Origin of the sequence: Ureibacillus endophyticus, from assembly GCF_003628435.1 — a bacterium.
In the GTDB taxonomy this organism is placed as follows: domain Bacteria; phylum Bacillota; class Bacilli; order Bacillales_A; family Planococcaceae; genus Ureibacillus; species Ureibacillus endophyticus.
Window position 1 is genome coordinate 57,672 of the sequence record NZ_RBZN01000004.1, and the last position, 57,671, is coordinate 115,342.

Consider the following 57,671-nt stretch of genomic DNA (forward strand, 5'->3'; position numbering starts at 1 on the left):
GATAAAATTCATGGCATTCGAGCTTTAAGAAGTATACTACATGGGTTCTCTTCATTAGTACAGATGGGTGCATTCGGTCTTCAAATTAGTGTAAAAGATAGTTTTCAATTGATGATTGAAGGTTATATTGAATCCTTAAAACGCCTTGCGCAAAAAAACACGTAAACCTAAATGGTGTACGTGTTTTTTTACGATATGAATAAACGATTTCGTCCATTTTTCTTAGCAATATACAAATTAATATCTGCTTTGTTTACGGTATGAAGTAATGTTGAATTGTTTTCTAATATAGCTAGTCCTATAGAGGCTGTAATGTTAAGTCGGTTATTGTCATCTATTACAAATTCATGGGATTGAATTTCTTGGTGTATTTTATGTATAAGTTCTGTTGCGGATGTATTTGTAGCATTACCGATATAAATAATAAATTCTTCGCCTCCGTATCTTCCAATTTGTACGAATTCATTTCCATACTTTTTTAATATGCTAGCGATCTCAGTAATGATTTTATCACCAGCTAAATGCCCGTATAAATCATTAATTTGCTTGAAATAATCGATATCAATCATCGCAATGTAATGGTTAGGTTTTAGCTCTTTTACTTTGTGATTCACGACTGTGAAAAATTCCCTTTTATTTAGTAGTTGTGTTAGAGGATCCTCACCAGCTAATTTTATTAATTTACTATGTAAAATTTGAAGTTGTCTATTTTGCATAATGAATATATACCAAATGATTGATGTGATAATAAATGAAGCGGCTCGTATGAAAGCAATATCTTTAAAAATCTCTATTCCATTTGGTATAAGAAGTATAATTGGAACATCGCAAATTAACCAACTACCAATAATGATGGAGAGTTTTTCAAAGTAATTTTTCTCTAGTTTTGATCTAAAATGAAAAGCTAAAGCAAGTATCGTAGGCGCTATCATTCCGAAGATTATTCCTGGAACCATGCCATCTCCACCCATGAAGAAACGCCATAAGCTTGCAATCAATAATGATGGTATTGCAATTTTCCAACCATAAAAATAAGCGTAGAAAACAAGAGGGATAAAGCGCATATCAACCCAGTAATTATCAAAACGTATTGGTAAGTAAAACATGGAAATTACCGATACTGAAACTAGTAAAATCGTTAGAAAATGAAAAGTAAATGTGGTAATTTTTTTTCTTGATTGCATAATCATCGACATAATTAAGTGCATTAATAAGATAATTGCAAGATTAGAAAGGATTGATTGGAGCACGGGTTACACCTCTTTTCTAAACTTCCCTTAAATTTTTAAGAATGTATCTTATTAATACTAGCATTTAATTGAGAAAGTGTTTAGATAAAATCAAGAAAATGCAATGAATGTTCAAAAATCAAAAGTAACATAGTTTTATATCTTATTGTCCAAATATTCTTTAATTGATATATAATAATAATTTGAGGTTAAAAGAAAGGGGGATAACAATGAAAAAATATATAGGGGAAATCATGCTGTGTATTACAGCTATTATATGGGGAAGTGGTTTTGTAGCGAGTGCAATCTCACTTGATCATTATACGCCCTACCAAATATTAGCTGGTCGTTTTTTAGTTGGATTTATTATTTTAAGTATTATCTTTAACAAGAAATTAAAAGGCTTGAAAAGTGGTGTCATAAAAAAAGGTGTAATTTTAGGGTTCTTTTTATATCTTGCCTTTGTTTTACAAACTGTCGGGCTACAATACACAACGCCATCTAAAAATGCCTTTTTAACTGCAGTAAATGTCGTCATCGTACCTTTTATTGCGTATTTGGCGTATAAGAGAAAAATTGATAAATTTGAGTTATCAGGGGCAGTTCTAGCAATTATTGGTATAGGATTCCTGTCTTTGCAACTTTCTTCAGACGTTAATGTTGGGGATTTATTAACGTTAGCATGTGCAGTGGCATTTGCTTATCATATTTTCTACACTGCAAAATATGTAAAAGATGAAGATCCCATTGTGTTAACCATTATTCAAATGTTTGTGGCAGCATTACTTGGGTGGATTGTTGTCCTTTTCAAGGGAGAGGTAAACTTTTCATTCGAAATGGAGGCAGTTTCATCTATTTTATACTTAGGTGTGTTTTCAACAACAATTGCTTATTTATTTCAAACGATTGCACAAAAATTCACAAACGAAACGAAAGCAGCAATTATCCTTTCAACAGAGTCTTTCTGGGGGATGGTGTTCTCTGTGCTACTTATCGGAGAAGTGTTAACAACAAGAATGATAATCGGGGCGATTTTAATTTTAATTGCCATCATTATTTCAGAAACAAAACTCACTTTTATAAAAAAGAAAAGTATAGAAAAATTAACCTAAAAAGTAGGCTGTCTTTATGAAAAGATGGCCTACTTTTTAAAATTAACGGTGGATACTCGTTATATAACTTGTAGTTATACCTACACATAAAATAGCAACGATTGATAGAACCAGTGTTTCTGCAGATAATAAAATACCACCTAAGAGAATGACTACTGCATCGATTAAAAATATTAGTATGCCTACATTAATTTTTGTTTTATCTGAAATAAACTGGGCTAACAAATCTGTGCCCCCAGTACTTGTTTCGTAACGGAGCATAATGCCAATACCTAGTCCAACAAAAAAACCACCAATAATGGAACTTAACATTGGATTAAATCGAAATAAATCTCGTAATGGTTTTAGAATATCTATAACAACAGAAGAAATTAATAATCCATGTAGACTGTTGTAAAAGAAATGGCGATATTTAAACCAAGCAATAATAAAAATGGGGATGCTTAATACGATAATCATTAATCCGATTTTCAGTTTAAATAAGTAATATAAAATTAAAGATAACCCGATAATTCCACCGTCTAAAATTTCATAGGGTGTTAAAAATGCATTGATACCGATAGCTAAGAAGATACTTCCGAACACTATCGCAATTGATTTTTTTATGTAGTACATATAATTCTCCTTCAAATGGACATGCACTATTTTATGAGGAGAATTGTCTGAAAATGATTAGATTATCTTTCTGCCTTCATGAAAGTAATGGTTCTTGCAACACTATCATAAAGACACCACTCACGATGATCGACGACAGAACCAACATTAATCCAGTATTTTTTCTTTATTAATTGTAATTCCTGTCCATAAACGATTTCGAGTGGGAGTTTTTTCTTTTTACGATATATTTCACTTCGATGGCTATGTCCAAAAAATAGAAGTGGAGTTTCAATATCAATTGTTAATTCTGTTGGTTCCCAATGTTTGTTCCAAAGTATTTGATGGCCGTGTATTAAGGTGGCACCTTCAATTTCAATTTTTTCTGGTAGTTTAGAAAAGATATTCAATCCTGTTACTTGTGTAATTCTTTCTTCTTGATTTCCACGAATGGAAGGGAAAGTTAAGAGTTCTTTAAAATTTTCAGAAACAACCGCAGCCTCGTTCAATGGTAAATTTGCAACGGTATTAGCTTTCTTCTTACCAATCAAGCATTCGTATAAATCACCTAATCCTAACAAGCATGCTTCAGGTGCAACTTGTTGTATATGATGTAACACTGCTTTTGTATCTTCAAAATTAGAATGTAGGTCTCCTAAAAGGGCATATTTCAAAAAAATCACCTTTCCAAAAATTACTTACTTGTATAATACAACAAAAATTTTCATGAAATGAATATGGCATTAGTCTTGAAATCAGCTTTATCACTATTGTTGTTGCAGTTTTTGAAAATATACAAACGAAAAAAATTTGTTTAGCTTATATTAATTCAATTTTTAAGCATGATAATGGCATAACAATTTTGGAGGTGTTTTTTTAGTATGCAAAACAATAATGGTAAACGCTTTACACAAGCAGGAACAGATATTGAGGAAGTAAAACGTCGAAATGCTGGACAATCTAATATGGGAACAAATCCACAACAAGTAAGAGAAGAGATTGCTCGTGAAGCGGGACCATTTGGTAAATCCTTCTCAAATCAACCGAGTGGATCTTTTGGTGCGGGTAAAACAGCATCTGGCACTGATATTCAAAAGGTAAGAGAAGAAATTGCACAAGAATCAGCACCATTTGGTCAAAGCTTTGCGCAGCCATCGCCATCACCGGCAAGCAATTCATACGGAGCTGGTAAAACCGCTTCAGGAACAGATATTCAAAAGGTACGCGAAGAGATAGCGCAAGAATCAGCACCATTTAGCCAAAATTATGCGCAACCACCATCACCAGCAAGCAATCCATACGGAGCAGGTAAAACAGCTTCGGGAACAGATATTCAAAAGGTACGCGAAGAGATAGCGCAAGAATCAGCACCATTTGGCCAAAATTATGCGCAACCACCATCACCGGCAAGCAATTCATTTGGTGCAGGTAAAACAGCTTCAGGAACTAATATCCAAAAGGTACGCGAAGAGATCGCTCAAGAAGCGGGACCTTTCAATCAAGCAACGCCAAGCCAAGGTGCAGCTGGTAAAACGATGGCAGGTACTGATATTCAAGAAGTACGCCGTCAAAATCAACAAGCAGAACAAGCGAAAAATAATAAATATAATCAATTTTAATTAAAAAAACGCCTCTTTATGGGGCGTTTTTTTTGAAAAGCAAATAACAGAGCGTGAAAAGGCAAATAACTTCAATAAAAAAGCAAATAAAGGAGTCAACTCATCATGACAGATCGAAATGAAATCGATACTCGTTTTACAGTAGCAGGTACAGATATCGAAGAAGTAAAACGAAAGAACGCAGAATCTGGATTATCGTACAAAGAGGTATTAGAACAACTTGCGAAAACTGGAGGGTATGGTACAAAGGCATATAGTGATACAAATGTCGAACAAGTGAAGAAACAAATCCATAAGCATTTGCACTAAAAATAAAAGAACTGCACTCAGCAGTTCTTATTCATTTATATAAATGTCCGTAATTTGATAATATCCTTCCCCATTGATAATCACTGTATAAATTTTATACCGATCATAGAATGTTTCTGCTCCAGTTGCATCATAAAAATTAAATTGTTCATTTGTGGAGACGAGTGCATAATTATCATACATTTCAATATTTGTAATGGTATTAGATAAGAAATCGAAGAAATATTCTTCTCCGCTTATATCATATAGATATTCTTCCAATTCTAAATATGCGGTGCTATTAGGAAGTAACATATCAGCAATCCAATAAAAATCTTTGTAATAAAGAGCTAATTCATAATAATCCCTAAATGCAAGGATGAAATTTGTTAACGATTCTTCATCAAAGGAATAAGAATACTCGTTCCAATATTCTTCGTTATAATCTTCTTCAGAAGAATCTTCTGAGTAGTAGTCCCAGTATTCTTCATATTCCTCATAATATTGCTCTTCTTCATTAGAGAAGTTGTAATCCGCATAAGCATCAAACAATGAAGCAACCGCTGTTTTACTCATTGGTTCACGAATCCATCCTTCAATTAACGGAGTAACTGTATATAACGGAATTGAAAAACCAAAGCTATTATTTGGGGTATAAAGCAATGAGTTAATGCCAATGACTTTTCCAGTTTTCCCATCTAATAATGGCCCACCACTACTACCTTCACTAATTTGAGCATCAATTTGATACAATCCTTCATAAACAAAATCCAATTGATAGTCGCGATTTGTTCCTGTTAAATAACCGATAGAAGCGGAGTTTTCTAACCCTTGAGGACTTCCAATAGCGATTACTTCTGTACCAATAGCTGTTTCTTCTTTTTCAATTTCGAAAGGTTGTGCATTGGCATATTCTTGGGAATGGAGTAGTGCTACATCGGTTCTGTCGGAAATACCAATGACGACAGCGGGGGATTCTTGACCTGCATGATTTCGCAAAATAACATCTGTAAAACCAGCTACAACATGGGCGTTAGTGACAATATAGCCGCCATCTTTATAAAGAAAGCCAGAACCTTGACTGTTACCGGTAATTACAGTGAAAACTTTTGGCATCGACTCTTTAATGATTTGTGTCTTTTCTTTCTTATCTTCATCAACAGGCGCTTCAATTGGCATTTGTGTAAGTTGTTCGATTTTTGGAGGTTCAGGTTCTTCAACAATTTGCTTTGTATTATTTTGGATGTTTTTGAATAATAAAATGATCACGATAAAAATGGAGATTACCGCAATAATTGAGGTACATATGCCAATAATTAGCCATTTGTTTTTAGGAGTTTTCTGATGAATATCATGCCCACAGGAAACGCAGAATATATCGTTTTCTTCAAGTTTGGTTCCACACTTTGAGCAATACATGTACAACCTCCTAACAGTTGGGTATTTGGTATTATATTCCTAATTCGTTTCTGCTATTCTCTCCTTGAATCAACAATATTAATATTGGATAATATTTTTTCCAATTAATATACTTTAATAGAATGGGAGTATAATAGAATTACTACACATACAAAGGGGAGAGGATTGTAATGGAGGCGTTATTAAATCGAGTTAAAGATACGAGAAATGTTCTACGGAAACATATTATTGAAAATATTTTAAATGAATTTGATGAACAATGTATGGGGCTTGATAATGAAAAAAGAAAAATGAAGTATTCGAAGATGATGGAAAGTCCGTTTCGTTTCTTTAGAGGTAGTGCCTATTTATATTATTATGATGCAACAAAGATTCCATTTTCTTTCCATACACATATTGATAAGCCAACTTGGATTCAAGGCGACTTGCATATGGAAAACTTCGGGGCATTCCAAAATGAAAATGGGGAAATTGTCTACGATGTAAATGATTTTGATGAAGGGTATATTGGTTCATATTTATATGATGTTTTAAGAATGGCAGTTAGTATTGCATTATATTGTGAAGCAAATGGATTGTCTGAGAAAGAACAGGAAGAGCGAATTGAAACATATTTAGAAGCCTACTATGCGCAATTAAAACGTTTCAAGAAGGGGAAGGACGACCCATATACATTAACATTTACAGTTGAAAATACAAAGGGGCCAGTTAAAAAGGTATTAAAAAAATTAGCTAAAAGACAAAAAGATCATTTGTTAAATGACATCACATATATTAGTGAAGATAATAAAAGGGTTTTTGACTGGTCTGAAGAAATTGAGCCAGTTGAAGTAGAAGAACGAACATTGTTAGAAAATTTAACAGAAAATTATTTTAATTCTCTTGACCATGACGATAAAAAGGACATCTCTCATTATACAATTAAAGATATAGCGCGGAAGCACGGTACAGGTACAGCATCAATAGGATTAGATCGATACTATATCTTAATTGAAGGCGAGAAAGAAGCGAATGGAGTGGATGACTTAGTTCTTGAAGTAAAAGAAGTGCGTTCGCCAATTCCAGCTTATTTCTTACCTTATCGTGAAAAGTTTTGGAATAAATATGAGCATCAGGGGAAACGGGTTGTTGCTACACAAAAAGCAATGCATCATCTTGAGGACCCATACTTAGGCTATTTAACAATTGATGGCAGGGAATTTTATGTTCGTGAACGATCTCCATATAAAAAGAAAGTAAAGCCTACACAACTTCTATCACCTGAAGCTTTTGATGCAACGATAACAATTATGGGGAAAGTAACCGCGAAAATTCATTCTCGTGCAGATGTGGATACGGAGGCTGAATTATTTAATCATGAAAGTGAAGAAGAGATTTTAAATGCGATTGGTGATGACTTTGGTGCGTTTAAAACTCAAATTTCATTAGCAGCACTTTCGTATAAAGAGCAAGTAAATCATGATTATGAATTATTTTGTGAATGGGTAAAGGAATCATTTTTCTAGATTTAATTTTAAAGTAAAAAGAGGTTGGTACAAAACTAAATAGACACCATTCCTACGTAAAAATGGTGTCTTTTTGATATGAAGGAAGTTGCTTTCCATTCCGTGTGGACGCTTTCCGCGGGCATGGCCTCAACTGATTTTTGCCGTCTATGGGCGGCAAAAATGGATTTTCGGCTCATGCGATTCCCGCAGGAAGCTTTGCATCTGACGCTATCGCTTTCGATGCAGAATATAATTTGCTCTGTAGCGAAAGGCGAATGCCGTCAGCTACACTCAGCCACACTCCATTCCAATCAACTTTTTCTATAGCAGATTTTCATCACTAATATTTCTAAATAAATTCGAAAAACCAATTTTTGTCCCAAACTCATTATTGCAATTAAGTTTTTATTTTAATACATCGTGATCAACGTAGCGTTCGCCGTTTAGTTCACTAATTACATTGATTGCCACTTTTGCGCCATCACCAGCAGTAATAATTGTATGTACGCTTACTCCAGCGCATGTACCAGCTGCCCAAATGCCTTCTACATTTGTTTTACCTGCTGCATCCACATCGAAAATTGTTTTAACACGAGGTTCTGTTCCCGGTTTTGTAGCAAGTCCAATGCTTTCTGCTAAATCCGTTAAGAAACCTGTTGCTAAAATGATATGTTTTGCTTCAAATTCGCCATTTTCAGTCGTAATTGTAAAACCTTCATCTGCTTTAACAATTGATGTAACTTTTGATTCAACAACTTCTGCACCGAATTTTCTTGCTTGGTTAAGTCCAGTTTCAACCAGATTAGGTCCAGTAATTTCTTCAACACCATAGTGGTTCCATAACATTGCACGTTTTGTAACACCTTGATTACTATCAATAACAACTGTTTTCTTACCTGCTTTTGCGGTGAAAATTGCAGCACTACCTCCAGCAGGTCCACCACCAATAATTGCAACTTCAAACATGAAAAATTCCTCCTTTTTCTTAATCTACTAAAATTTTAACAAAAAGATAGGTAAGTGACTAAACATATGATTCACCATTATCAGAAATTTGAAATATTATCGTAGGTTGATAAAATTTAAATAGAGGTGATATTAATGGGGAGTTTACTTTCTATTGATTGGGACTATTTTATTTCTACAAACTATGAAACTATTTATTCCTACGTAGAAAACAAAAAGTCTCTCCTTGATGCTTGGTATAAACGTTATTTCCAAGAAAAATCTAAAGGGAAAAATCTGCTAAATTATTTTCAATTATCAGGAGAAATAGAGGGGTTTTGGAAAAAAATACAACGAGTGTTTAAATTCGACCCTAATATTAAAGTTTTTGTGTCAGATTCTCATGCACTTTCTTACACCATTGCTAAGGAATGCGATTGTAAAGAAGTTTATCTTTTTGATGCTCATTCAGATCTTGGTTATGGGGGATTGTCCTCTTTAAATTTTAATGTTACCTGTGCTAATTGGTTGGGAAAACTTTTAAGTGAAAAAAATATTGAACGGGCAACGTTAATATACAGTCCATATACAAAAGAAAAACCGGATGATTTTTATCCAATGAACAAGGTATTTAATATAAACTATTTAAAATTTAATGATCTATGTGGTGATATTACTATCTCTGCCATCCATATCTGTAGGTCTGGAGCGTGGAGCCCACCATGGTATGATAAAAAGTTCGTTGGATTCATAAATGGTTTAGGCTTACCTTATAAAGTAATTGATTGTCCAATACGAAAATGGGATACGAAAAATATTACCTTTTCAGAACAGATACAATATTTAATGGTATAAAGCTTCCATCTTGAAACACACTAAAGAAAAGGAGTGTGTTATAAGATGAATAAAGATTGGGATTCTTTACCTAAAGAGAAAATTGCATTTGCGGATTTACCTTATACAGATAAACCCGATATGGTGAATTCAGAAAATCCTAGCCTTTTCGATATGCATGAAGATATGAAAACAGTCGATGCAATACCAGTTGAAGAGCTAAATAAACGTGTAAAAGCTGAAGATGATGAGCTTATTACAGAAGTATTCCGAAAAGAATCTCCTGATGAAAAGAAGCATAATTAATGAATATAGTACTGACAAATTTCTTAGTTTGTAAGTAATTTGTCAGTATTTTTTTATATACTTTTAACAAAAAATACCTAATCTTTACTTATAAGTTAATGTTATTAACACACTTTTATATTAAAATGGAATATTATATACATGTTTGCTTAGGAGGAATTCCCCATGTTTGGTAAAGGTAGAAGACTACAAAATTATGAATATTTTTCCCACACAAATCATTCAGACATTGACACAAATGAGCGATTTAAAGAGAAATTAGATTTTCTGACTCTTACAAAAATTCGCCGAGAGTCAGTTCGTTGTTTATCAGAAATTTATAATGAAAACCGTGAAGTCATTTTAGAAATGTTCTATAAAAAATTAATGGACATTCCAAAGTTTAGCAGTATTATTAATGGGCATTCTTCAGTTGAACGTTTAAAGGTTACGTTAAATCAACATTTTTTAAGCTTATTTGAAGATGACCTTTCCATTGAGTATGTATTTAAACGTAGAAAAATTGCTTATACCCATGCAAGGATAGGCGTTTTACCAAACTGGATGATTTCCGCATATGCCCTAATTAATCAATTATTTATTCCTCTTATAGTAAAAAAACTCATACGCGATGAAGTAAAAATGTTAGATGTTTTGCTAACGTACGATAGTTTAGTAACAATTGATATTCAAATCATTACGGAAACTTATATTGAAATACAAGGTGGATCTGTTGTAAATGGTCTAGGAAAAATAATTGAATATAATACACAACTTGACCAAATTAAAGAGCTTGTACAGTTCCAAGAAGTACAGCAACAAGATGTTTTATTAGCAAGTGATGCTATGCAAGAACTTGATGCAAGTATAGAGGAAATTGCGGCATCCGTCGGTGATATTGCAAGCCATACAAAACAGTCATTAGATGCTTTAAATAAAGATTTAGATTCATTGCAACATGTAACGTCCATCCTACAAAAGACGGATGAAGGTCAGCAAAAGGTACAACAAGATGTGAAACGTTTAGTAGACCGTGTAGATAGTGTTGCTAGATTAATGAGTTTAATACGAGAAATTGCAGATCAAACAAATTTATTAGCATTAAATGCATCGATTGAAGCAGCAAGAGCTGGAGAAGCAGGAAAAGGCTTTGCAGTAGTAGCAGAAGAAGTTCGAAAATTAGCAGATGATACAAAGCATTCTGTTCAATCAATTAATGATGACATTGAACAATTATTAAAAATTACAAATGATATTAATCATCAAATAAAGCAATCATCTCAAGAACTTCATGGAAGTGTAAATCATGCCTCCCATGTAACACAAACATTAACAGAGTTAAATAAATCATTACAAGTCCAAGGAGAACGTTTTGAAGAAATTGCTATAAGTGCAAAAGTACAAGCAGAATCGTCCTCAGCTGTTTCAGAACGAAACAAAAATATCGCTGAAAGTGCGCAGCAAAGTAAAGAAATTACCTTTGAAGTTGGTGCTGCAATCTATAAGTTAAGTAAAATGATAGATGATTATCGTACGACAACGATTTCGAAAAACTTCATTATTAGTCAAGAAGATATTATTGAAGTAGCCATTACGGATCATCTTTTATGGAGATGGAAAATTTACAATCTATTACTAGGCTTTGAGGAGATGTCCATTATCGATATAGGATCACCTGAAAAATCGAGATTAGGTGAATGGTATTATGGAAAAGGAAAAGAACTATTAGGGAACGAAAGAGTTTTCAAAGAATTAGAAGAACCTCATAAATTGGTTTACGACATTGCTAAAAAAGCTGTACAAGCCTATGAAAGTGGAAATAAGGAGCAAGCAGAGCAATATTTAACCGAAGTATCTCGAGTTTCAAAAAATGTTATTGATAAACTGAAACAACTACAACAATTGTTAATTGATAGAAAGCTTCAATATAGTTAATCCATAGTTTAAGAACTTGTTTAGAATTGCATTTCTAAGCAAGTTTTTTATTTTATATACATAAAATACTAATTGGTATTGGAATTTCCTTTTATTGATTGTAAGCGAATACATCGTTATAATAAGTGTAAAATTATCAGAAAATTCTATAATCTGTATTAGGGGGATTAGATGGTCAAACAATTTTTAACGAATGAACATCAAATGTTTCGAAAATCTCTTAGAAAAATGCTAGAGAAAGAAGCAATTCCCTACTTTAATGAATGGGAACAAAACAGAGGAATCCCTAGAGAGTTTTGGTTAAAGTTAGGTGAAAATGGTTTCTTATGTCCTCAAGTAGGAGAAAAATATGGTGGATTACAATTAGATTTTGGCTATTCCATGATTTTAGCCGAAGAGTTAGAAAGAGTTGGAGCTGGACTAGCGAGCGGTATCGTTTTGCATTCGGATATTGTTACACCATATATTGAAAGTTACGGAACAAAAGAACAAAAAGAAAAGTGGTTGCCTAAGAGCGTAAGTGGGGAGTTTATCTCTGCTATTGCGATGACTGAGCCAGGAGCAGGTTCAGACTTAGCGGGAATTCAAACAACTGCTCGGCGTGAAGGAGACTACTATATTTTAAATGGAGAAAAAACATTTATTACAAATGGTATCAATACTGATTATGTTGTGGTCGTTTGTAAAACAGATCCAAAAGCAACCCCAGCATATAAAGGAATTAGTTTAATTGTTGTAGAAGATGGTACACCAGGCTTTAAACGAGGAAAACTGCTAAAAAAAATCGGCATGCATTCTGCAGATACAGGCGAGCTAATATTTGAAGAGGCAAAAGTTCCGGCTAGTAATCTATTAGGTGAAGAAGGAAAAGGTTTTTACTACCTAATGGAAAAATTACAGCAAGAGCGGCTCATCGTTGCCATTGAAGTGCAAATTGAGGCAGAAGAAATGTTTCGTATAACGACTGACTATGTTAAAGAACGTAAAGCATTTAACAAGAGGATTTCAGATTTCCAAAATACACAATTTAAATTAGCAGAAATGGCGACAGAAATTGATATTGGCCGAACTTATGTGAACTCACTAGTAGAAAAGCATATTGCAGGGGAAAACATAGTAAAAGAAGTGTCCATGGCGAAATGGTGGATTAGTGAGATGGCAAAACGTGTAGCAGCAGAATGTCTTCAACTTCATGGAGGCTATGGTTATATGGAAGAATACGAGATTGCCAGACGCTATAGAGATATTCCTGTTGCAGCGATTTACGCAGGAACGACTGAGATTATGAAAGGAATTATTGCAAAAGAAATTCTAAAATAATGCTGAATTTCATAAAAACACATAGAGATTATGTTCACTAAATTATAGGGGGACGTTAAATGTTTATTACAAATGTGTTAAGACAACATGCAATGAGTAATCCAGATTCACCGGCAGTTCAATTTGAAGAGCAATGCTGGACCTACAGTGAGCTTTATAAAAATGCTCAAAAAATCGCAAGTTATTTATTACAACAAGGATATAAAGAGGGAGACATTGTTGCGCAGTTTATGGGGAATTCCCATTACTTCTTAGCCGTTTATTACGGTATACAACTAGCTGGGTTAACATGTATGCCTGTAAATACGAAACTAGCACCACCAGAAGTAGAATATATCTTCTCTCATTCAGAAGCGAAAGTATTATTTTACGATGAAAAAATTCAACAAACAATCGAAAACTCTAAACATCCATTTGAAGAAAAAATTAGTGTTGGACAAGTTAATGAAATTTTGAGTCGGAACGGGGAATATGTAAAACTTCCAACATTAAAAACAAATGATACAGCGGTGGTTATGTATACTTCCGGTACAACAGGAAAGCCAAAAGGAGTCATGTTAACACACCAAAATATTTTCGAGACGGCAGAAATTTGGTCGAGTTCAATGAAGATGAATCGAAATGATCGCATGTATATTTGTACACCATTATTCCATTGTGCAGGAAGTCACGTATTTGCAGTGCCGACGATGTATAAAGGGGGCGCGGTCATTATTGAAGAGGCGTTTTCACCAGATAGAACATTAAAAAATTTACTAGATACAAGGGCTACTATTTTCTTCGGTGTTCCGGCAATGTACACAATATTACTAAACAAACCAGAACTGAAAAACTACCAATTTGAACATTTAAGGTTATTCTGTTACGGAGCAGCACCGATGCCTTATGAGTTAGTGAAACAATTAAAGGATTCATTTCCTAACGTAAAAGTACAAAACTTATATGGCCAAACAGAAAATACACCTGCAGCTTCTTCGTTAACGGATGAACATGCTTTAACAAAAATTGGTTCTGTAGGGCGTCCATTAGAGCGAACAGAAATCAAATTAGTCGATGCTTTTGGTGAGGAAGTACCTATAGGAGAAGTGGGCGAAATTTGTGTGAAAGGTCCACAAGTGATGAAAGGTTATTTACGCAATCCTGAAGAAACAGCACGTACAGTGCAAAATGGCTGGTTATATTCCGGGGATCTTGGACGATTTGATGAGGAAGGATTTTTATATATCGTGGACCGTAAGAAAGATATGATTAACCGCGGTGGAGAAAATATCTATCCGGTTGAAGTGGAAGAAGTTCTGTACCAAATTCCACAAATATTAGAAGCAGCAGTCGTAGGGGTACCTCATGAAGTATATGGGGAAGTTCCAAAGGCATTTGTTGTCATTAAAAACGGGGAAGCCATTTCGGAAAAGGAAATCTTAGAGTACTGTCAAACTCAATTAGCAAAATATAAAGTCCCTCAAGAAGTAGAATTTATAGAGCAATTACCAAGAAATGCTTCAGGGAAAGTGTTAAAACACACGTTACGTTCTAATTTTGTAGAAAATCATTCATAAATAAAGGGGATTCGTCATGACAAATGTTTATATAGTAGATGGGGCAAGAACAGCTTTCACTTCTTTTGGAGGTTCATTTGCTAGCGTCGATGCAACTGAACTTGGGACAGTTACTGCAATCGAAGCGTTAAAACGTTCAAATGTAGAACCTGATCAAATCGATCACGTTATTTATGGTAATGTGATTCACACAGGCGTAAATGCGGCTTATTTAGCAAGACATATCGGATTAAAAGCTGGCATCCCACAAGATGTCCCTGCCCTTATTTTAAACCGTTTATGTGGATCAGGTCTTCAATCCATCGTTACAGCAGCTCAACAAATTTTGTTAGGTGAAGCAGATTTTGTTCTTGCAGGTGGTGCAGAGAATATGTCTCAATCGCCATTCGCTAATTTTGAACAAAGATTTAACGGACAAAAGCTTGGGAATCTCCAATTTGTTGACATGTTACAAGCAACACTTACAGATCAATATACTGGTTCAGGAATGGGCATGACGGCAGAGAGACTTGCAGAAATATATAATATTTCACGGGAAGAACAAGATGAATTTGCCGTACAATCTCACCAAAGGGCAGCACATGCAAGAGAAGCGGGCTACTTTAAGGAAGAAATTGTACCCGTTTACGTGAAAACGAGAAGAGGTGAAGTAGCGATTGAAGTAGATGAACATATTAAAGAAAACACATCAACAGAAATTTTATCGAAACTTCGACCAGCATTTAAAAAAGATGGAACGGTTACTGCTGGCAATGCATCAGGCATTAATGATGGGGCAGCATCAGTTGTTCTTGCGAGTGAGCGAGCTGTTCAAGAAAATAGCTTAAAACCAATTGCACGAATTATCTCTTGGGGTGTAGCGGGAGTTGACCCTACAATAATGGGTATTGGTCCAGTCCCTGCTATCAAACAAGCATTAGAACGAGCAAATTTAACCCTATCAGATATGGATTTAGTTGAAGTGAATGAAGCCTTTTCTGCACAATTTATCGCAGTGGAAAAAGAACTTGGCTTAAATCGTGAAATAACGAATGTAAATGGTGGAGCGATTGCACTTGGTCATCCTGTTGGAACAAGTGGGACGCGTATTGCGTTATCGACTTCCTATGAGCTAAAACGAAGAGGTGGCAAATATGCGGTGATTAGCCTTTGCATCGGCGGAGGTCAAGGAATAGCTATGGTGATCGAATCTTTATAATGTTGACGTAAAGCTGGCAACTTTAGCCGGCTTTTTTTCGTTCTAAAAATTAAAGATAGATAGAATCAATTGAATAGCTTGTAAAACAATAAAACTCTTTATTTTATGATGTTGCTCTGTACTTGTCTGAGCTGAAAAAATTTAGTAACGTATGCTTATTAACTTGTGAAAAAAATATGTTAAACTAATCCTTATATAAATACATTAAAGTGAGCTGAAACACAATGGAACAACCATTTTTACCAATATTATTAGGTTCAGATATGAACGCATATGGAATGGCACGAGCATTTTATGAAGCATATGGTTTAAAACCCCTCGTTTTAGGACGCTCGCATCTTACGGCTACACAAGATAGTCGAATTCTACATTTCCAAGAAATTAAAAATTTAAATCAGCAGGAAGTATTTGTCCCAGCCCTAGAAAAGGTAGCAAAACAATACCCTGATAAAAAATTATTGCTTCTCGCATGTGGTGATGATTATGCGAAGTTAATTATTAAAAATAAACCAGTATTACAACAATACTTTACAGTCCCATATATCGATGAATCGTTAATGGATCAAATTTTATTAAAAGAAAACTTTTATAAAATGTGTGAAAAATATAATTTCAAATATCCTGGTACGACGACTGTCACTGCGGATAATTACGAAGACTTCACACCGCCATTTGATTATCCAATCATCTTAAAGGCATCTAACTCAGTTGCTTATTGGGCATGTTCTTTCCCTGGGAAAAAGAAAGTTTTCGTTGCACATGATGAGGCAGAAAAGTCTGCTATTTTAAAAGCAATTTATGCATCGACTTATCAAGATACAATGATAGTTCAAGAATTTATCCCTGGTGATGATTCTTACATGCGTGTATTAAATGCGTACGTAGGAAAAGACGGGAAAGTTAAATTGATGTGTTTAGGTAACCCGATTTTAGAGGAACATTCTCCTGAGGGCATTGGAAGTTACGCGGCAATTATCACGACTCATGATGAAAAGTTATTGGATCAAGTTCGTTTCTTCTTAGAAGATATCGGCTATACAGGATTTGCAAACTTTGATATGAAATACGATGTCCGTGATGGTGAGTACAAGCTATTTGAAATTAATTTACGTAACGGCCGTTCAAGCTATTTCGTTACGGCAGCTGGCTATAACTTAATGAAATATGTTGCAGATGACCATATGTTAAATATCAAACAAGAATTAACATATGCGGACAATCGCCATCTATGGATGATCATCCCAAAAGGCGTATTATTCAAATATGCTTCTAACGAAAAAATGAAAATTGAAGCAAAAAGTTTAATTCGCCAAGGCAAATGGACAAACTCTTTATATTTCAAACAAGATATGAATTTAAAACGATGGGTAAAACTAACGTTAAATAATTTAAACTATTATCGAAAATATAAAAAATACTTTAATAAAAAAGGTTTGGAAGAATGAAAAAAACATTAGGAATTATTGGTGGTGTAGGTCCATTAGCAACTATGTTTATCGGTGAGATGATTGTTCGTCGTACACTTGCATCAAAGGACCAAGAACATGTTCATACTATCATCGATAATGACACAACAATCCCTGATCGAACGGAATACATTTTAGATAATACAAAGGAAGACCCTGTTCCATACTTAGTTCGAGATGCTATCAAACTTGCAAACGCTGGTGCTGACTTAATTTGCATTCCTTGTAATACTGCCCATACGTTTTATGAAGAGTTGCAATCAGGTTCTCCAGTTCCTGTGTTGCATATGATTCGAGAAACGGCAAAACGCGCGGCTATATTAGGTGCAAAACGTGTAGGAATACTCGCAACAGATGGGACGGTGACTTCGGGAGTATATCAACAAGCACTTATAGAAGAAAATATTGAACCAGTATTGCCTAATGCTGATACCCAAAAACAAATCATGTCCATCATATATGATTATGTAAAAGCAGGTAGGGACGTATCGCTAAAGGAATGGCAACCAATTGAAGAAGCGATGAGCGAACTCAATTGCGATAAATTAATCTTAGGCTGTACAGAACTATCAATCATTAATAAAGAGTTAAAATTAAGTAATCGTTACATCGATTCCCTCATTGTCCTTGCAGAAAGTGCGATTATGGCATGTGGTTATGAATTAAATAATCCAATTAGAGTTTAATGCCTGCCTATTTTTAGGCAGGTTTTTTTGGTGGGGAAGTTTCCTATGAAATTCCACTATGTAAAATCGTGTAATTTCATTAAATTATGGTAAACTAAACGCAAGTAACTAAAGGTGGGTATAACATGTCAGTGATTAATTTATTAAATGAAACATTACAAAATAAATGGAAATTTGAAACAACGATGAAAGTACAGGATGAAATGATTCCTGCAATGCTTGAAGGAAAGGACGTTGTTGCAGAATCTCCAACAGGATCTGGAAAAACGTTAGCATATGTATTGCCGATTTTAAATAAAGTAAATGGGAGCAAAAAACAAACTCAAGCTTTAATCGTTGCCCCATCTCAAGAATTAGCAATGCAAATTGTAGAGGTTATTCGTGAATGGATAGCAGGAACAGATATCACTGTTCAGCAACTAATTGGAGGTGCCAACTCAGCACGCCAAATCGAAAAGCTGAAAAAGAAACCAACAATCGTGGTTGGTACACCTGGTCGTTTAAACGAACTTGCGAAAGCTAACAAGTTAAAACTTAAAGAAATTGAAACGGTAGTACTAGATGAATGTGATCAACTTTTAAGTCGTGAATATCGTGTGATTGTAAAATCATTTATCGAAGGTGCAGCTTACGGTCGCCAAGTAGTTGTAGTCTCTGCAACAATTACAGATGAAATCAAACTTGTGGCGAGTCGATTAATGTTTGAGCCAGTACACATCGAAATTAAACCTGAAGACATGGTGCAAGTAGGTAAAGTGGTGCATACATTTATCAAAGTGGATGAACGAGATAAAACAGATATGCTTCGTAGACTTGCTCACATTGAAGGTTTGCGCGGTTTAGCCTTTGTTAACAATATCGACCAAGTATTAATGAAAGAGTCAAAGTTAAAATATAAAGATGCAAAAGTTGTGACATTACATTCTGACATGAAAAAAGAAGAACGCAAAAAAGCGTTAGATGCTTTCCGTAAAGGTGAGGCAACAATTTTAATTGCAACAGATATCGCTGCTCGTGGATTAGACATTGAAGGATTAACACATGTTATCCATGTTGATGCACCTCATACGATTGAACAATATACACATCGTTCTGGCCGTACAGGGCGCGCTGGTGCAGATGGTGAAGTATTAACACTTCTTTCATATCGCGATGAAAAAACGTATAAAAAGTTAACACGCGAAATGGGTGTAAAAACAATTCAAAAAGTTTGGTATCAAGGAAAATTAGTTGAAGGAAATTCAAAAACTGTTTCGCAAAAGAGAGGGAAATAAGATGACGTTTGAAGAAAAGCTAGAACAATACGCCGAACTTGCAGTAAAAGTTGGCGTTAACATACAAAAAGGTCAATACTTATTAATTAATACTTCAACAGATACATTGGATTTTACTCGAATTGTGGTGAAAAAAGCTTATGAGGCTGGTGCAGGGAGAGTTCAAGTAAACTTATCTGACCCGGTGTTTACTCGTGCCTTTTATGAATTAGGGGCAGAAGAGGAATTTAGTAAGTACCCAAAATGGATTGTTGCCCAACGCGATGAATTAATCGAACGTAAAGGTGCACTTTTATGGATTGACGCGGAAGATCCAGACCTATTAGCAGGTATTCAAAGTTCAAGAATTTCTGCACAAACAAAGGCAGCTGGAGAAGCATTAGTACGTTATCGTAAAGCTGTAATGAATGACGATATCGCATGGTCCATTATTGCAGTACCTTCACAAAAATGGGCGGCGAAAGTTTTCCCTGATTTACCTGAAAATGAACAAGTAAATGCACTTTGGGAAGCAATTTTCCAAACGGTTCGTATTGGTGATGGCGATGCAGTTGAGAAATGGCGTAAACATGTAGAGAATTTAGAAAGTCGTGCTAAGCAGTTAAATGAAAAGAAATATTCCAAACTACACTATAAAGCGCCTGGAACAGATTTAACAATTGAACTTCCTGAAAAACATCTGTGGGTATCTGGTAGTAGTAAAACTCCAGAAGGTACGACATTTATTGCAAATATGCCGACTGAAGAAGTATTTACATTGCCTTGTAAATATGGTGTAAATGGAGTTGTTCGTAATACAAAGCCATTAGTATATCAAGGGAATATCATTGATGGTTTCTCTCTTACATTTGAAAAAGGAAAAATTGTAAAAGCTGAGGCTGAGGTAGGAAATGAGCTGTTACAAGATTTAATTGCAAATGATGAAGGATCCTCTTATTTAGGGGAAGTGGCATTAGTACCACATCAGTCTCCAATTTCATCATCTGGTATTCTTTATTACAACACATTATTTGACGAAAATGCTTCAAACCATCTAGCTATTGGTGAAGCATATCCAACTTGTTTTGAAGGTGGCCGTGAATTACAGGAAGGCCAGCTAGAAGCACTGGGAATTAACACATCCATTACCCACGAAGACTTTATGATTGGTAGCGCGGAAATGGATATTGACGGCATTTTACCAGATGGAACAGAGGAACCGATTTTCCGAAAAGGGAACTGGGCGTTTTGATATTGTGTAAAAACCCACCACGATTTTGTGGTGGGTTTTTAGATTTTGGCGGACTGGCGAAACTGGTCCGAATTGACAAATAACTAAATTGGCAAATAATCAGTCCAAATCAGCAAATACCCAACGCAAACTGGCAAATAACCAATTCAAATCGGCAAATACCCGACCCAAAAAAGCAAATAAACCCCACCAAAAAACAAATAACGAATATTTGTTCGTAAAATTATCACGATTCATAGCGAAAGATGTTATAATGGAGAAAATGATTTGGAAGGGTGTTGTATTTGAAAATATTCCATACCGCTGATTGGCATTTAGGAAAGCTTGTGCAAGGTGTTTATATGACGGAAGATCAACGCCATGTTCTACATCAATTTTTGCAAGCCATTGATGAAGAGAAGCCCGATGTCGTCATCATCGCTGGAGATTTATATGACCGTTCATTACCTCCAGTAGATGCTGTAGATTTATTGGATGAAATATTAGCTGAAATTGTTTTAAAACGTAAAGTTCCTGTTTTAAGTATTGCAGGAAACCACGATAGTCCTACTCGCTTACAGTTTGGAAGCAAGCTCATGAAAGAAAGTGGATTACATATTATCGGAGAACTCCACGCCAACTTGCAGCCAATCCTGTTACATGATGAATTTGGAGAAGTTCATTTCCACTTAGTCCCATTTGCAGAACCATCAACTGTTAAACATTTATTTAATGACGATTCCATTAACACCTATGACGATGCAATGAAAAAAATAATTGAGACCATCGAAGAAAAGATGGACAAGTCAAAACGACATGTATTCATTGGACATGCTTTCATTACACCCCATGGAGACAAGGAAGAAAATACGAGTGATTCAGAACGTCCTTTAGCAATTGGGGGATCAGAATGTGTTAGTGCACAATATTTCAAGTCATTCCATTACACAGCGCTAGGTCACTTACATAAGGCGCATTATGTATTAAATGAAACAATCCGTTATTCAGGATCCCCTTTAAAATATTCGGCTTCAGAGGCGGATCATGAGAAAGGATTCCTAATTGTAGACATGGATCAAGATGGACAAGTATCGATTACAAAACGACCGTTTATTCCAAGAAGAGACTTACGCATCGTAGAAGGTAATATACAAGAAATTTTAAAACATGAAGTTAGTGAAGATTATGTTTTCGTTCGTTTAACAGATTTAACTCCAGTTATTGGTGCAATGGAGCAAATTCGAACAGTTTATCCAAATGCAATGCATGTTGAGCGTAAAGCACTTCCTAAGCTTGAAAGTACCGAAAATGAAGGACAAGTTCGCCGTGAACAGATGGATGATAAAAGTTTATTCCATGCTTTTTATAAGGAAATTGTAGGAAGTGAGCCGACAGAAATTCAGCTTCAGCTTTTTGAAGAAGTACTTCAAGACATGTTATCAGAAGAACGCGAATCAAATGAGGTGGTCGTTAAATGAAACCAATAAAATTAACTATGCGTGCTTTTGGACCTTATAAAAATGAAGAGATTATTGACTTTACAGAGCTTAAAAATAATCGACTATTTGTAATTTCTGGATCAACTGGAGCGGGTAAAACGACTATATTTGATGGAATTTGTTTTGCTTTATATGGCTACGGTAGTGGGCAAGACAGAAAAGATACAAAAATGCTTCGAAGCGATTTTGCAGAAGACAACATCCATACCGCTGTTGAACTAGTTTTTGATATTCATAATAAAACTTATCGTGTATTGCGTCAGTTGTCCCATGTGAAAGAAGGTCGTAAAAATGCAACGGGTGAAAAATACGAGTTGTTCGAAATTCAAAATGGACAAGAAGTTCCTGTTGTAGAACGTCAGCGAGTGACGGATATTAACAAAAAACTTGAAGAAATTATCGGGCTCACATATGACCAATTCAACCAAATTGTCATGTTACCTCAAGGGGAATTTCGTAAACTTTTAACCTCTCAATCTGATAATAAAGAAGCTATTTTACGTAAAATTTTTAAGACGGATCGATACGGTGAAATGGCACAAAAACTGGAAGAGAAGAAAAAGCAAGCTGAACAACAGTTAAATGAAGCAAGGGCATTAAAAAATAGTATCATTGCTCAAATTTCGGGGGCATTACCTAAGCGTGAATCATTATTATTTTCTTTATTAGATCAACATTCGAACATATATCAACTCCAAGACGGTCTAGATGAAGAAATTAAATTTTATCAACAGAAGATGAAAGAGGATAAAAAGCAATACGAAGAGGCGCTTAATAAATATAACGAGAAATATGAGCTTTATGTGGCAAACAAAGCGATGAATGATCGTTTAGATGCCTATGAAAAAAAGCGTTTTAATCTTCAGGAGATGGAACAACAAAAGCCACAATTTGACCAAATGAAAAAGGATTATGAAGCGGCGATTCGTGCAAGTAAAATTGAGCCATTAAACAAACGATGCCATGAAATAAACGAAGAAAAGCAACTCCAACAACGTCGATTAGAACAAATAGCTAATCAATTAAAGCAAGCTCAATCTGATCTATTAAAGGCAAAGAAAGTTTACGAAATAGAGTTAACAAAACAGAACGAACGGGATGCCGCAACCAAAGAAGTAATTGAATTGGAAAAATTGTTACCTCTGTATGAACAGATCGAAAAACAAACGCAAGTAGTCTATTTAATCACAAAGAAATACAATGAGGCGAAATCTAATCTTCAACAGGCTGAAGTCCAACTAGAAGAAGGTCGATACCAACTATTAAATTTAAACGGACAAGTGGAGCAGCTTGAAGGAAAAGTTCAAAATTTAAATGAGACAATGGAGCAACAACGTTATTTACGCGAAGTTGTTCAAACCTTTACAAAGTACAATGAACATTTATCACGTCATCGAACATTAACTGAGCAGTTCGAGACGATTTCAACGGAGTATGAAAATGCAAGAGACCTCTATAATCAGGAAGAAATGAAATGGCTAAGTAATCAAGCAGCACTTCTTGCGGCTAATTTAGTTCCTGGTTCACCTTGCCCTGTATGTGGAAGCACAGACCACAAAACTGTGAATCGTGAGCATATGGATCTTATCGATGAACAAGCATTAAAGAATTTAAAGTCGAATCTTTCTCAAATTGAGCAAATGAAATATAATGCTCAGGCGAATCTAAACGCAAGCTTTATGCAAACGAAACAATTTGAAGAGTCTTTAGAAAACTTACATGCACCGATTCATGAACAAAATCAATACTTCCAACAATTTAATGATGTAAACAACCGTGTTCTACAGTTACAAAAAGATGCAGAACAACTTGCTCATTTAAAAACGCAGTTAAAACAGTTGAAAATTTCGCACGAAAAACAAGATGAAAATCGTAAACAGCTGGAACAAAACTATCAAATCATCAATGAGCAGCTAGTTCAACAACGTACGATTTTAGAACAGCAACGTCTTTCTATTCCGAGTCATTTGCAAGAACTTATCCAATTGCAACAAGCACTAAAAGAAGCAAAGAAACATCGTGATGTATTATATCAAGCATGGGAATCTGCACAGAAAAATCTGCAAACTGTCGAGAAGTCTGTGGTTTCCAATGAAGAGGCATATAATTACATTAACCAAACTCTACAACAATTAGAAGAAAATTTAAAAACTGCAAAAGAGCAGTTAGTTGTAACAATAAAAGAAAATGGGTTTGATGGTTACTCGCAATTTATTGCAGCCATTCGTTCTGAACAGGAAATTCAACAACTTCAGGAAAGCTACATGGCATTTTCCAATGAACTTCATTCCTTAACAACTCAAGTACAAGAAGAACGTCAACAATTAAAAGGTATAGAGAAAGTAGATTTATCACAGGCACAAGAACAATTAAATGAATTAAAAACATGTTATGAAAATGCGTTGCAAACTCTTAATCTGACGAAAGAGTATGAAAGACATGCAATTGATTTTTCAGACAGGTTAGATCGTGTAGCTGTTGAAATTCATCAATTAGAGGAAGTATCAGCTCAAATTATTGATTTATATAATTTATTACGGGGGCAAAACAGTAAAAAAATCTCCTTTGAACGATATGTACAAATGGGGTATTTGGAGCAAATAACGGAAGCTGCAAATATTCGATTGAGAAATTTATCAAATGGTCAGTACTATTTACAATGTTCAGACAGACAAGAATCCCACGGACGTCAAAGTGGTTTAAGTCTTGATGTATATGATACGTATACTGGGCAATCACGTGATGTAAAATCCCTTTCCGGTGGCGAGAAATTTAATGCTTCACTATGTCTTGCCCTGGGTATGGCGGATGTGATACAAAGCTTCCAAGGAAGTGTACAAATTGATACGATGTTTATTGATGAAGGATTCGGTTCACTAGACGAAGAATCCCTCATGAAAGCAATCGATACTTTGATTGATCTTCAAAAATCTGGACGAATGATTGGGGTCATTTCCCACGTAAATGAACTAAAAGCTGCTATGCCAGCTATTTTAGAAGTGGTGAAATTAAAAGAGGGGTATAGTAGGACAAAAATTACTCTTAAATAATAAAACTGCACTCTGATTATGGAGTGCAGTTTTTAAGCTTTTAAAACTCGAACAGCCTGAATCAAATTCCAAATTAATAAAATGATTGTTATAAGGAAATAAATTGCCATAAAAATAAATAAACTAATAACGAATCCATTCATTATTTCAGTACTAGTAACGCTAAAAATCCCGAATATCCCAAATATGCCGAGTAGCATTCCGATAACAACAGGAATCAAATGCGAAATAAATGCACGTTTCGCATGATATTTTACTTCATTGTTATTTATTACAAGATAAACGATTAAAGGCAGTAAGAAAGGTGCAAACAATAAACTAACATAGCAAAGTGCAGAAATGATTTTATTATTATCCATTAAATTCTCTCCTTACTTCCAATATAATACATATACGGAATTTTATTCAGTTTAGTTTCAAAAAAACTAAATTCTAGTTGAAAAATAAAGAGTTTCTGATAAAATGAGATTGTTCAAACAATTAAAGAAGATGTATTACCACAAGGGGAGCTGATGAAGTCAGCTGAGATTGTGCACGTATTGCACTAACTCTTTGAACCTGTAAGTTAGCACTTGCGTAGGGATGTGGATAGAAACCGAACCCATACATGGCGTCAGGATCTGTCCTGATGTCATTTTTTTATGCTTTTAGTATGAACTATAAGCATAGGGAGAAACTACATAACGATTTCTATTCCTTCTCAAATGTTCTACATCGGAATAAGGAGAGGAGACTTGTTATGAACAAATCAAAATTACTAATGCTTGTGGAAATTGCTATCTTTGCAGCAGTTGGATTAGTGTTAGATAAAATTTCTTTTTCACTTTGGGCTCAAGGTGGTTCTATTAGCTTTGTAATGCTACCTATTTTAGTTATTGCTGTTCGTTGGGGGCTTTCTGCCGGACTAGTCACAGGGCTTTTAATTGGTGTATTACAAATGGCTTTAGGAGCATATATTCTTCACTGGGCACAGGCATTACTAGATTATGTAGTTGCATTTACTGTAGTTGGTTTAGCAGGATTATTCCGTCATCAAATTGTTGAAGCGGCGAATAACCTTAATAAGAAGAAAATTAGTTTATATATTGTTCTGGGTATTGTAATCGGTGGTTTATTACGTTACGCTGCCCATGCTCTTGCTGGTGCGATATTCTTTGCAGAGTACGCAGGTGATCAAAATGTTTGGGTTTACACACTAATCTATAATGGTTCTTATATGATTCCAGCTATTATTTTAACTGCGATTGTCGGCTCATTTATTTTCTCATCAGCTCCAAGATTATTAAAAACAGCAGTATAAAATTTTCTATAAGTCGATTTGCATTTTGTTGATGCAAATCGACTTTTTTTGAGCACATTAAGACTAAAATAATTTTTAGGTGGGAGTTGCAGGACAAATCGAAGAAAAAATAAATCATAAACGTAAAATTCCATCAGTATCGTATAGTTTCTTTTCCAAATCCTCATCTCACTAACTTATCCACAAAATACACTTTGTAAAACGGAATGGACCAACATAAGCTTACGAATATGATATAGTATAAATGAAATGATATAGGGAAGGATCGTTATCGATGATAGTTAATACAAGTGAAGAATTAGAAGCGTTAAAAAAAATTGGTCGCATTTGTGCTGAAATTCGTGATGCGATGAAAGCAGCTACAAAACCAGGTGTAACAACAAAAGAGTTAGATGAAATTGCAGGTCGTATGTTTGCTGAAAAGGGTGCGATTTCTGGTCCAAAAGGCGAATATGATTTTCCTGGATATACTTGCATCAGTGTAAATCATGAAGTGGCTCATGGAATTCCTGGTAGCCGTGTAATTGAAGAAGGGGATCTTGTGAACATTGATGTTTCAGGTTCTTTAGATGGTTATTTTGCTGATACAGGTATTTCTTTTGTTGTAGGAGATGGCTATGAAGCAAAGGAAAAACTTTGTGCTGTGGCTAAATCAGCCTTTGATCGTGCAATGACAAAAGTTAAAGCAGGATCAAAACTAAACCAAATTGGTAAAGCCGTGGAACGTGAAGCAAGAGATCATGGCTTAACGGTAATCATGAACTTAACTGGACATGGTGTAGGTCGATCTTTACATGAAAAACCAGATCACGTACTCAACTATTACGATGCATGGGATTCTACAATTTTAAAAGATGGTATGGTTTTAGCTGTAGAGCCATTCATTTCTGAAAAGGCAGAGCATATTGTTGAATCAGGCGATGGTTGGACATTTATTACGCCAGACAAATCATTAGTCGCTCAAATTGAACATACAATCGTTGTAACGAAAAACAAACCAATTATCCTTACGCAAATTGAAGACTAACTTAAAAAATCCTGTACGCTTTTTTAAACTTTAGCGTGCAGGATTTTTTTTCATAAAGAATATTCCAGCAATCATTACACCACTTAGGAAAAGGGCTGCGGTTGATACTAACAATTCATCAAAGCCGTTTGCAATTACAATACCAATATAACACCAAATAAAGATAATAGGGAAAATAATATCGTAATAATGGTAACGTAAATGAAGTGCAATTGCAGTGCCAACTGTCATCACTATAACAGCCCAAAGTGCATTACTTAAACCAAAGCCTTCCCAACCATAATATACCAATATGTAGCAAAACTGTAGAATAAATAAGTAAGTAGACCAACCAAAATAGATTGCAACTGGTATTCGAATACGTAACATTTCATTTTTTAAAGGATACGTTAAATAAAGTGCAAACATAAGTAATAATTGAATGAAAAATAAAATTAATGATTGCAAAAAGTATTCATAGTGCCAGCAGATAAGGTTACTGATCTGCAGCAGCATAACACATGAAATAAAAATAGTTTGAAGATTTGTTATCGATTTTTCAGTATTACGTAATGACCAATATTTGTTAGCCCATAGGAAAAGAAATATGAACACAATAAGCCATAAATAGTAGACGTAATTTGCTGGTGCAAATAAAAGTGGTAAACGATTTATGATGTCAATTGTTGATTTCCCATTAAACTTAAGCAAATATGCTTGGAGGGTAAAATACATGGTAATTGTTAGGGAAAACAAGATGATGAATAACCGAGTCATATATTCCTCTCCTTTCTATAAAATTATATACATATAAAATGTTTTCAACAACAAATACCAATAACATACAAATTTTTGTAAAATAAAAGAAACGAATAGGAGTGATACCAATGAAAAAAATTGAACAAATTGATTTGAATGTTACACTCGAGAAAAAGGAATATAAAAAGAAGTTAAAGAAACTCCAATTTGAAATGTTGAATATACAGCAGTTCTTATATAATAACAAAATTGGACTCATTCTTGTATTTGAAGGAATGGATGCTGCAGGTAAAGGTGGGGCAATCAAGCGTTTAACCCAAAGACTCGATCCAAGAGGATTAGTTGTGCACCCAATTTCTGCACCACAATACCACGAAAAAAGATACCATTATTTACACCGCTTTTGGCGTAAGTTGCCTCAACGTGGACAAGTAGCAATCTTTGATCGTTCTTGGTATGGCCGTGTACTAGTAGAGAGAATTGAAGGTTTTGCTACAGATGATGAATGGATGAGAGCATATGATGAGATTAATTCTTTCGAAAAAACATTAACGGATGATGATTTTATTATTATTAAATTTTGGATTCATGTAGATGAACAAGAGCAGCTGAATCGTTTTAAAGAACGTGAGACAAATCCTTATAAAATGTGGAAACTCACGGATGAGGATTGGCGTAATCGTGAGAAGTTTGATGATTATATTGAATGCGCAAACGACATGTTTAACATGACGGATACTAAAAATGCGCCATGGTTTTTAGTTTCTGGAAATAATAAGCATTATGCACGCATACAAGTATTAAAAGAAACAATTAAACAAATTAAAAAAGAAGCGAAAAGAAGAGGTTTAACTATCTCTGATACAGGTAATGAAATATAAAAGGGACTTGAATAAAAATCTAGAATTTGTAAACAATGGGGAAATTGAGTGAAATGTATCTAGTTATAAAATAATTAGAAGGGCACAGGGCTATTATGGTAAAAAGACTTTTGAATCTATTACATAAAAAGGGTGATCGAGTGGTAAGGCTAGAGGGGGAGCGTTTGTTACTAAGAACTTTTGTGGAATCTGATGCACGTAGCTTAGCAGAGCTAATGCGAAATAATCGGATTTTTTGGGCAACACATGAGCCGATGCATGAAGATGAATTTTATACAGAGGAAGCACAGTTCAAAAAAATTTTAGAAAGTATGCATTTGTTGCGGGCAAATAGAGAATACTCTTTTGGCATTTACCCAAAAGGAAGCAATAAACTAATTGGTCATATTTCTCTATATGCGATAAAAAGACTACCATACAATAGTGCATTTATTGGTTATTCTGTGGATGAAAGATATACAAGAAAAGGAATTGCAACAGAAGCAGTAAATGAAGTCGTTAAATTTGGATTTAATGTAGTAAAGCTGCACCGTATTGAAGCCTATGTATCACCTAAAAATTATGGCTCTATCAAAGTACTAGAAAATGCAGACTTTGTTCGAGAAGGATTATTAAGAGAACTTCTATACATTAATGGTTCTTGGGAAGATCATTTTCTATATTCATTGTTACGTGAAGATTGTAGATATTTATAAAAATAACCGGGCTCTTTTAATAAGAGACCGGTCTGTTTTTTCTTATTCTTCAGTATTTTGTGACGATAAAAATGCATTTCCATCCGTAAGTAAATCAAGTTTACCAGTGCTTGGGTCCATTACTAAACCGTGAACTGGTGTTGACTTTGGCATAAGTGGATGTTTTCGAATAATTTCGACACTTTTTAATACACTTGTAGAAACATCCCCGAACCCGTGTAACCAATCTATTAAATCAACGCCTGAGTATTTAACAATATTGATGATATCTTCGTTTACACCACGTTCAATCATATGTTCAATCATTTTCTCAGGGTCTATTGCACTCATACCACAATCATGATGCCCAATAACATAAATTTCATCTGCCTGTAATTCATATACTGCCACAAGTAAACTACGCATGATGGCTCCAAATGGGTGACTGACTTGAGCACCAGCACTTTTTACTATTTTTACATCCCCATTACGCATATTCATCGCTTTTGGTAATAACTCAACTAATCGAGCATCCATACAAGTTAATATAACAATTTTTTTATCTGGAAACTTAGATGTTATGTATGGCTCATATTGTTTGAATTTTACGAAGGATTCGTTAAAACTTAATATTTCGTCTAATGAAGATGTCATTATTCTCACTACCCCTTTTTTTCTCTATAGAGTAAATAATATTATATACAAAAAATATCGACAAGACTCAAATTGAGTTTGTCGATATTTTTTATTTTTATTCTATAATTTTTGAGTTGGTTTTGGATCGATTACAACAGAAGAATGTGAATCTAATCCCATGCGTAAATAGTTAATGAACATATACACACTTAGGCATAAAAGTGATAAAAAGCCAATTACTGTAGTTAAAAATAATCCCATCTGTATAGACTCCTTTCGAATTTAAACAAGTGTCATTAACACCCATTATACTATATCTATTTTTTTTATTGTAGACTAATTGATAAATAATATTGACAATATAAAGTAGAAACATATTTTATGATACTTTCAAATAATATTCCCTACAGTTCATATTATATATGTAACTCTATATTTGATTCAATATAATCATAATGTTATTTTTGGAAAGAAACAGTAATTTATTTTGTCGAATACGCGTTAAAGTATTAAATAATATAGTAGATTGTCGAAAATAAGAGTAGGAGAAAATTTGGAGGTACATATATGGATATATCTACAATTGTCGGGGTCATATTCGGAATTATCGCAGTATTCTTAGGAATGTTTATTAAGGGTGCCGATATGTCAGTTTTAATAAACCCTGCAGCATTTTTAATCATTATTCTAGGTACTATCGCTTCAGTAACAATTGGTTTCCCTATGAAAGAATTAAAAAGGGTGCCAAGTCTATTTAAAATTATTTTTACAGAAAGAAAGCTTACGAGTGACATAGAAATTATAAAAATGTTTTCTACTTGGGCAGATTTAGCTCGTCGTGAAGGATTATTAGCCCTTGAAAGTAAAGCCGCAGAAGTTGAAGACCCATTCTTAAAAAATGGATTAACTTTAGCTATTGATGGACAAAACGCAGATTACATACGTGATGTATTAACAGAAGAAGTTGAAGCAATGGAAGCTCGTCACAATGTTGGTTCTCAGATCTTTTCACAAGCTGGTACATATGCGCCAACACTAGGGGTATTAGGTGCGGTTGTCGGTCTTATGGCAGCTTTAAGAGATATGAACGATATTAACGCACTAGGTCATGCGATTACGGCTGCCTTTGTTGCTACATTACTTGGTATTTTTACTGGGTATGTTCTTTGGCATCCGTTTGCAAACAAATTAAAACGTAAGTCTGCAGAAGAAGTAAAACAGAAAAATTTAATGATTGAAGGTATTTTATCAGTATTAGAAGGGGAAGCCCCACGCGTTATTGAGCAAAAATTAGCCTCATATTTAACTATGGAAGAACGCCGTCAAATATTTAATGAAAGCGGGGCGGGTGGTCTTGGCAAAGAAAGCTAAAAAGAAAAAGGAAGATGTACATATTAATGAGTCGTGGCTTTTACCTTATTCCGATTTAATGACTCTATTACTCGCTCTTTTTATTGTACTATTTGCCTCTAGTTCAATTGATCAAGTCAAATTAGCAAAAATGTCCGCTGTTTTTAATGAAATATTTGATGGTGGTTCAGGTTTTATGGATCAAACTTCAATGTTGGAAAATCCAACATCGTCAACACCGGGATTATCTGAAGCAGAAAAAGCGTATATTCAAGATCAAAGAGAGCTTAAGGATATTCAAGACAAAGTTGATAATTTTATTGCTGTGAATGAATTAGAAGATACTTTTGAAACATCGATGACAGATGAAGGATTATTAATCACTATCCGTGACACTATTTTATTTGACCCAGGTAAAGCAGATGTTAAATCAGAATATATACCGATTGCTGATGAATTAGCCTCTTTACTAAAAATGGATCCAGCGCGGCATATTGTAGTAACAGGACATACAGATAATGTCCCACAAAACGGAGGCGAATTCGCTTCAAACTGGGAACTATCTGTTATGCGTGCAGTAAATATACTTGAGCTATTAGTTTCAAGTAACCCTGAACTAGATCCTAAATATTTTAGTGCAAAAGGTTACGGTGAATATTATCCAATCGCTTCGAATGAAACAGCTGAAGGACGAGCAAAAAATCGTCGTGTTGAAGTATTAATTCAGCAACTAGTAGATGAAGTAACAACAAAAGAATAAACAAGAAAGAATGAGTGAAACTAAAATCACTCATTTTTTTTGACTTTTAACAAACAAAAGTTTATACTTTAAACAAATGTTTGTTGGAGGTGATTATTGATGAATGAAAAAGAACAGCTAGTCCTTCAAACGATTAAGAAAAACCCATATCTATCGCAAAACGAAATGGCACTCCAATTAAATATGTCGAGGCCAACCTTGGCAAATATTATTTCTGGCCTTATTAAAAAAGGTGAAATTATTGGTAGAGCTTATGTATTACCTGAAGAAAAAGATATCATTGCAATCGGTGGTGCTAATGTTGATCGTAAATTCCACATTGATGGGACAGTTCAATATGGTACTTCCAATCCAGCTTACTTAACAGAAAGTGTAGGCGGTGTTGCCCGCAATATTGCAGAAAACTTAGGTAGGCTAGGTAACACAGTAAAACTAATTACAACTTTTGGACAAGACCAAGATGCCAATATGATACAACAAGTTAGCAATGGGTTTATTAATTTTGATTTATCCGAAACGTTACCTGATCGAAAGACTGGTTCATATAGTGCAGTATTAGATTCTAATGGAGAACTAGTACTTGCAATGGCGGACATGGGAATTTATGATTACTTACTCCCAAATTTGTTAATGAAAAATGAAGCGGCAATCATTAACGCGAAATGTATAATTGTCGATCTAAATTGCCCAAAAGAAACGTTAATATATTTACAAGATGTAGTATCAAAAAGAAATACACCATTTATCATCGTTCCGGTTTCTTCACCGAAAATGAAAAATATGCCGAATGATTTAAAGGGAGTTTCATATTTCATTTGTAATCGTGATGAAGCGGAAATGTACCTAAACACTGAGATAATAAATGAATTGGACTATGAAAAAGCGATTAAAGGATTACTCGAGCAAGGTGCAGAAAATGTAGTAATCACTTTAGGTAGTCAAGGAGTCATTGCGGGAAATAAAAAAGAAATTAAACGCTTCCCGGCTTATGAGGTAACTCATATTGAAGATGTAACTGGTGCCGGTGACGCATTTGTTAGTGCGGTAGTACATGGTGTGCTGCATGGGGAAGATTTCTTTGATGCAGTACAATTTGGACTTTATAATTCTGCGAAAACGTTAGAAATTGATAAAACAGTTAGAGAAAACTTATCAATTAATGAATTAGAAAAATGGAGGAATTTATAATGGAAAAATACTTATCATATTCAAAAGAAGTACTAGAAGCGAAGGAAAAAGGACTACCAATCGTAGCTTTAGAATCAACTATTATTTCACACGGAATGCCATATCCGCAAAATGTGCAAACAGCAAGAGAGGTAGAAGATATTATCCGTAGTAAAGGTGCTGTACCTGCAACAATTGCATTAATCGATGGAAAAATTAAAATTGGCCTTTCTGATGAAGAGTTAGAAATGTTCGGAAATGCTCAAAATGTTGCTAAAACATCTCGCCGTGACTTTGGTTACCTTCTAGCATCGAAAAAATTAGGAGCGACAACTGTAGCGGCTACAATGATTGCGGCAGAACTAGCTGGAATCGAACTATTTGTAACAGGTGGTATTGGTGGTGTTCACCGTGGAGCTGAACATACAATGGATATTTCAGCAGACTTAGAAGAACTTGCTAATACTAATGTAGCAGTAGTTTGTGCTGGTGCGAAATCAATTTTAGACCTTGGATTAACATTAGAATATTTAGAAACGAAAGGTGTACCAGTAGTTGGTTATGGTACTGATGTATTACCTGCTTTCTATACGAGAGAAAGTGAGTTCGGTTTAAACATTCGCGTTGACTCTCCTCAAGAAGTTGCTGATATGATGCGTGCAAAATGGGATTTAGGTCTACGTGGTGGTGCAGTTATTGCGAACCCGATTCCAGAAGAAGATGCAATGGATCCAAGCTTTATTAACGGTATCATTGAGGAAGCATTAAAAGAAGCAGAACAAAATGGTATTAAAGGAAAAGATGTAACGCCATTCATGCTTGGAAAAGTTAAAGAATTAACAGAAGGAAAATCATTAGAAGCAAACATCGCTCTTGTTAAAAATAATGCTAGAATTGGTGCAGAAATTGCAATTGCATTAAATAATAATAAATAATTATTTCACCCCCATTGATAACGCTCAATGGGGGTGTTTATTTTGTATAAATGGGAACCGCTCATAAACTTGGTCAAACCGCTCATAAATTCAAGAAATTCGCTCATAAACAGGTTTAAACCGCCCATAAAACCTTATTATGGAGAATTATTTACGCAAAGCACCTAGCTCAGAAACGATTGCTTGCATTTCACTTGGACTAAAAGTGTCACGTTTCATCACCATTTCGTATAAGTACACTAAATCTTCATAACTATCTTCAGAAAAATGTTCAGACTTCATTGCATCCACATTTACCATGCGAAGTTTTTCTTTAATTTGATCAATCATATAAACTACATTCTCTTGGGTTGGTTTTGTTAAATCCACTCTATGTCCACCTTTCAAACTCTTATGTTCAGAAAAATACGTATTAAAAATAAACTATGTTAATCATTTCACTACCAGTACCCTATGTCAACTCCAAAATGTATCGCTACTTTAAAAAGGAGGAAATTTTCTATAGAATGATAGTGAGATGAAATTTTATCCAGAAATATAGGGGGAGAAATAGATGAGTGAAAGTAAATTATTAAAATCAGTCGTAATTGGTGCTTTAACTGGCGCATTAATAAGTATGTTTGATCGCAAAACGAGAGAACATACAATAGAAACCACAAAAAAACTAAAAGATTCTGTTGTTTATTATGCGAAGAATCGGGAACAGCTACAACATTTAGTTGAAGAAAAGGTTGATGAAATTCAAGAACTGTATGAAAAGGCATCTGAAAACGTAAATCTTATTGTGAACAAGATGGAAGAAGTAAAGGAAATTCCAAACTCAATCCAAAGTATTGTGAATGATACAAAACAGGCTTTTTCAAAAGATGAACCACTAAATTAATAGTGAGGAAGGGAAGTGGGTATCGTTTTGCGCGAACAGAAAAACATCTCTCAAAACGATGTACTATCAAAGGTAAATACTTTTATTGATCCGGATATGTCCAAAATTGATGTAACGACAACTAAAGGGTTTATACAAGATTTAATTGTGCGAATGAGAGTAGTTGATATATCTGGAATGGGAGCTCAATTAGCCTACTTCTTTTTATTATCTTTTTTTCCTTTATTAATTTTTACTGTTACTTTATTACCTTATTTAAATTTGGATGAAGAACATGTATTTGACTTTATTCAAACGATTGTACCTACTGAAGTATTCTTATTAACGCAAGGTACATTAGTGGAAATCCTTACAACGCATAATGGTGGAGGATTGCTTGGGATTGGACTAGTCGGAACAGTATGGTCAGCTTCGCGAGGGGTAAATGCGTTAATCAAAACATTAAATCATACCTACGATACAAAACCAAGAGCAGGTATTATTAATCGAGCTTGGTCGTTAATTTTTACAATTTCATTGGTTATAGTAATCTTACTGGCATTAACTATCCCAATTTTTGGCCATCATATAGGGTTATCATTGTTTAGTTATTTAGGGCTAGAGGAAAATTTTGCTCAATTTTGGAGGTATGTAAGATGGTTTCTTCCTCCAACGCTAATTTTTTGTGTACTTTCATTAATGTATTGGGTCATTCCTAATACAGATCCAAGATTGCATTTTATCAGTGTAATTCCTGGAACATTGTTTTCAACGATTTCATGGGTCATATTAATTTATGCATTCTCTTATTACGTCAATAACTTTGGAAATTTCACTTCCACTTATGGAAGTATTGCTGGGGTTATTATACTCATGCTTTGGCTCTATTTTACTGGAATGATATTAATTTTTGGTGGGTTATTAAATGCTTCAATGCAAAAGAGGAAATTAATGAAGTTGAAGAAAAGTAAAAAAGCCTTCGCTAATCGTTAATTAGCGAAAGCTTTTTTTGTTAGGATTTTAACATACGAAGACCGTTTAAAATTACTAAAATCGTACTTCCTTCATGTCCGATTACACCAAAAGGCAAGTCGACAATTTGTAGGAAGTTTGAAGCAATAAGTAATGCAATAACTGAAATGGAAAAAATAACATTTTGTTTAACGATTCGTTGCATTTTCCGAGATAAACGAACAGTATATGCAATTTTAGCTAAATTATTTTTCATTAATACAACGTCCGCAGTTTCGAGAGCTACATCTGTTCCTCCGCCCATTGCGATACCAACAGTCGCTGTAGCAAGGGCAGGGGCATCGTTAATACCGTCACCAACCATACCAACATATTGATAGTCTTTTAAGTAATGTTTGATATGGTTAACTTTTGTTTCAGGTAAACATTCTGCAATGTATTCATTAACACCTGATTCTTTTGCAATGACTTTTGCTGTATTTTCATTATCACCAGTAAGCATTGCCACATGAATACCTAAGTCTTGTAATGATTTTACAGCTTGTTTTGCTTCATCACGAACTGTGTCTTTCATTGCAACAAGTAATGCAATTCCTTGATCATCTTTCATGAAAATAACTGTTTTACCTTCATCCGCAAGTTTATCCACAGCGTTATTCGCAAATGCTAATGCATCTTCACGTCCAACGAAATCAGGTTTTCCTACTTTATATGACTGGTTATTTACATTTGCTTTTAATCCCCACCCTGGAACATCCTCAATTTCAATTCCTTGTATAGGTTGCACATTCAGTTCTTTTGCATATTTCGTAATAGCTTGAGCTAATGGGTGGTTTGATTGAGATTCAATGGAAGCAAGTATTTCCACTGTATCCTTTAAGTTTAAATCTTCTCTTACAATGACATCTGTAACAATAGGAGTACCGAAAGTTAATGTTCCTGTTTTATCTACAGCAAGCAATTTCAACACAGCTAAATGTTCTAAATGGATACCACCTTTAAATAGCACACCGTTTCGTGCACCATTTGAAATTGCAGCTAATGTTGCCGGCATAATGGAAGCAACAAGTGCACAGGGAGAAGCAACTACTAGTAATACCATTGCTCTATAGAAGGTTGTCGTCCAATCCCATCCGAGTAAGTAATGTGGTAAAAATAACATTAACAAAACAGTACCTAAAACAAATTTTACATAAGTACCTTCAAACTTCTCAATAAATTGTTGAGCAGGTGATTTTTCGCTTTGTGCAGATTGAATAAGTGTAATAATTTTTTGGAACATTGTTTCAGAATTTGGTTTAGTCATTTCTATTGTGAGTGTTCCATTTAAATTAACAGTACCCGCATAAACATCATCGCCAATTTGTTTTGTTACAGGCATTGATTCACCACTAATTGCAGACTCATCAATAGAAGAAGTTCCTTTAAAGATTTGACCATCTGCAGGGATACGTTCACCTGGTTTAATTAATAGGTGATCGCCAACCGTAAGTGAAGATACAGGCACTTTCATCGGTTCGAAACCACCACGAACAAGCCATGCTTCTTCAGGTTGTAAATTTATTAAACTTGAAATTTCATGCTTATTTTTATTCATTGCATAAGTTTCAAGAGCACCACTAAGAGCAAAGATAAAAATTAAAATTGCGCCTTCAGTCCAGTAGCCGATAATTGCAGAACCGATTGCAGCTAATATCATTAATAACTCAACGTTTAAGTTTTTGTTTTCAATTGTATCTTCAATACCTTCTTTCGCTTTTGCATAACCACCAATGAAAAACGCTGTGATATATGCAAGTACAGCAGCGGTATTTAAACCGGTTGATTCCAATCGCCATGCTAGTAAGATGATTATCCCAGAAACAAGGGCGGCAATCAGTTCTTTATGTTCATTAAATTTCTCAATTAAATTAATATTTTCTCGATTAGAACTATTCATAATAACCTCCTTATGATAATGAATATCACTATCATAATACATATAATCCAGTTGTGATAACGATTTTCATTTGCTTTATAAATATAATATAACATTTATTAAATTAAAATTATTATAATATAGGAGGCTGTTATTGTAAATGAATAAAAACTATATGGTTATCAAAAAATAAAAAACCCGTAAGAATTTTAAAATCTTACGGGTTTAAAAGGTTATAAACTCATTGTTTTCGCTTTGGCAAAGCCTTTCGCGCAGCTGAGATGAAATTTATTGTTCTAAGTAAATTTATTTACTTATTAGAATACGCGCTCAGCGTTATCACTCCAGGCAAAGCCTTTCGTGCAGCTGAGATAAAATGAACTCAACTTAATTTTGAATTCTATTAAGAATAAGGATTAACCTTATAAATTAGAATACTCTCTCTGCGTTATCGCTGTCGGAAGAGCCTTTCGCGCAGCTGAGATGTAATTTATTGTTCTAAGTAAATTTATTTACTTATTAGAATACGCGCTCAGCGTTATCACTCCAGGCAAAGCCTTTCGTGCAGCAGAGATAAAATGAACTCAACTTAATTTGAATGCTATTAAGAATAAAATTGATCTCTTTTAAATTAGAATACTCTCTCAGCGTACTGAGATAATTTTTCTAATGAAGATTTTTCAACATCTGCATGTAATGAGTTACCATGAGAGTCCATAGTTACTACTGCAGTGAAGCCTTCAACAGTTAAGTGCCACATAGCTTCTGGAATACCGAATTCCATTAAGTCTACACCATCTACAGATTTGATACAATCTGCATAGTATTGTGCAGCTCCACCGATTGCATTTAAGTAAACGCCACCGTGTTCTTTAAGTGCAGCAAGAGTTTTTGGACCCATACCACCTTTACCGATTACAGCGCGGATACCGAATTTTTTCATGATATCGCCTTGGTATGGCTCCTCACGAATAGATGTAGTTGGTCCTGCAGCTTTAACTGTCCAGTTATCGTTTTCGTCTTTCGCCATTACTGGACCACAGTGGTAAATTACTTGTCCATTTAAATCAACTGGAGCATCGTGGCTCATTAAGTGGTGGTGAATTGCGTCACGACCAGTGTACATACGGCCGCTGATTTTTACAACGTCACCCACTTTTAATGCACGAATTTGTTCTTCTGTAATAGGTGCTCTTAATTCTACTACTTTATTTTCTGATTTAGTTTCTTCTTTTGGCTCATCGCGGAAAGTTACTCTTTCGCCTTCTTGGTAGTGCCATTTTTTAATTTCGCCAGTAGCAGCGTCGATATCGATTGCCATACGACGGTATGCCCAACAGTTGTATGCTACAGAAACGAAGAATGAAGCTGGTAAACGGTGACCTACGCCAATTTTACAACCTAGTAAAGTTGCTTCACCACCGAAGCCCATTGTTCCAACACCGAATGTGTTTGCTTTTTCTACAATGTATGCTTCAAGTTTTGCTAAATCTTCATTTGGATTTACATCATCAACATGACGGAATAATTGTTCTTTAGCAAGATCATATCCAGAAGAACGGTCTCCACCGATACCTACTCCGATGAAACCAGCTGAACATCCTTGACCTTGAGCTTGCCATACAGAGTGAAGGATACATTTACGGATACCATCTAAGTCACGACCAGCACGGCCAAGACCTTCTAATTCACAAGGTAAGCTGTATTGGATGTTTTTGTTTTCACAACCGCCACCTTTAAGAATTAATTTTACTTCAATGTAATCGTTTTCCCATTGTTCAAATTTAATAACAGGGAAGCCTTCACCTGTGTTGTCTCCGCTGTTTTTACCTGTTAAAGAATCTACCGCGTTTGGACGTAATTTAGCATCTTTAGAAGCTTGTACAATTGCATTTTTGATTGCAGCTTTAATTTCTAATTGATTTACGCCTACTGGAGTTTTTACTTTAAATGTTGGTAAACCTGTATCTTGACAGATTGGTGATACATTGTCTTCAGCCATTACGATATTATTCGAAATTGTGTCTAAACTCATTGCAGCACGAGTACCAGCATTTTCAGCTTCTTTTGCTTTTTTAATTGCACGACGAACATCAGTTGGTAAATTTGTTGATGTTTCACTGATTAAATCATATAGGCTTTTCTCTAAAGTTTGTAAGTAAGAAGTTGCAACTTGTGACATTAATATTTTCCCCCCAGAAAATCTTAAAATTTCTCTAACCTTTTTTATTATACTCTTTTACTTTAGCGAAAAAAAGAGTGATAGAAATTTGTAATGTTGTGATTTTACAATTTTAATAGATAAGATTGCTTAAAAAATCCATCTCAAGTAGTTTCTCAGATGGATTTCCTAATTTTTATTCTTTTGTAAACTCATTTCGATTGTTGAATTGGTCCATCTTCTCTTCAACATCATCAATAATTTTTATTAATCTGTCGATGTCTTCAAGATCTGCTGTTTCTGGATCAATTGCATCAAGAACTTCAACGAAAATTTGAAGACGTTCTTTTAAGTAGTTTACTTGTTTATTTTTATCTGTAATTGAGTTCGACATGAATCCACCTCTTTCGTCATGAACATCATAACTAAATTATAGCCAATGTTCAAATTAATTAATTAAAAATAAAATATTTTATTTCTGAATATTTACAATCTTCTTAAAATATTATAAATTGAGAGTATCAAATAAGCAAAGGAGATGGTCGAAAAGGATATGCTCACTTCAATAGGAAAAGGAGGGAGTTTAAACAATTTTTCGGCTATCTACGTGCCGAAGCAATGTTTATTCAACTGAAAATGGAGTTAATTGAAATGTGAAGACCCTAGTGTAAATCTGTGATGCACTAGGGTTTTTTGTTGTAATTTTTTAAAGCTATTTTTATTGCATTATGTTAATATAATACGGAATTATTGGTGAGCTGGAGGATAAAATGGTCACAGCAGATAAATATGAGCAACGTAGATTTTGGATATTAGTCCTTATTGTGACGATATCAGGATTTTCACAGGGGATGTTATTGCCTCTAATCTCCGTAATTTTTGAGACAGATGGAGTTTCATCAACTTTAAATGGTTTAAATGCAACAGGATTATACATAGGGACTTTATTAATTTCGCCGTTTATCGAACAGCCTTTAAGGAAATTTGGGTATAAGCCAATCATAATTGCTGGTGGTGCAGTGGTGTTTCTAGCATTATTAATGTTTCCCCTTTGGCAAAACGTTATGTTTTGGTTTATTCTACGTTTGTTAATTGGTGTAGGAGATCACTGCCTGCATTATTCAACGCAAACATGGATAACTAGTTCTGCTAAGCAAGGCAATATAGGAAAGAGTATGGCGATCTATGGATTAGCATTTGGGGTTGGATTCGCAGTAGGGCCGTTAATGGTACCAATGGTGAAAGTGTCTCAAAGTTTACCATTTATCGTGTCTTCCGCACTTTGCTTGTTTGCTTGGTTATTTGTATTTTTCGTTCGAAATGAAAAACCAGAAGTATTAAAGGGTGATGGTAAAGAAACAAATAGTCTAGTTAGATATAAACTATCTTTTAAATATGCATGGGTGGCATTTTTACCACCTTTTGTATATGGCATCTTAGAGACATCATTAAATGCACTATTTCCTGTGTATGCACTTCGTAAAGAAATTGATGTATCAATGGTATCAATCATTTTAGCCTCCTTTTCAATCGGGGCAATTCTAACTCAAATTCCAATAGGTATGTTAGGTGACAAGATTGGTAGACGGAAAGTAATTCTAATTGGCATGTTGGTTGGGGCAATACTGTTTGCTATTGGTAGTCAACTAGAGAATTCTGAAATTTTTGTTTTGGGTACATTTTTAGTTTCGGGTATGTTCCTTGGATCATTATTTTCCTTGGGAATTACATACATGGCTGATTTAACTCCACAAGAATTATTGCCAACAGGTAACTTACTATGTGGAATATTCTTTAGTTTAGGAAGTTTATTCGGTCCATTTATCGGCGGATTGTATTTACAATTAGTTGAGACAGTGAGTTTCTTACTGTTTATTTCAATCATGCTATTTATTATTTTCTTTATTATTTTCTTATTTGGAAATAAGAGATTAGAAGCTGAATAGTAATAAAAAAAGCTTTGCACGAAATTTTCATGCAAAGCTTTTAAATTGTATTAAATTGTCAGAATTGTTTGTGTACCGGGTACATAATTAAGACAATCTATTCCGGTAGTCTTCGTATCCGAATTGACGAACGACTTTTACGCCTTCTTCTTCATTGAATAGACAAATACTTGGTAAGTTCACACCATTGAACATGTGGTTTTTTACCATTGTATAGTGAGCCATGTCAGTGAAAACTACTTTGTCGCCAGCTTTTAATGGTTGATCAAAGGAATAATCCCCAATAACATCACCAGCTAGACATGTCATACCACCTAGGCGATATGTGTATGATTTATCGTTTGGCGTACTTGCTCCGATGATTTGTGGACGGTATGGCATTTCTAATACGTCTGGCATATGACATGTTGCAGAAGTATCTAAAATAGCAATTTCCATGCCGTTTTTCACAACATCAAGAACTGTAGTAACTAAGTATCCAGTATTTAAAGCAATTGCTTCACCTGGCTCTAAAATAACATGAACATCATATTTCTCTTTAATGTAGTTAATGATATTCACAAGTTTGTCCACATCATAATCAGGACGAGTAATATGGTGACCTCCACCAAAGTTTACCCATTTCATTTGATGTAAATAAGGACCGTATTTCTCCTCAAAATGAGGGATGATGCGTTCTAACACATCAGAGTTTTGTTCACACATCGCATGGAAGTGAATTCCTTCTACACCGTCTAATTCATCAGGACGGAAAGATTCAAATGGAATTCCTAAGCGTGAATTTAGTGCACATGGATCATATAGCTCAGTTTCAACTTCAGAATATCCTGGATTTACACGTAAACCAATGGAAACGTGCTTATCTAAACTTTGTACTTTTTCTTTGTACTTATTTAACTGGTCAAAAGAATTAAAAACGATATGATCGACATATTTTAAATATTCATCAATTTCATGTTCTGCATAGGCTGGAGCATATGCATGAACTTCTTTACCAAACTCTTCATACCCGAGGCGAGCTTCAAATAAAGAACTTGATGTAATCCCTTTTAAATATTGACGCACCATTGGGAAAGTCGAAAACATCGAGAAACCTTTAAGTGCTAATAAAATATCGCAGCCAGTACGGTCTTGAACAGATTTCAGTATTTCTAAGTTGCGCTTTAGCAAACGCTCGTCCACCACATAGCTAGGTGACGGCGCTTGATTCCAATCAATTGTCTTCATTTACTTTGCCTCTTTTTCTAGTTCAAGGTCAACAAGTTCAGGATTTAAGCTTTCTTGCCATGGAAGACCCCATTTATTTAATGCTTCCATGAATGGATCTGGATCGAATTCTTCTACATTCCATACACCTGGTTTTTGCCACTCACCGTTCATAACAAGCATTGCACCAATCATTGCTGGTACACCTGTTGTATATGAAATTGCTTGTGAACCAACTTCGCGGTAACACTCTTCATGGTCACATACGTTATAAACATAGTAAGTTTTTTCTTTACCATTTTTAATTCCACGGAAAATACATCCGATATTTGTTTTACCTTTTGTGCGTGGTCCAAGTGAAGCTGGATCTGGTAAAACAGCTTTTAAGAATTGAAGTGGTTGAATCATTTGGCCTTCAAATTCGATTGGTTCAATTGATGTCATGCCAACGTTTTCAAGTACACGTAAATGAGTTAAGTACTTTTCAGAGAATGTCATCCAGAAGCGAATTTGTTTAATACCCTTAATGTTTTTCGCTAAAGATTCTAATTCTTCATGATATAGAAGATACATATCTTTAGGTCCGATTTCTGGGAAGTTGTATACTTCTTTGAATTCTAGTGGTTCAGTTTCAACCCACTCGCCTTCTTTCCAGTAACGACCATTTGCAGTAATTTCGCGAATGTTGATTTCTGGGTTGAAGTTTGTAGCGAATGGATAACCGTGGTCACCAGCGTTCGCATCTAAAATATCGATATAGTGAATTTCATCAAAATGATGTTTTAACGCGTAAGCAGAGAATACACCTGTTACACCTGGGTCAAATCCACTACCTAAAAGAGCTGTAAGACCAGCTTTTTCAAACTTTTCTTTATAAGCCCATTGCCATTTATATTCAAATTTAGCCGTTTCAGGTGGCTCGTAGTTTGCTGTATCTACATAGTGCACACCTGTCTCTAAACATGCGTCCATAATAGTTAAGTCTTGATATGGTAAAGCAACGTTAATTACCACATCTGGTTTAAAACCATTGATTAATTCAACAAGTTCTTCGACATTATCCGCATCTACTTGTGCAGTGTGAATAATTGTTTTACCGCCGTCTAATTTTTCTTTTAAAGCATCACATTTTGATTTTGTTCGACTTGCGATCATAATTTCTTCGAATACTTCCGAGTTTTGCACACATTTGTGTACGACAACGCTAGCTACTCCGCCAGCTCCAATAATCAATGCTTTACCCAATTCTTTATAACCCCCTAGAATTAGCCTGAATCAACGGGATTCCTAGTCCCCGCAGGCATTTGTATTGTAAACAATAAAACAGATTATACAGAAATATATTTCCGGTATCAATCCATTTTCGACAAAATTTTTGTTAAAAATAGAAATTATTTAAGTGTTTAATTTCTATCACAATTTATCATTATATAGAGTTCACAGAAAGATTAAAAATATTTATCATTCATGAAATATTTAAAGGATAAACCTTATTAAAATAGAGATGAAAGAGACACAACTTTGTGGGAGATCTAATGTTGATGAAAAGACAAATAAATATACTATCACGTAGAACAATTGATGTTGCTGCTGGGTCTATTATTATGGCAGTGGGGATTTTTTTATTAGGTGCACTTCACCAGTTTCCTTTAATAGAAAACAATGTGGGGCAGTATTTGATTATTATGCAAGTTCCGATTTGGCTAGTGTTACTTGGACAATTTCTTAAGTCTTTGTTAAACAAAGAATATCGTCGCAATCTTGTTCATTCCCCTATTAAAAGTTTTGCTGCGGGTACATGGATTGCCGGGACATCGGTTACTTGCATATTAATGATAAAGCATATGCCTGAATTGTATTTCGTTGTGCCTTTCTTAATATGGATGAATGTATTAAGTTGGGGAATTTTTATTATATTTTGTACGTTTCAATTTAAAAAGATTATTAAAAAACAAGCAACTAAAGAAGTGCATGGGGCAATTTTACTTTCAACAGTTAGTACACAATCCATTGCTTTGCTTTTACTGAACTATTACCAAAATATAAATAGTTATATTATTGTTTATATCATTTGTATTGGAAGTGTCTTCTATCTGTTTTCTCTAGGATTACTATTTATTCGGTTTAACTCGAACTATTCAATACACGAGTGGAAAAATACCGATTGCATTATACACGGTGCACTTTCCATTACAGGTTTAGCAATGACTCAATCTGGTATATTTCCAATTCAAACGTTAATGATTGTTTGGTACTTGGCGTTTAGTTTGTTTATCGTTGTGGAGACAATAGAAATTATTAGAGGTATCAAAAGAATAAAAGAGTATGGCTTAAAACAAGGGATATTTACGTATCATATAACGCAATGGGCACGAAACTTTACCTTTGGGATGCTGTATTATTTTACTTTTAATTTAGTGAATCGTTTTTCTGAAGTACACCCCCTTTTATTTCAGCAAAGCTTTATAATTTCTCTAGGATGGGTTGTATTTGCGTTATTAATAATTGAACTATTACTATTGATAAATAGTTTTAGAATCCAAAAATAAAAACAGAGATCATCTTATTATAGAAGATCTCTGTTATTTTTCAACGTCAACTTCGCTACAATTTCTACCCTTGCTGTTTGTGGGAACATATCAACAGGTTGAATATATTCCACCTTGTAGATTTTTGTGAGTTCTTGTAAATCCTTGGCGAAAGTTGAAGGGTTACAAGAAGTATATACAAATCGTTTTGGTTGAATTTTCATTACGGTTTTAATAAAACTTGGTGCTAAGCCAGTACGTGGTGGGTCGACAGTAATCACATCAGGAATAAAGCCTTCTTTTCGCCATTTTGCAAGCCATTCTTCGGCAGTTCCTGTATAGTAGCGAGCATGCTTAAATCCATGGTTTCTTGCATTTTTCTTTGCATCATCTACACTTTCAGGTACAACATCCATGCCTCGAACTTCTTTTGCATGAGGGGCTAGCCATAACCCAATAGTACCAACACCGCAATAAGCATCTACAACTTTTTCTTTTCCAGTTAAGTTAGCAGCTTTTTTAATTTCGTCATATAAATGAACCGTTTGCTCAGGATTTAGTTGGAAGAAAGCGCGGGAAGATAAATCAAATGCAAGTTCCCCTAATTCTTCGTGGATTGTTTCTTTACCATGTAAAACAATTGTTTCATCACCAAAAATAAGGGAGGTTTTCTCTCTGTTTATATTTTGAGTAATAGAAACAATACTTGGATCAATCTTTAGCATACGTTCAATCAGTTCTTGTTTATGTGGAAGGTCTTTTCTCGTTGTGACTAAACATACTTGAGTTTCGCCTGTTTTGATTCCAGTTCGTACAACGATTGTTCTTACTAAACCGTCTAAAGTTTTTCCATCATATATTGTGATATTTAGTTTTTGTAATATTTTACGTGTAGCAACGGTAATTTTTGATGTTAACGGATGTTGAACAGCACAATCATTAATATTTAATAATTTATTTGTCCCCTCAGTAAATAATCCTGCGTAAACACGTTTACCTTCTTTGCGTACTTGGAAACTACTTTTGTTTCGATAGTGCCAAGGGTTGTCCATTCCTAACGTTGAACGAACTTCTACCGTTTCAGCTAATGGCTTTACATATTTTTCTAATGCTTGTACAACCATATCTCGTTTTTCTTTTAACTGCCCAGTGTAGGATAAATGCTGTAGCTGACATCCACCACATTCATCATAAATTGCACACAATGGTTCTTGGCGATCCTTAGAAGGTTTACGGATTTTTAAAATTTCAGCCTCAGCAAAATTGCGTTGTACTTTCGAAACTTTCACCGTTACTTCTTCACCAGGTAAGGCACCTTTTACAAAGACAACATTGCGTTTGTAAAACCCAACCCCTTCACCATTTATCCCTAATCGTTTAATCGTTAACGGAAATTTTTGTCCTACTTCCATTAAAACTTTTTCGCTCAAATCGCGTTCACGTCCTTTAATAAGTTCATTTAATCATTATAGCTGAGAGTTTATGTAAAGCAAGTGGAGATATTTTGCTTTGTATAATGATGTTCATTAATATGAATAATCGAATTAAAAGAATTTTTTTGTGGTTTATTTTGAAAATTCATGATATGTTTAATTCAAATTAAATAATTTTATCCTTCGGGGTCGGGTGAAATTCCCAATCGACGGTGATGAAGAAATTCTAAGCCCGTGAGCTAATTATTAGCAGGATTTGGTGCGAATCCAAAGCCGACAGTATAGTCTGGATGGGAGAAGGATGTAAAATGCTATTAAAATAATGATTTTTAATGGTCTTATTTAGTATTGCCATTTTACATTTCTAGTTAATCCCGGACCTTTTTCGGGATTTTTTTATTTAATTTAACCAAACTAAATATATTCGTTTTATCCTTCGGGGTCGGGTGAAATTCCCAATCGACGGTGATGAAGAAATTCTAAGCCCGTGAGCTAATTATTAGCAGGATTTGGTGTGAGTCCAAAGCCGACAGTATAGTCTGGATGGGAGAAGGATGTGGCGCTTTTTGAAAAATTGATTTTCGAAAGGCTTATTTAACTATACCTAAAATAGGTTAGTTATATGATTTCGTAAAAAATTATGTTGTGTATATAGACGAAATCTGACGCATAGAACAACACTCCCAACTCCTAAGGATTCCTTTCTTTAGGGGTTTTTTAATTTATTTAAAAAGAGGTGAGTTAATGTTTACAGGAATTATCGAAGACCGAGGACGAGTCACAGCAATTCAAAAAGATGAAAAAAGTATGCAGCTAACAATTGCTACGAAAAAAATTCTTACTGATGCGAATTTAGGTGACAGTATTGCAGTGAATGGTGTTTGTCTTACAATTACTCATTTTACCGATGAGCAAATGACTGTAGATGTAATGCCTGAAACTGTTAAAGCCACAACGATTCATACCCTGAAATTAGGAGATTATGTTAACTTGGAACGAGCAATGAGTGCAGGTGGACGTTTTGGTGGTCATTTTGTTTCTGGTCATGTTGACGGAGTTGGAACGATTCGAAGTAAAAAACCTGTGTCAAATGCAGTTTACATTGAAATCGAAATTCCTAAAGAATTAGCAGAAAATTGTATTCCGAAAGGTTCCATTACCATTGATGGAACAAGTTTAACTATATTTAAGGTGAGCGAACAGAGTGTAACGGTATCACTTATTCCGCATACTTATAGTGAAACAATTTTGGGGATAAAAAGTGTAGGCGATCAGGTCAATATAGAAACAGATATGCTAGGAAAGTATGTTATGCACCATTTAAGAAAAACTGAAGATAAATCAAATATAACCTTAGACTTTTTACGTCAAAACGGTTTTTAAATTTAAGGTGGTGGTACAAATGTTAAACACAATAGAAGAAGCATTAGAGGATTTAAAAGTAGGAAAAAACATTATTGTTGTAGATGATGAAAATCGTGAAAATGAAGGCGATTTAGTGATATTAGCGGAATTTGCAACTCCTGAAAATATTAACTTTATGGCTACATATGGACGAGGTTTAATTTGTACGCCAATTACAAGACAACTTGCAGAAAAACTACAATTTAATGCAATGGTTGAAAATAACACGGACAATCACCAAACAGCATTTACTGTTAGTGTGGACCATATTGAAACAACGACAGGGATTAGTGCATATGAACGTTCCTTCACGATTTTACAAATCATTAATGAAAATGCAAAACCAGGCCACTTTAGAAGACCGGGCCATGTGTTTCCGCTCGTTGCTAAAGACAATGGGGTATTGGAAAGAAGAGGGCACACAGAGGCAGCTGTAGACTTAGCTACTTTATGTGGGTCTAGCCCTGCAGGTGTAATATGCGAAATTATGGGCGATGACGGAACAATGCTACGTTTAGATGGTTTGGAAAAATTTGCAAAAGAACATGATTTAAAAATCATTTCAATAGAAGATTTAGTTCGCTTTCGTACAAAAAAATTGATGATGGTAAAAGGAGAATAGCAAATGGGGAAAATTTTTGAAGCACAATTAATAGGTACAGATTTAAAAATAGGTATTGCAGTAGGTCGATTCAACGAATTTATCACTTCAAAATTATTAGACGGTGCTCTTGATGGCCTAAAACGTCATGGAGTAAAGGAAGAAAATATTGATATCGCTTGGGTTCCAGGCGCCTTTGAAGTACCATTTATCTCAAAACAAATGGTGAAAACGGGGAATTATGATGCAGTAATTGGCCTAGGTACAGTTATCCGTGGCTCAACTACTCACTATGATTATGTATGTAACGAAGCAGCAAAAGGAATTGCAAAAGTTTCATTAGATACAGATGTTCCAGTGATTTTTGGAATTGTGACGACTGAAAATATTGAGCAGGCTATCGAACGTGCTGGTACAAAAGCTGGAAACAAAGGATATGACTCAGCAGTTTCAGCTATTGAAATGGCGAATTTAAATAGAATGTTTAAATAAAAAAGCGAGGTGTCCAAAAATTTGGACACCTCTTCTTCTCGATAAAGATATTTTAGTAAGTATTGCTTCTGCGGTGGTCGCATCATGATGCCACCATCCTCGGCGCACATTGGCTGTCTCAAAAGTCTTTTCAGACAGCCAATTATTCAGTTAAATTTTCCATTACTAAATCATCTAATGTTCCAAAAGTATAGCCTTCTTTTTTTGCATCTTCAATGAATTTAGGTAGAGCATCTGCATTATGTTTTGCTACGGTATGCAATAGAATGACTGCTCCAGGATGTAGTTGTGTCATTAACTCATCATAAGCATACTCCCAACCAACAGTTGAATCAGCGTGCCAGTCAACAAATGCAGTATCCCAGAAAATGTGCGTATAGCCATGCTCATTACCTACTCTGAGATCGCGTTCACTGAAAATTCCCTTTGGTGGGCGAACGTAATATGTACGTTCAATTCCAGCGACCTCTTTTAGTTTTTCATCAAACTTTTTCCATTCCTTCACAAGTTCTTCATCAGATAATTTAGACATATCGGGATGTCCGTAAGAATGGTTTCCTATTATATGTCCTTCTTTTATCATTCTTTTTACTAAATCCGATGCACTTGTTAAGTAATGTCCTGTTAAAAAGAAGGTTGCTGGCACTTTTTCTTTTTTGAGAGTATCTAAAATGCCTTCCGTATAGCCGTTTTCAAAACCATTATCGAAAGTTAAATAAATTACCTTTTTATTTGGATTTCCTCGATAAAAAGCACCGTGTTCTTTCAATATTGTTTCAAATTTTGCCCCTGCATCTGCTGGCATTCCGTCTTTTGATTTAGTAAAGCCCCAATGATAAGAGTTGGCGCTGGCGATTTCAGGTTTTATAAATGAAAATACGAGTGTAGCGACAATGACACATATGGCAAAGCCGAAAATATGACGTTTTCCCATAACTACTTATTGCCTCCTTTTGTGTTATGTTGTGCGAAATTAATTGCATTATGCGAATTTCTTTATCTAAGTCACCATAATGTGAAAATCCCATCAAAAATGAAATAATACGTGTATACTAACTGTAGAAGGAGTGTTCCTATGCCAGTTATTTCAAAAATAACCCGTCAAAAAAACAATCCAGAACGTTATAATATTTATTTAGATGAAAAATACGCATTTGCTGTGGACGAGTCTACATTAATTAAGTTTGGATTAACAAAAGGAAAAATACTCGAACCATTTGATATTGATGAAATTAATTATGAAGATGAAATTGCAAAAGCGTTTAATCGTGCTATTCAATATTTAAGTTTCCAAATGCGCAGTGAATATGAGGTAAAGAAAAAACTGTTAGATGCAGGATTTGGGGAATCCGTTGTTTTAGAAGCCATTCGTAAGCTTGAAAAAATCGGATTATTAAATGATGAAACCTATTCAAAAGCGTTACTTGAAACGAGGAAAAAAACAGCAAAAAAAGGTCCTCGCGCAATTAAACAAGATTTAATTAAAAAGGGAATCGATAAAGAAACCCAAAAGAAAGTATTAGACTCTTTTACATATGAAGAACAAGTGAAAATAGCCATGGATTTAGCTGAAAAAACAGTACGGGCATATAACAAAAAAACACCGATGCAAATCAAACAAAAAGTGCAGGATGTATTGCTCCGGAAAGGTTATTCCTATTCAGTATTGAACGAAATACTTGACCAAATTCAAATTGAGCGAGAAGATGATGAGTGGCAACAAATGATTGAGCTTCAAGGTGATAAAATTTGGAGGAAATATAGTGCTAAATTTTCTGGAAGTGAGCTATACATGAAAGTAAAACAAGCCCTTTATCAAAAAGGCTTTCCGATAGAAGCAATTGAACAATTTATTGATCAAAAGGAGACAGAAAACGATGAATGAAAAAAGCTATGCAGAAATGACGGAGCAAGAACTACAAGACGAAATTAGAAAGCTTCGAGAAAAGGCAAGAAAAGCTGAACAACTTGGAATTGTGAATGAATATGCAGTTTATGAACGTAAAGCATTAATGGCAGAGGCGTATTTAATTGATCCGAAAACAATTGTGCCAGGTGAAATGTATCGCATAAATGGGGCACCAGGAGAGTTCTTTAAAGTAGAATATTTAAAAGGACGTTTTGCATGGGGTTACCGTTTAGGTGGGGAACGCTATGAAGAGGCATTACCCATCTCAATATTAGCACCGATGAAGGTAGGGAAATAAATGGCTGTAAATGAAATAATCGATCGCTTAACTCAAGAATTGGCCGGCAGAAACCCAAATTTATCTGTAAATAAAGCACGTACTTGGGTAGAACTTCTTTGGTCGGATTTTGAGTCAACTTATGCTAAAGCCGGCTACGATTATCGCGGAGCTGAATATACAGAGCGTATTATTAAACAATGGATAGAAAGCTATGGAGATAAAATCCATGAGTTTGTAAGTAGAAATCCTAAGTATGCTCATTTTTTAGAAGATGATGATAAGTCTTTGCATTAAGACTTTGGATAACTCGTAATGAAGAGGAAAACAGAGCTGTTAAACGTTCAAAATGGTATTCATACCGATGATGAAGACGAAAACGGAGCCGGAAATCGCACAAATTGGTATTCATACCGTTAATGAAGACAAAAACTGGGTTGGAAATAGTTCAAAATGGTATTCATACCGATGATGAAGACGAAAACTGTGTTGAAAATCGTTCAAAATGGTATTCATACCTCTGATGAAGGCGAAATTTGCGCCGGTAATTGTTCAAAATAGTGTTCTTACCGTTGATGAAGACGGAATTTGAGCTGAAAATTGCCCAAAATGGTATTCATATAAATAAAAAATCTTATATCATAAAAAATGGTCTTCATTGCAAATGATGAAGACCATTAATTGTGTAAGCAGTTCATTTTCAAAGTCTCCAGTGCCGTCAAGAGCTAAACAAGCCGCCTCCGCTTTTCTGATTGTCTAGCTACGCGCGTTAGCTCCTCGGCAACTTCAGAATCGCCTTCAAGGGCAAAAAGCGCCCTTTTGTCGATTCTTCCAGTTGCTTTCGGAGCAGAACGAACGCGCTCCGCTTTTCTGATTGTCTAGCTACGCGCGTTAGCTCCTCGGCAACTTCAGAATCGCCTTCAAGGGCAAAAAGCGCCCTTTTGTCGATTCTTCCAGTTGCTTTCGGAGCAGAACGAACGCGCTCCGCTTTTCTGATTGTCTAGCTGCGGCGGCTAGCTGCTCGAAAACTTCAACTCCTTTCTGCATGTGCAAGCACACTTGGCAGGAGTCTCCAGTTTTTTTCGCAGCTAAACAAGCCGCCTCCGCTTTTCCATTGTCTAGCTACGCGCGTTAGCTCCTCGGCAACTTCAGAATCGCCTTCAAGGGCAAAAAGCGCCCTTTTGTTGATTCTTCCAGTTGCTTTCGGAGCAGAACGAACGCGCTCCGCTTTTCTAATCACTAGCACCGATTTGGAGTTTTCGTTGTAGTTTGTCTTCGCTGAATATCCAACCCGTGTAAGAGTTCACGATGTTTAGGTTTTCATCGATATGTGCTACTGCTACGAATGGATAGCGATCATTACTTCGATAGCGTAGATCGATTAAACGCACTTCCGTTAATCCATTATCCACTTCTGAAATTTCCCATCGATAAATTGGTGAAAAAGAGACAAATGCTTGTAAATTGACATCTTCCATAGCTTTATCAACAATTGGTGTTTTGGGAATAGGGTGGATTTCGAATTTATCGTAAATATTGATTGTTCGCCCATATGCAGTTCCTACATAATAATGGGTTTTTGATTTTGCAGCGATACGCCAATTGAAAAAACGCATTGTTGGGGCAACGATGACAAAATCTTCATCTTGGATTGTGTTAATTACAGCTCTTTTCACCGCACTTTGTAAAGCGAAGCGAACGATATAGTAAGCAATTATGATTAAATACATAATTGTAAAAGTTCTCACTGGATCAAAATTGAATACCCAAAGTAGAATTCCGATACAGTGAATACCAAATATGATAGGGTCAAAGGTATTAATTACGCCGAGCGCAACCCATTTTCTAGAGAACGGTCTTAGCGCCTGGGTTCCGTAAGCGTTAAAAATGTCTACAAATACATGCAAAAATACGGCTAAAAATGTCCAAAGCCACAGATGTAAAACATTCGCTTCTTGGAAAATTAACGATAAAACAACAGTAATTCCAATTGGCCATAAAAGAACGGCTGGTATAGAATGGGTTATACCGCGGTGATGTCTTATATAGACTGCATTATTTCTAAGTTTTAATATTGTATCTACATCGGGTGCTTGTGATCCGAGTATCGTTCCAGCCATAACTGCTCCGAATGTCATTGAGTGATTTGCGACAACTGGATCAACTAAAGCTAAACCACCTAATGCAACGCCCATTACTAAATGAGTTCCTGAATCCAAAATATCAACTCCTTGTAAACGCAAATGTTTAATAAAAAACATCTGCTACTCGGGAATGCATGTTTAATATTCCAAATGCTTAAGTTTAAAAAAGCATTTTCTGTAAAATTAGAAGTTTTTTGTAAAATTTTCATCAATCAATATGACTATATTATACCCTTTTTAATTAAAATAAAATCGAAATCTGTCGGAGGTAAGTGTGAATTATAAATATAAAGAACAATTTCGACAAAATTTAGTTGAATGGTTTCAAAGAGAGAAAAGAGATTTACCGTGGAGAAGAACTTCTGACCCTTATAAAATATGGGTTTCTGAGGTAATGTTACAACAAACACGCGTAGACACAGTAATCCCTTATTACAATCGTTTTTTAGAAAAGTACCCAACACTAGAATCGTTGGCCTATGCACCCCAAGAAGAGCTATTAAAAATGTGGGAAGGGCTTGGCTACTATTCGAGAGCTCGTAATTTACAAGCAGGAGTTAAAGAAGTTGTTGAAAAGTACAATTCAGTGGTACCGGATAATCGGCACGACATATCCAAGCTGAAAGGTGTTGGACCGTATACAGCAGGAGCAGTTTTAAGTATTGCCTATAAAAAGCCCGAACATGCAGTAGATGGGAATGTTATGCGTGTTTTAAGTCGAGTCTTACATATTGAAGAAGATATCGCGCTTCCGAAAACAAAGAAAGTTTTTGAAGAGGTGGTTGAGATGTTAATTGATCATGAACATCCTGGAGATTTTAATCAGGGGTTAATGGATCTTGGTGCCATGATTTGTACACCGACTTCTCCCAAATGCTTATTATGTCCTGTGCGAGATTACTGTATTGCCTTCCATGAAGGTGACATGGACAAGTTACCTATAAAGACGAAAAAAACAAAGACGAAGAAAGTACAGTATAAAGTTTATGTTGCCATTAATTCGGATGACCATTATTTATTAGAGAAACGTCCAAGTGAGGGGTTGCTTGCAGACATGTGGCAATTTCCGATGATTGAAATAAAAGATGATATGAATTCCGAAGAACAGTTTACAACTCACTATGGAAGTAGAATAAAAAAAGTACTTAATAACACTTTACTTTCCTTTAAACATATTTTCTCCCACTTAACATGGGAAATGGAATGTTCCTTAGTGAAAGTTGAACTAATTTCAGAAATTCCTAGTAATGCTGGGTTCTACTCAAAGGATGAAATAAAAAAATTACCGATGTCAGTGCCAATGCAGAAGATTGTGAATGTTCTGAATTAATTTATTTTATTTTTTGTCGAATAATCTCGACCATATCAGACCATCATATTTAGCATGGAGGTGATTGATATGGCGAGAAGAAATAACAACAATAACAATAACAACGAATTCCGTAACAACAACAATAACAACAATAACAACAACAATAACAATGAAGAGTTCGCAGTTGACCAAGACTTCCAACAAGTACGTCAACAAAACCAAAAACAAAACCAACAAAACAACCAACGCAATAATAACCGTAATAACAACTAATGATGACAACATCTTAATTAGACGTTGAAGTCAATTTAAGGTATAGACATTTTTGTGTCTATACCTTAAATTTTACCTAAAACAACTTACATTTATACCCTTTTTGAATGTAAAATTTTCTCAGTATCCGTTTAATTTTATTTATTTTTACAGGTATTGTGAAAATATGTTCTTCATGCTACAAGTTTTTGTGAACCATTGTTATAATATACCTAATAGACTGTTACAGGTGAAAGCAATAGACGAAAAGGTGGGCAATACAATGGCAATACCGAGAGAAGGAGAAACGATACAAATACATAGCTATAAGCACAATGGTCGCATCCACCGTGTCTGGCAAGAAACGATGGTATTAAAAGGTACGAAGAACATATTTATCGGTGCAAATGAACGGACGCTTGTGACAGAATCAGATGGACGAACATGGTTAACAAGAGAACCCTCAATATGCTATTTCCATGCGGAACATTGGTTTAATATTATCTGTATGTTAAGAGAAGATGGAGTTTACTACTACTGTAATATGAGTTCGCCCTTTGTGTTCGATAATAATGCAATCAAGTATATCGACTATGACTTAGATGTAAAAGTGTTTCCGGATATGTCGTATACGTTATTAGATGAAGATGAATATGAATTGCATAAAAAAGAAATGGGCTATCCAGAAGTTATTGATAAAATTTTAAAACGTAATGTTAATAAGTTAATCAGCTGGATTAAACAAAAAAGAGGGCCGTTTGCACCCGATTTTATTGAGGTTTGGACAAATCGATATTCTTTCCATAAAGAAATGCAATCTAATGAAAAAATTTAAGTCTACTGTTTTCAGTAGGCTTCTTTTAATGTACATGAAAAGAAAATAGCGTATAGTTTTCATGTGTACTTAATTGGGCACAACTAATTAAATACTGGCAAGGAACACATAAGGAAGTGAATCTAATTTGAGCAGTATAAATCGTTACATGAGATTTGTAAAACCGTACAAGTGGGAAATTATCATAACGATTATTATAGGTATATTAAAGTTTGCCATACCATTGTTTATTCCTATTTTAATCAAAATTGTTATTGATAATATAATTGGAGCCCCAAATTTAACAGATGCTGAAAAAATGAGGGCATTGTTATATTGGCTAGGTGGAACAGTGATACTATTTTTTATTATTCGACCGCCAATTGAATATTACCGCCAATATTATGCACAACATGTCGGAAATAAAGTGTTATTTGATATCCGCCAAGAACTTTTCGGCCATCTTCAAAGATTAAGCTTAAAATATTATGCAAATACTCGCGCGGGTGAAGTTATCTCCCGTGTGATAAATGATGTAGAACAAACGAAGAACTTCATTATGATTGGCTTAATGAATTTATGGTTGGATGTCGCTACGATACTTATTGCAATAGGTATTATGTTAGCAATGGATGTGAAATTAACAATCGTTTCAATCATTTCACTACCATTTTTCGCAATCAGTGTGAAGTATTTCTTTGGTCGATTAAGAGATTTAACACGAAAACGATCACAAGCCTTGGCCCATGTTCAAAGTTATTTGCATGAACGGGTTAGTGGAATCAGCATCATTAAAAGTTTTACATTAGAAAAACATGAGCAAAAAATCTTTGATAAAGAAAATGGTCAATTTTTAGATGCAGCTTTGGACCATACCAAATGGAATGCGAAATCTTTTGCTGTTGTAAATACAATAACAGATATTGCACCATTACTAGTTATTGGTTATGCAGGTTTTGAAGTAAT

56 protein-coding genes, 1 pseudogene and 3 riboswitches (2 of these 60 cut by a window edge) are annotated in these 57,671 nt (G+C 34.9%); of the genes and pseudogenes, 39 read left to right on the top strand and 18 right to left on the bottom strand.

The genetic code is table 11. The features are described 5' to 3' along the window. Positions 1-165, top strand: partial view of a TetR/AcrR family transcriptional regulator gene (locus D8M03_RS03105; RefSeq protein WP_121213210.1) — the 3' end only. It extends 414 nt beyond the left edge of the window; the window shows 165 of its 579 coding nt (coding positions 415-579); its start codon lies off the left edge, out of view; it ends in the stop codon at positions 163-165. Positions 166-188: 23 nt separating this feature from the next. Here D8M03_RS03105 and D8M03_RS03110 read toward each other — a convergent pair whose 3' ends face one another. Next, complete coding sequence (locus D8M03_RS03110) at positions 189-1,250, bottom strand: diguanylate cyclase (RefSeq protein ID WP_121213211.1); 1,062 nt, start codon at positions 1,248-1,250, stop codon at positions 189-191. A 209-nt stretch (positions 1,251-1,459) separates the two neighbouring features. Here D8M03_RS03110 and D8M03_RS03115 point away from each other — a divergent pair, with 209 nt between their 5' ends. After that, on the top strand, positions 1,460-2,341 hold the full coding sequence (locus D8M03_RS03115; RefSeq protein WP_121213212.1) for a DMT family transporter: 882 nt from the start codon (positions 1,460-1,462) through the stop codon (positions 2,339-2,341). A 42-nt stretch (positions 2,342-2,383) separates the two neighbouring features. Here D8M03_RS03115 and D8M03_RS03120 read toward each other — a convergent pair whose 3' ends face one another. Then, entirely contained in the window at positions 2,384-2,956 is a 573-nt protein-coding gene (locus D8M03_RS03120; protein ID WP_121213213.1) for a YitT family protein, read from the bottom strand. A gap of 62 nt (positions 2,957-3,018) precedes the next feature. Next, positions 3,019-3,609, bottom strand: a complete 591-nt coding sequence (locus D8M03_RS03125; protein WP_121213214.1) for a metallophosphoesterase family protein — start codon at positions 3,607-3,609, stop codon at positions 3,019-3,021. A 207-nt stretch (positions 3,610-3,816) separates the two neighbouring features. Here D8M03_RS03125 and D8M03_RS17880 point away from each other — a divergent pair, with 207 nt between their 5' ends. Together D8M03_RS17880 and D8M03_RS03135 are read left to right on the top strand one after the other, a co-directional pair. Then, complete coding sequence (locus D8M03_RS17880; RefSeq protein WP_245987438.1) at positions 3,817-4,554, top strand: hypothetical protein; 738 nt, start codon at positions 3,817-3,819, stop codon at positions 4,552-4,554. A gap of 105 nt (positions 4,555-4,659) precedes the next feature. Further along, on the top strand, positions 4,660-4,863 hold the full coding sequence (locus D8M03_RS03135) for a gamma-type SASP family protein (protein WP_121213215.1): 204 nt from the start codon (positions 4,660-4,662) through the stop codon (positions 4,861-4,863). Between the two features lie 27 nt (positions 4,864-4,890). Here D8M03_RS03135 and D8M03_RS03140 read toward each other — a convergent pair whose 3' ends face one another. Next, positions 4,891-6,261, bottom strand: a complete 1,371-nt coding sequence (locus tag D8M03_RS03140) for a trypsin-like peptidase domain-containing protein (RefSeq protein WP_121213216.1) — start codon at positions 6,259-6,261, stop codon at positions 4,891-4,893. Positions 6,262-6,431: 170 nt separating this feature from the next. Between D8M03_RS03140 and D8M03_RS03145 the strand changes: the two genes are divergently transcribed. Then, positions 6,432-7,766 carry a DUF2252 domain-containing protein gene (locus D8M03_RS03145; RefSeq protein WP_121213217.1) on the top strand — a complete coding sequence of 445 codons (1,335 nt, stop codon included), beginning with the start codon at positions 6,432-6,434 and terminating at the stop codon, positions 7,764-7,766. 387 nt (positions 7,767-8,153) lie between these two features. On the opposite strand, the gene D8M03_RS03150 is transcribed toward D8M03_RS03145, so the two are convergent. Beyond that, positions 8,154-8,714 carry an FAD-dependent oxidoreductase gene (locus D8M03_RS03150; protein WP_121213218.1) on the bottom strand — a complete coding sequence of 187 codons (561 nt, stop codon included), beginning with the start codon at positions 8,712-8,714 and terminating at the stop codon, positions 8,154-8,156. Positions 8,715-8,849: 135 nt separating this feature from the next. On the opposite strand from D8M03_RS03150, the gene D8M03_RS03155 reads away from it, so the two are divergent. From D8M03_RS03155 to D8M03_RS03210, 12 genes are all read left to right on the top strand, one after another. Next, positions 8,850-9,548 carry an arginase gene (locus tag D8M03_RS03155; RefSeq protein ID WP_121213219.1) on the top strand — a complete coding sequence of 233 codons (699 nt, stop codon included), beginning with the start codon at positions 8,850-8,852 and terminating at the stop codon, positions 9,546-9,548. A 45-nt stretch (positions 9,549-9,593) separates the two neighbouring features. Next, positions 9,594-9,833, top strand: a complete 240-nt coding sequence (locus tag D8M03_RS03160; RefSeq protein WP_121213220.1) for a hypothetical protein — start codon at positions 9,594-9,596, stop codon at positions 9,831-9,833. Between the two features lie 165 nt (positions 9,834-9,998). Next, positions 9,999-11,747, top strand: coding sequence for a methyl-accepting chemotaxis protein (locus D8M03_RS03165; protein WP_121213221.1), 1,749 nt, complete (start codon positions 9,999-10,001; stop codon positions 11,745-11,747). A 171-nt stretch (positions 11,748-11,918) separates the two neighbouring features. Continuing rightward, positions 11,919-13,067, top strand: coding sequence for an acyl-CoA dehydrogenase family protein (locus D8M03_RS03170; RefSeq protein WP_121213222.1), 1,149 nt, complete (start codon positions 11,919-11,921; stop codon positions 13,065-13,067). Between the two features lie 59 nt (positions 13,068-13,126). Continuing rightward, entirely contained in the window at positions 13,127-14,623 is a 1,497-nt protein-coding gene (locus tag D8M03_RS03175; RefSeq protein WP_121213223.1) for a class I adenylate-forming enzyme family protein, read from the top strand. A 16-nt stretch (positions 14,624-14,639) separates the two neighbouring features. Next, on the top strand, positions 14,640-15,821 hold the full coding sequence (locus D8M03_RS03180; RefSeq protein ID WP_121213224.1) for an acetyl-CoA C-acetyltransferase: 1,182 nt from the start codon (positions 14,640-14,642) through the stop codon (positions 15,819-15,821). A gap of 224 nt (positions 15,822-16,045) precedes the next feature. Then, the gene (locus tag D8M03_RS03185) at positions 16,046-17,266 is read left to right on the top strand and encodes a carboxylate--amine ligase (RefSeq protein ID WP_121213225.1); all 1,221 of its coding nucleotides are present in this window, start codon (positions 16,046-16,048) and stop codon (positions 17,264-17,266) included. After that, complete coding sequence (cuyB, locus tag D8M03_RS03190) at positions 17,263-17,973, top strand: cysteate racemase (protein WP_121213226.1); 711 nt, start codon at positions 17,263-17,265, stop codon at positions 17,971-17,973. The genes D8M03_RS03185 and cuyB overlap by 4 nt, the downstream gene beginning before the upstream one ends. A gap of 125 nt (positions 17,974-18,098) precedes the next feature. After that, entirely contained in the window at positions 18,099-19,247 is a 1,149-nt protein-coding gene (locus D8M03_RS03195) for a DEAD/DEAH box helicase (protein ID WP_121213227.1), read from the top strand. Between the two features lies 1 nt (position 19,248). Then, positions 19,249-20,478 carry an aminopeptidase gene (locus D8M03_RS03200; protein WP_121213228.1) on the top strand — a complete coding sequence of 410 codons (1,230 nt, stop codon included), beginning with the start codon at positions 19,249-19,251 and terminating at the stop codon, positions 20,476-20,478. A 284-nt stretch (positions 20,479-20,762) separates the two neighbouring features. Next, the gene (locus tag D8M03_RS03205; RefSeq protein ID WP_121213229.1) at positions 20,763-21,935 is read left to right on the top strand and encodes an exonuclease SbcCD subunit D; all 1,173 of its coding nucleotides are present in this window, start codon (positions 20,763-20,765) and stop codon (positions 21,933-21,935) included. Beyond that, complete coding sequence (locus D8M03_RS03210; RefSeq protein WP_121213230.1) at positions 21,932-25,006, top strand: SbcC/MukB-like Walker B domain-containing protein; 3,075 nt, start codon at positions 21,932-21,934, stop codon at positions 25,004-25,006. The genes D8M03_RS03205 and D8M03_RS03210 overlap by 4 nt, the downstream gene beginning before the upstream one ends. A 32-nt stretch (positions 25,007-25,038) precedes the next feature. Here D8M03_RS03210 and D8M03_RS03215 read toward each other — a convergent pair whose 3' ends face one another. Next, positions 25,039-25,365, bottom strand: a complete 327-nt coding sequence (locus tag D8M03_RS03215) for a magnetosome magnetite crystal formation protein family (protein WP_121213231.1) — start codon at positions 25,363-25,365, stop codon at positions 25,039-25,041. Positions 25,366-25,498: 133 nt separating this feature from the next. Then, positions 25,499-25,606, top strand: a riboswitch (TPP riboswitch). Between the two features lie 139 nt (positions 25,607-25,745). Here D8M03_RS03215 and thiT point away from each other — a divergent pair. Next, positions 25,746-26,306, top strand: coding sequence for an energy-coupled thiamine transporter ThiT (gene thiT, locus D8M03_RS03220; RefSeq protein ID WP_121213232.1), 561 nt, complete (start codon positions 25,746-25,748; stop codon positions 26,304-26,306). A 274-nt stretch (positions 26,307-26,580) separates the two neighbouring features. Continuing rightward, a complete protein-coding gene (map, locus tag D8M03_RS03225; protein WP_121213233.1) occupies positions 26,581-27,333 on the top strand; it encodes a type I methionyl aminopeptidase in 753 nt (250 codons plus the stop codon). Positions 27,334-27,363: 30 nt separating this feature from the next. On the opposite strand, the gene D8M03_RS03230 is transcribed toward map, so the two are convergent. Then, complete coding sequence (locus D8M03_RS03230; protein WP_121213234.1) at positions 27,364-28,089, bottom strand: hypothetical protein; 726 nt, start codon at positions 28,087-28,089, stop codon at positions 27,364-27,366. A gap of 110 nt (positions 28,090-28,199) precedes the next feature. Between D8M03_RS03230 and D8M03_RS03235 the strand changes: the two genes are divergently transcribed. Together D8M03_RS03235 and D8M03_RS03240 are read left to right on the top strand one after the other, a co-directional pair. Continuing rightward, a complete protein-coding gene (locus D8M03_RS03235) occupies positions 28,200-28,952 on the top strand; it encodes a polyphosphate kinase 2 family protein (RefSeq protein WP_121213235.1) in 753 nt (250 codons plus the stop codon). A gap of 95 nt (positions 28,953-29,047) precedes the next feature. Beyond that, entirely contained in the window at positions 29,048-29,647 is a 600-nt protein-coding gene (locus D8M03_RS03240) for a GNAT family N-acetyltransferase (RefSeq protein ID WP_211330856.1), read from the top strand. Between the two features lie 42 nt (positions 29,648-29,689). Here the strand turns inward: D8M03_RS03240 and D8M03_RS03245 are convergent, their stop codons facing one another. Further along, positions 29,690-30,280 (bottom strand): beta-class carbonic anhydrase, encoded by a 591-nt coding sequence (locus D8M03_RS03245; protein ID WP_121213236.1) that lies wholly within the window; start codon positions 30,278-30,280, stop codon positions 29,690-29,692. 102 nt (positions 30,281-30,382) lie between these two features. Beyond that, positions 30,383-30,523, bottom strand: coding sequence for a hypothetical protein (locus D8M03_RS17625; protein WP_170148372.1), 141 nt, complete (start codon positions 30,521-30,523; stop codon positions 30,383-30,385). A gap of 306 nt (positions 30,524-30,829) precedes the next feature. Here D8M03_RS17625 and motA point away from each other — a divergent pair, with 306 nt between their 5' ends. From motA to D8M03_RS03265, 4 genes are all read left to right on the top strand, one after another. Continuing rightward, complete coding sequence (motA, locus tag D8M03_RS03250; protein WP_121213237.1) at positions 30,830-31,633, top strand: flagellar motor stator protein MotA; 804 nt, start codon at positions 30,830-30,832, stop codon at positions 31,631-31,633. Continuing rightward, positions 31,617-32,372, top strand: coding sequence for a flagellar motor protein MotB (motB, locus tag D8M03_RS03255; protein ID WP_121213238.1), 756 nt, complete (start codon positions 31,617-31,619; stop codon positions 32,370-32,372). The genes motA and motB overlap by 17 nt, the downstream gene beginning before the upstream one ends. Positions 32,373-32,471: 99 nt before the next feature. Continuing rightward, the gene (locus tag D8M03_RS03260) at positions 32,472-33,560 is read left to right on the top strand and encodes a carbohydrate kinase (RefSeq protein WP_121213239.1); all 1,089 of its coding nucleotides are present in this window, start codon (positions 32,472-32,474) and stop codon (positions 33,558-33,560) included. After that, positions 33,560-34,474 (top strand): pseudouridine-5'-phosphate glycosidase, encoded by a 915-nt coding sequence (locus D8M03_RS03265; RefSeq protein ID WP_121213240.1) that lies wholly within the window; start codon positions 33,560-33,562, stop codon positions 34,472-34,474. The genes D8M03_RS03260 and D8M03_RS03265 overlap by 1 nt, the downstream gene beginning before the upstream one ends. Before the next feature lie 147 nt (positions 34,475-34,621). Here D8M03_RS03265 and D8M03_RS03270 read toward each other — a convergent pair whose 3' ends face one another. Further along, positions 34,622-34,843: a DUF1128 domain-containing protein gene (locus D8M03_RS03270; protein WP_121213241.1), complete on the bottom strand. Its 222-nt coding sequence runs from the start codon at positions 34,841-34,843 to the stop codon at positions 34,622-34,624. A gap of 184 nt (positions 34,844-35,027) precedes the next feature. Here D8M03_RS03270 and D8M03_RS03275 point away from each other — a divergent pair, with 184 nt between their 5' ends. After that, positions 35,028-35,357: a YtxH domain-containing protein gene (locus D8M03_RS03275; RefSeq protein ID WP_121213242.1), complete on the top strand. Its 330-nt coding sequence runs from the start codon at positions 35,028-35,030 to the stop codon at positions 35,355-35,357. Between the two features lie 15 nt (positions 35,358-35,372). Continuing rightward, the gene (locus D8M03_RS03280; RefSeq protein ID WP_245987440.1) at positions 35,373-36,329 is read left to right on the top strand and encodes a YihY/virulence factor BrkB family protein; all 957 of its coding nucleotides are present in this window, start codon (positions 35,373-35,375) and stop codon (positions 36,327-36,329) included. A 19-nt stretch (positions 36,330-36,348) separates the two neighbouring features. Here the strand turns inward: D8M03_RS03280 and D8M03_RS03285 are convergent, their stop codons facing one another. The 3 genes from D8M03_RS03285 to D8M03_RS03295 form a co-directional block, all read right to left on the bottom strand. After that, positions 36,349-38,247, bottom strand: coding sequence for a heavy metal translocating P-type ATPase (locus D8M03_RS03285; protein ID WP_121213243.1), 1,899 nt, complete (start codon positions 38,245-38,247; stop codon positions 36,349-36,351). Positions 38,248-38,857: 610 nt separating this feature from the next. Further along, positions 38,858-40,408, bottom strand: coding sequence for a fumarate hydratase (locus tag D8M03_RS03290; protein ID WP_121213244.1), 1,551 nt, complete (start codon positions 40,406-40,408; stop codon positions 38,858-38,860). A 175-nt stretch (positions 40,409-40,583) separates the two neighbouring features. Continuing rightward, positions 40,584-40,781 carry an SE1561 family protein gene (locus D8M03_RS03295; protein WP_121213245.1) on the bottom strand — a complete coding sequence of 66 codons (198 nt, stop codon included), beginning with the start codon at positions 40,779-40,781 and terminating at the stop codon, positions 40,584-40,586. Between the two features lie 376 nt (positions 40,782-41,157). On the opposite strand from D8M03_RS03295, the gene D8M03_RS03300 reads away from it, so the two are divergent. Continuing rightward, on the top strand, positions 41,158-42,333 hold the full coding sequence (locus D8M03_RS03300) for an MFS transporter (protein ID WP_121213246.1): 1,176 nt from the start codon (positions 41,158-41,160) through the stop codon (positions 42,331-42,333). Positions 42,334-42,420: 87 nt separating this feature from the next. Here D8M03_RS03300 and nspC read toward each other — a convergent pair whose 3' ends face one another. Both nspC and D8M03_RS03310 read right to left on the bottom strand, forming a co-directional pair. Further along, positions 42,421-43,560, bottom strand: coding sequence for a carboxynorspermidine decarboxylase (nspC, locus tag D8M03_RS03305; protein WP_121213247.1), 1,140 nt, complete (start codon positions 43,558-43,560; stop codon positions 42,421-42,423). Continuing rightward, positions 43,561-44,784: a saccharopine dehydrogenase family protein gene (locus D8M03_RS03310; protein ID WP_121213248.1), complete on the bottom strand. Its 1,224-nt coding sequence runs from the start codon at positions 44,782-44,784 to the stop codon at positions 43,561-43,563. Positions 44,785-45,080: 296 nt separating this feature from the next. On the opposite strand from D8M03_RS03310, the gene D8M03_RS03315 reads away from it, so the two are divergent. Then, positions 45,081-46,088: a TDT family transporter gene (locus D8M03_RS03315; RefSeq protein WP_121213249.1), complete on the top strand. Its 1,008-nt coding sequence runs from the start codon at positions 45,081-45,083 to the stop codon at positions 46,086-46,088. A 17-nt stretch (positions 46,089-46,105) separates the two neighbouring features. Here D8M03_RS03315 and rlmD read toward each other — a convergent pair whose 3' ends face one another. Continuing rightward, positions 46,106-47,479, bottom strand: a complete 1,374-nt coding sequence (gene rlmD, locus D8M03_RS03320; protein ID WP_414674142.1) for a 23S rRNA (uracil(1939)-C(5))-methyltransferase RlmD — start codon at positions 47,477-47,479, stop codon at positions 46,106-46,108. Positions 47,480-47,675: 196 nt separating this feature from the next. Then, a riboswitch (FMN riboswitch) is annotated at positions 47,676-47,806 on the top strand. Positions 47,807-47,928: 122 nt separating this feature from the next. Further along, a riboswitch (FMN riboswitch) is annotated at positions 47,929-48,059 on the top strand. A gap of 185 nt (positions 48,060-48,244) precedes the next feature. On the opposite strand from rlmD, the gene ribE reads away from it, so the two are divergent. The 3 genes and pseudogenes from ribE to ribH all read left to right on the top strand — a co-directional run bounded on the left by ribE (position 48,245) and on the right by ribH (position 49,997). Continuing rightward, positions 48,245-48,883 carry a riboflavin synthase gene (gene ribE, locus D8M03_RS03325; protein ID WP_121213251.1) on the top strand — a complete coding sequence of 213 codons (639 nt, stop codon included), beginning with the start codon at positions 48,245-48,247 and terminating at the stop codon, positions 48,881-48,883. A gap of 19 nt (positions 48,884-48,902) precedes the next feature. Then, positions 48,903-49,523: pseudogene (ribB, locus tag D8M03_RS03330) on the top strand (3,4-dihydroxy-2-butanone-4-phosphate synthase); the annotation flags it as partial. A gap of 6 nt (positions 49,524-49,529) precedes the next feature. Beyond that, on the top strand, positions 49,530-49,997 hold the full coding sequence (ribH, locus tag D8M03_RS03335; protein ID WP_121213253.1) for a 6,7-dimethyl-8-ribityllumazine synthase: 468 nt from the start codon (positions 49,530-49,532) through the stop codon (positions 49,995-49,997). Positions 49,998-50,139: 142 nt separating this feature from the next. Here the strand turns inward: ribH and pdaA are convergent, their stop codons facing one another. Then, on the bottom strand, positions 50,140-50,931 hold the full coding sequence (pdaA, locus tag D8M03_RS03340) for a delta-lactam-biosynthetic de-N-acetylase (protein ID WP_121213254.1): 792 nt from the start codon (positions 50,929-50,931) through the stop codon (positions 50,140-50,142). A gap of 141 nt (positions 50,932-51,072) precedes the next feature. Here pdaA and recX point away from each other — a divergent pair, with 141 nt between their 5' ends. From recX to D8M03_RS03355, 3 genes are read left to right on the top strand one after another with little or no spacing between them, the layout of a single operon-like run. Beyond that, positions 51,073-51,882: a recombination regulator RecX gene (gene recX / locus D8M03_RS03345; protein ID WP_121213255.1), complete on the top strand. Its 810-nt coding sequence runs from the start codon at positions 51,073-51,075 to the stop codon at positions 51,880-51,882. Beyond that, positions 51,875-52,204, top strand: coding sequence for a YfhH family protein (locus D8M03_RS03350; RefSeq protein ID WP_121213256.1), 330 nt, complete (start codon positions 51,875-51,877; stop codon positions 52,202-52,204). Before recX ends, D8M03_RS03350 begins: the two co-directional genes overlap by 8 nt. Beyond that, positions 52,205-52,480, top strand: a complete 276-nt coding sequence (locus D8M03_RS03355) for a YfhJ family protein (RefSeq protein WP_121213257.1) — start codon at positions 52,205-52,207, stop codon at positions 52,478-52,480. 935 nt (positions 52,481-53,415) lie between these two features. Here D8M03_RS03355 and D8M03_RS03365 read toward each other — a convergent pair. Further along, positions 53,416-54,402, bottom strand: a complete 987-nt coding sequence (locus D8M03_RS03365) for a metal-dependent hydrolase (RefSeq protein WP_121213259.1) — start codon at positions 54,400-54,402, stop codon at positions 53,416-53,418. Between the two features lie 199 nt (positions 54,403-54,601). Between D8M03_RS03365 and mutY the strand changes: the two genes are divergently transcribed. From mutY to D8M03_RS03385, 4 genes are all read left to right on the top strand, one after another. Continuing rightward, a complete protein-coding gene (gene mutY / locus D8M03_RS03370; RefSeq protein ID WP_121213260.1) occupies positions 54,602-55,657 on the top strand; it encodes an A/G-specific adenine glycosylase in 1,056 nt (351 codons plus the stop codon). A 69-nt stretch (positions 55,658-55,726) separates the two neighbouring features. Next, positions 55,727-55,912 (top strand): hypothetical protein, encoded by a 186-nt coding sequence (locus D8M03_RS03375; RefSeq protein ID WP_121213261.1) that lies wholly within the window; start codon positions 55,727-55,729, stop codon positions 55,910-55,912. A 262-nt stretch (positions 55,913-56,174) separates the two neighbouring features. Next, the gene (gene ntdP, locus D8M03_RS03380) at positions 56,175-56,726 is read left to right on the top strand and encodes a nucleoside tri-diphosphate phosphatase (protein ID WP_121213262.1); all 552 of its coding nucleotides are present in this window, start codon (positions 56,175-56,177) and stop codon (positions 56,724-56,726) included. Positions 56,727-56,853: 127 nt separating this feature from the next. Further along, a protein-coding gene (locus D8M03_RS03385; protein ID WP_121213263.1) for an ABC transporter ATP-binding protein crosses the window boundary here: on the top strand, positions 56,854-57,671 show its start. The gene runs 928 nt beyond the window's last position; the window shows 818 of its 1,746 coding nt (coding positions 1-818); its start codon is at positions 56,854-56,856; the stop codon falls past the right edge of the window.

Coding starts and splice junctions, on each gene's coding strand:
- D8M03_RS03215 (WP_121213231.1), bottom strand. CDS start 25,365: ATGGATAATAATAAAATCATTTCTGCACTTTGCTATGTTAGTTTATTG.
- D8M03_RS03200 (WP_121213228.1), top strand. CDS start 19,249: ATGACGTTTGAAGAAAAGCTAGAACAATACGCCGAACTTGCAGTAAAA.
- map (WP_121213233.1), top strand. CDS start 26,581: ATGATAGTTAATACAAGTGAAGAATTAGAAGCGTTAAAAAAAATTGGT.
- D8M03_RS03235 (WP_121213235.1), top strand. CDS start 28,200: ATGAAAAAAATTGAACAAATTGATTTGAATGTTACACTCGAGAAAAAG.
- D8M03_RS03260 (WP_121213239.1), top strand. CDS start 32,472: ATGAATGAAAAAGAACAGCTAGTCCTTCAAACGATTAAGAAAAACCCA.
- D8M03_RS03230 (WP_121213234.1), bottom strand. CDS start 28,089: ATGACTCGGTTATTCATCATCTTGTTTTCCCTAACAATTACCATGTAT.
- D8M03_RS03290 (WP_121213244.1), bottom strand. CDS start 40,408: ATGTCACAAGTTGCAACTTCTTACTTACAAACTTTAGAGAAAAGCCTA.
- D8M03_RS03160 (WP_121213220.1), top strand. CDS start 9,594: ATGAATAAAGATTGGGATTCTTTACCTAAAGAGAAAATTGCATTTGCG.
- D8M03_RS03135 (WP_121213215.1), top strand. CDS start 4,660: ATGACAGATCGAAATGAAATCGATACTCGTTTTACAGTAGCAGGTACA.
- D8M03_RS03175 (WP_121213223.1), top strand. CDS start 13,127: ATGTTTATTACAAATGTGTTAAGACAACATGCAATGAGTAATCCAGAT.
- D8M03_RS03155 (WP_121213219.1), top strand. CDS start 8,850: ATGGGGAGTTTACTTTCTATTGATTGGGACTATTTTATTTCTACAAAC.
- D8M03_RS03350 (WP_121213256.1), top strand. CDS start 51,875: ATGAATGAAAAAAGCTATGCAGAAATGACGGAGCAAGAACTACAAGAC.
- rlmD (WP_414674142.1), bottom strand. CDS start 47,479: ATGGAAGTAGGACAAAAATTTCCGTTAACGATTAAACGATTAGGGATA.
- D8M03_RS03375 (WP_121213261.1), top strand. CDS start 55,727: ATGGCGAGAAGAAATAACAACAATAACAATAACAACGAATTCCGTAAC.
- nspC (WP_121213247.1), bottom strand. CDS start 43,560: ATGAAGACAATTGATTGGAATCAAGCGCCGTCACCTAGCTATGTGGTG.
- D8M03_RS17625 (WP_170148372.1), bottom strand. CDS start 30,523: ATGGGATTATTTTTAACTACAGTAATTGGCTTTTTATCACTTTTATGC.
- D8M03_RS03170 (WP_121213222.1), top strand. CDS start 11,919: ATGGTCAAACAATTTTTAACGAATGAACATCAAATGTTTCGAAAATCT.
- D8M03_RS03240 (WP_211330856.1), top strand. CDS start 29,048: ATGGTAAAAAGACTTTTGAATCTATTACATAAAAAGGGTGATCGAGTG.
- D8M03_RS03275 (WP_121213242.1), top strand. CDS start 35,028: ATGAGTGAAAGTAAATTATTAAAATCAGTCGTAATTGGTGCTTTAACT.
- ribH (WP_121213253.1), top strand. CDS start 49,530: ATGGGGAAAATTTTTGAAGCACAATTAATAGGTACAGATTTAAAAATA.
- D8M03_RS03140 (WP_121213216.1), bottom strand. CDS start 6,261: ATGTATTGCTCAAAGTGTGGAACCAAACTTGAAGAAAACGATATATTC.
- D8M03_RS03195 (WP_121213227.1), top strand. CDS start 18,099: ATGTCAGTGATTAATTTATTAAATGAAACATTACAAAATAAATGGAAA.
- D8M03_RS03150 (WP_121213218.1), bottom strand. CDS start 8,714: ATGTTTGAAGTTGCAATTATTGGTGGTGGACCTGCTGGAGGTAGTGCT.
- pdaA (WP_121213254.1), bottom strand. CDS start 50,931: ATGGGAAAACGTCATATTTTCGGCTTTGCCATATGTGTCATTGTCGCT.
- ntdP (WP_121213262.1), top strand. CDS start 56,175: ATGGCAATACCGAGAGAAGGAGAAACGATACAAATACATAGCTATAAG.
- D8M03_RS03245 (WP_121213236.1), bottom strand. CDS start 30,280: ATGACATCTTCATTAGACGAAATATTAAGTTTTAACGAATCCTTCGTA.
- motA (WP_121213237.1), top strand. CDS start 30,830: ATGGATATATCTACAATTGTCGGGGTCATATTCGGAATTATCGCAGTA.
- D8M03_RS03300 (WP_121213246.1), top strand. CDS start 41,158: ATGGTCACAGCAGATAAATATGAGCAACGTAGATTTTGGATATTAGTC.
- D8M03_RS03115 (WP_121213212.1), top strand. CDS start 1,460: ATGAAAAAATATATAGGGGAAATCATGCTGTGTATTACAGCTATTATA.
- D8M03_RS03210 (WP_121213230.1), top strand. CDS start 21,932: ATGAAACCAATAAAATTAACTATGCGTGCTTTTGGACCTTATAAAAAT.
- D8M03_RS03180 (WP_121213224.1), top strand. CDS start 14,640: ATGACAAATGTTTATATAGTAGATGGGGCAAGAACAGCTTTCACTTCT.
- D8M03_RS03165 (WP_121213221.1), top strand. CDS start 9,999: ATGTTTGGTAAAGGTAGAAGACTACAAAATTATGAATATTTTTCCCAC.
- recX (WP_121213255.1), top strand. CDS start 51,073: ATGCCAGTTATTTCAAAAATAACCCGTCAAAAAAACAATCCAGAACGT.
- D8M03_RS17880 (WP_245987438.1), top strand. CDS start 3,817: ATGCAAAACAATAATGGTAAACGCTTTACACAAGCAGGAACAGATATT.
- cuyB (WP_121213226.1), top strand. CDS start 17,263: ATGAAAAAAACATTAGGAATTATTGGTGGTGTAGGTCCATTAGCAACT.
- D8M03_RS03315 (WP_121213249.1), top strand. CDS start 45,081: ATGAAAAGACAAATAAATATACTATCACGTAGAACAATTGATGTTGCT.
- D8M03_RS03120 (WP_121213213.1), bottom strand. CDS start 2,956: ATGTACTACATAAAAAAATCAATTGCGATAGTGTTCGGAAGTATCTTC.
- D8M03_RS03295 (WP_121213245.1), bottom strand. CDS start 40,781: ATGTCGAACTCAATTACAGATAAAAATAAACAAGTAAACTACTTAAAA.
- ribE (WP_121213251.1), top strand. CDS start 48,245: ATGTTTACAGGAATTATCGAAGACCGAGGACGAGTCACAGCAATTCAA.
- D8M03_RS03185 (WP_121213225.1), top strand. CDS start 16,046: ATGGAACAACCATTTTTACCAATATTATTAGGTTCAGATATGAACGCA.
- D8M03_RS03355 (WP_121213257.1), top strand. CDS start 52,205: ATGGCTGTAAATGAAATAATCGATCGCTTAACTCAAGAATTGGCCGGC.
- D8M03_RS03285 (WP_121213243.1), bottom strand. CDS start 38,247: ATGAATAGTTCTAATCGAGAAAATATTAATTTAATTGAGAAATTTAAT.
- D8M03_RS03145 (WP_121213217.1), top strand. CDS start 6,432: ATGGAGGCGTTATTAAATCGAGTTAAAGATACGAGAAATGTTCTACGG.
- thiT (WP_121213232.1), top strand. CDS start 25,746: ATGAACAAATCAAAATTACTAATGCTTGTGGAAATTGCTATCTTTGCA.
- D8M03_RS03265 (WP_121213240.1), top strand. CDS start 33,560: ATGGAAAAATACTTATCATATTCAAAAGAAGTACTAGAAGCGAAGGAA.